General features: G+C 64.0%; 57 protein-coding genes (2 of these 57 cut by a window edge). 25 read left to right on the top strand and 32 right to left on the bottom strand.

Going from position 1 to position 57,533, the window contains the following annotated elements; translation table 11 throughout:
* Together AB0H22_RS22220 and gyrA are read right to left on the bottom strand one after the other, a co-directional pair.
* Positions 1–357: the beginning of a DUF3566 domain-containing protein gene (locus tag AB0H22_RS22220; RefSeq protein WP_180752295.1), read on the bottom strand. 573 nt of this gene lie to the left of the window's left edge; 357 of the gene's 930 nt are visible here — the first part of the coding sequence; its start codon is at positions 355–357; its stop codon lies off the left edge, out of view.
* A 10-nt stretch (positions 358–367) separates the two neighbouring features.
* On the bottom strand, positions 368–2,896 hold the full coding sequence (gyrA, locus tag AB0H22_RS22215) for a DNA gyrase subunit A (protein WP_180752294.1): 2,529 nt from the start codon (positions 2,894–2,896) through the stop codon (positions 368–370).
* A gap of 206 nt (positions 2,897–3,102) precedes the next feature.
* Here gyrA and AB0H22_RS22210 point away from each other — a divergent pair, with 206 nt between their 5' ends.
* Positions 3,103–4,023 carry a class I SAM-dependent methyltransferase gene (locus AB0H22_RS22210; protein WP_180752293.1) on the top strand — a complete coding sequence of 307 codons (921 nt, stop codon included), beginning with the start codon at positions 3,103–3,105 and terminating at the stop codon, positions 4,021–4,023.
* A gap of 7 nt (positions 4,024–4,030) precedes the next feature.
* Here AB0H22_RS22210 and AB0H22_RS22205 read toward each other — a convergent pair whose 3' ends face one another.
* Complete coding sequence (locus tag AB0H22_RS22205) at positions 4,031–4,603, bottom strand: YdeI/OmpD-associated family protein (RefSeq protein WP_180752292.1); 573 nt, start codon at positions 4,601–4,603, stop codon at positions 4,031–4,033.
* Between the two features lie 185 nt (positions 4,604–4,788).
* Between AB0H22_RS22205 and AB0H22_RS22200 the strand changes: the two genes are divergently transcribed.
* From AB0H22_RS22200 to AB0H22_RS22170, 7 genes are all read left to right on the top strand, one after another.
* Entirely contained in the window at positions 4,789–5,625 is an 837-nt protein-coding gene (locus AB0H22_RS22200) for an arylamine N-acetyltransferase (RefSeq protein WP_358148999.1), read from the top strand.
* Between the two features lie 9 nt (positions 5,626–5,634).
* The gene (locus AB0H22_RS22195) at positions 5,635–6,339 is read left to right on the top strand and encodes an isoprenylcysteine carboxylmethyltransferase family protein (protein ID WP_358148997.1); all 705 of its coding nucleotides are present in this window, start codon (positions 5,635–5,637) and stop codon (positions 6,337–6,339) included.
* Positions 6,340–6,596: 257 nt separating this feature from the next.
* On the top strand, positions 6,597–6,863 hold the full coding sequence (locus AB0H22_RS22190; protein WP_358148995.1) for a hypothetical protein: 267 nt from the start codon (positions 6,597–6,599) through the stop codon (positions 6,861–6,863).
* A 19-nt stretch (positions 6,864–6,882) separates the two neighbouring features.
* Complete coding sequence (locus tag AB0H22_RS22185) at positions 6,883–8,271, top strand: hypothetical protein (protein ID WP_358148991.1); 1,389 nt, start codon at positions 6,883–6,885, stop codon at positions 8,269–8,271.
* Between the two features lie 16 nt (positions 8,272–8,287).
* Complete coding sequence (locus AB0H22_RS22180) at positions 8,288–9,067, top strand: hypothetical protein (protein WP_358148989.1); 780 nt, start codon at positions 8,288–8,290, stop codon at positions 9,065–9,067.
* A gap of 124 nt (positions 9,068–9,191) precedes the next feature.
* The gene (locus AB0H22_RS22175; RefSeq protein WP_358148987.1) at positions 9,192–10,049 is read left to right on the top strand and encodes a lipoprotein LpqH; all 858 of its coding nucleotides are present in this window, start codon (positions 9,192–9,194) and stop codon (positions 10,047–10,049) included.
* Between the two features lie 111 nt (positions 10,050–10,160).
* The gene (locus tag AB0H22_RS22170; RefSeq protein WP_358148984.1) at positions 10,161–10,469 is read left to right on the top strand and encodes a type VII secretion target; all 309 of its coding nucleotides are present in this window, start codon (positions 10,161–10,163) and stop codon (positions 10,467–10,469) included.
* A 78-nt stretch (positions 10,470–10,547) separates the two neighbouring features.
* Here AB0H22_RS22170 and AB0H22_RS22165 read toward each other — a convergent pair whose 3' ends face one another.
* The 11 genes from AB0H22_RS22165 to AB0H22_RS22115 form a co-directional block, all read right to left on the bottom strand.
* Positions 10,548–10,679 (bottom strand): hypothetical protein, encoded by a 132-nt coding sequence (locus AB0H22_RS22165; RefSeq protein WP_358148982.1) that lies wholly within the window; start codon positions 10,677–10,679, stop codon positions 10,548–10,550.
* 124 nt (positions 10,680–10,803) lie between these two features.
* On the bottom strand, positions 10,804–11,382 hold the full coding sequence (locus tag AB0H22_RS22160; RefSeq protein ID WP_180749585.1) for a DUF3558 family protein: 579 nt from the start codon (positions 11,380–11,382) through the stop codon (positions 10,804–10,806).
* 2 nt (positions 11,383–11,384) lie between these two features.
* Positions 11,385–11,612, bottom strand: a complete 228-nt coding sequence (locus AB0H22_RS22155) for a hypothetical protein (RefSeq protein ID WP_180749584.1) — start codon at positions 11,610–11,612, stop codon at positions 11,385–11,387.
* Positions 11,609–12,709, bottom strand: a complete 1,101-nt coding sequence (locus AB0H22_RS22150; RefSeq protein WP_358148978.1) for a hypothetical protein — start codon at positions 12,707–12,709, stop codon at positions 11,609–11,611. Before AB0H22_RS22150 ends, AB0H22_RS22155 begins: the two co-directional genes overlap by 4 nt.
* 221 nt (positions 12,710–12,930) lie before the next feature.
* On the bottom strand, positions 12,931–14,958 hold the full coding sequence (gene gyrB / locus AB0H22_RS22145; protein WP_180749582.1) for a DNA topoisomerase (ATP-hydrolyzing) subunit B: 2,028 nt from the start codon (positions 14,956–14,958) through the stop codon (positions 12,931–12,933).
* Positions 14,959–15,171: 213 nt separating this feature from the next.
* A complete protein-coding gene (locus AB0H22_RS22140) occupies positions 15,172–15,723 on the bottom strand; it encodes a DUF721 family protein (RefSeq protein ID WP_180749581.1) in 552 nt (183 codons plus the stop codon).
* Positions 15,716–16,864, bottom strand: a complete 1,149-nt coding sequence (gene recF / locus AB0H22_RS22135) for a DNA replication/repair protein RecF (RefSeq protein WP_180749580.1) — start codon at positions 16,862–16,864, stop codon at positions 15,716–15,718. The genes AB0H22_RS22140 and recF overlap by 8 nt, the downstream gene beginning before the upstream one ends.
* 18 nt (positions 16,865–16,882) lie before the next feature.
* Positions 16,883–17,806 (bottom strand): phosphogluconate dehydrogenase (NAD(+)-dependent, decarboxylating), encoded by a 924-nt coding sequence (gene gnd / locus AB0H22_RS22130; protein WP_358149055.1) that lies wholly within the window; start codon positions 17,804–17,806, stop codon positions 16,883–16,885.
* Positions 17,807–17,825: 19 nt separating this feature from the next.
* A complete protein-coding gene (gene dnaN / locus AB0H22_RS22125; RefSeq protein WP_180749578.1) occupies positions 17,826–19,025 on the bottom strand; it encodes a DNA polymerase III subunit beta in 1,200 nt (399 codons plus the stop codon).
* A gap of 683 nt (positions 19,026–19,708) precedes the next feature.
* Positions 19,709–21,184 (bottom strand): chromosomal replication initiator protein DnaA, encoded by a 1,476-nt coding sequence (dnaA, locus tag AB0H22_RS22120; RefSeq protein ID WP_358148973.1) that lies wholly within the window; start codon positions 21,182–21,184, stop codon positions 19,709–19,711.
* Positions 21,185–21,314: 130 nt separating this feature from the next.
* Positions 21,315–21,710 carry a hypothetical protein gene (locus tag AB0H22_RS22115; protein ID WP_180749576.1) on the bottom strand — a complete coding sequence of 132 codons (396 nt, stop codon included), beginning with the start codon at positions 21,708–21,710 and terminating at the stop codon, positions 21,315–21,317.
* A gap of 73 nt (positions 21,711–21,783) precedes the next feature.
* Here AB0H22_RS22115 and rpmH point away from each other — a divergent pair, with 73 nt between their 5' ends.
* The 9 genes from rpmH to AB0H22_RS22070 all read left to right on the top strand — a co-directional run bounded on the left by rpmH (position 21,784) and on the right by AB0H22_RS22070 (position 28,128).
* On the top strand, positions 21,784–21,927 hold the full coding sequence (gene rpmH / locus AB0H22_RS22110; RefSeq protein WP_030097696.1) for a 50S ribosomal protein L34: 144 nt from the start codon (positions 21,784–21,786) through the stop codon (positions 21,925–21,927).
* Positions 21,928–21,951: 24 nt separating this feature from the next.
* Complete coding sequence (gene rnpA / locus AB0H22_RS22105) at positions 21,952–22,335, top strand: ribonuclease P protein component (protein ID WP_180749575.1); 384 nt, start codon at positions 21,952–21,954, stop codon at positions 22,333–22,335.
* Complete coding sequence (gene yidD / locus AB0H22_RS22100) at positions 22,332–22,601, top strand: membrane protein insertion efficiency factor YidD (RefSeq protein ID WP_358148969.1); 270 nt, start codon at positions 22,332–22,334, stop codon at positions 22,599–22,601. The genes rnpA and yidD overlap by 4 nt, the downstream gene beginning before the upstream one ends.
* Positions 22,602–22,622: 21 nt before the next feature.
* On the top strand, positions 22,623–23,723 hold the full coding sequence (gene yidC / locus AB0H22_RS22095) for a membrane protein insertase YidC (protein WP_358148967.1): 1,101 nt from the start codon (positions 22,623–22,625) through the stop codon (positions 23,721–23,723).
* 42 nt (positions 23,724–23,765) lie between these two features.
* Positions 23,766–24,335, top strand: a complete 570-nt coding sequence (locus AB0H22_RS22090) for a R3H domain-containing nucleic acid-binding protein (RefSeq protein WP_358148965.1) — start codon at positions 23,766–23,768, stop codon at positions 24,333–24,335.
* A 49-nt stretch (positions 24,336–24,384) separates the two neighbouring features.
* Positions 24,385–25,098 carry a 16S rRNA (guanine(527)-N(7))-methyltransferase RsmG gene (gene rsmG, locus AB0H22_RS22085; protein WP_180749571.1) on the top strand — a complete coding sequence of 238 codons (714 nt, stop codon included), beginning with the start codon at positions 24,385–24,387 and terminating at the stop codon, positions 25,096–25,098.
* Between the two features lie 124 nt (positions 25,099–25,222).
* A complete protein-coding gene (locus tag AB0H22_RS22080; RefSeq protein WP_180749830.1) occupies positions 25,223–26,080 on the top strand; it encodes a ParA family protein in 858 nt (285 codons plus the stop codon).
* A gap of 52 nt (positions 26,081–26,132) precedes the next feature.
* On the top strand, positions 26,133–27,113 hold the full coding sequence (locus AB0H22_RS22075) for a ParB/RepB/Spo0J family partition protein (protein ID WP_180749570.1): 981 nt from the start codon (positions 26,133–26,135) through the stop codon (positions 27,111–27,113).
* A gap of 265 nt (positions 27,114–27,378) precedes the next feature.
* Positions 27,379–28,128 (top strand): acetyltransferase, encoded by a 750-nt coding sequence (locus tag AB0H22_RS22070; RefSeq protein WP_358148962.1) that lies wholly within the window; start codon positions 27,379–27,381, stop codon positions 28,126–28,128.
* On the opposite strand, the gene AB0H22_RS22065 is transcribed toward AB0H22_RS22070, so the two are convergent.
* Positions 28,125–28,787, bottom strand: coding sequence for a TetR/AcrR family transcriptional regulator (locus AB0H22_RS22065; RefSeq protein WP_180749568.1), 663 nt, complete (start codon positions 28,785–28,787; stop codon positions 28,125–28,127). The genes AB0H22_RS22070 and AB0H22_RS22065 overlap by 4 nt on opposite strands.
* A 142-nt stretch (positions 28,788–28,929) precedes the next feature.
* Here AB0H22_RS22065 and AB0H22_RS22060 point away from each other — a divergent pair, with 142 nt between their 5' ends.
* The 3 genes from AB0H22_RS22060 (at position 28,930) to AB0H22_RS22050 (ending at position 31,641) form a co-directional block, all read left to right on the top strand.
* Positions 28,930–29,775 carry a hypothetical protein gene (locus AB0H22_RS22060; protein WP_358148960.1) on the top strand — a complete coding sequence of 282 codons (846 nt, stop codon included), beginning with the start codon at positions 28,930–28,932 and terminating at the stop codon, positions 29,773–29,775.
* A 163-nt stretch (positions 29,776–29,938) separates the two neighbouring features.
* Positions 29,939–31,414, top strand: coding sequence for a cytochrome P450 (locus tag AB0H22_RS22055; protein WP_358149052.1), 1,476 nt, complete (start codon positions 29,939–29,941; stop codon positions 31,412–31,414).
* Between the two features lie 2 nt (positions 31,415–31,416).
* A complete protein-coding gene (locus AB0H22_RS22050; RefSeq protein WP_358148958.1) occupies positions 31,417–31,641 on the top strand; it encodes a ferredoxin in 225 nt (74 codons plus the stop codon).
* On the opposite strand, the gene AB0H22_RS22045 is transcribed toward AB0H22_RS22050, so the two are convergent.
* From AB0H22_RS22045 to AB0H22_RS22010, 8 genes are all read right to left on the bottom strand, one after another.
* The gene (locus AB0H22_RS22045; protein ID WP_180749566.1) at positions 31,638–32,825 is read right to left on the bottom strand and encodes an N-acetylmuramoyl-L-alanine amidase; all 1,188 of its coding nucleotides are present in this window, start codon (positions 32,823–32,825) and stop codon (positions 31,638–31,640) included. The two genes, AB0H22_RS22050 and AB0H22_RS22045, sit on opposite strands and share 4 nt — an antisense overlap.
* Positions 32,826–32,972: 147 nt before the next feature.
* A complete protein-coding gene (gene trxA, locus AB0H22_RS22040) occupies positions 32,973–33,302 on the bottom strand; it encodes a thioredoxin (RefSeq protein WP_180749565.1) in 330 nt (109 codons plus the stop codon).
* A 28-nt stretch (positions 33,303–33,330) separates the two neighbouring features.
* Positions 33,331–34,320: a thioredoxin-disulfide reductase gene (gene trxB, locus AB0H22_RS22035; protein ID WP_180749564.1), complete on the bottom strand. Its 990-nt coding sequence runs from the start codon at positions 34,318–34,320 to the stop codon at positions 33,331–33,333.
* A 114-nt stretch (positions 34,321–34,434) separates the two neighbouring features.
* Entirely contained in the window at positions 34,435–35,334 is a 900-nt protein-coding gene (locus AB0H22_RS22030; protein WP_358148955.1) for a hypothetical protein, read from the bottom strand.
* Positions 35,335–35,419: 85 nt separating this feature from the next.
* The gene (gene sigM / locus AB0H22_RS22025; RefSeq protein WP_180749827.1) at positions 35,420–36,004 is read right to left on the bottom strand and encodes an RNA polymerase sigma factor SigM; all 585 of its coding nucleotides are present in this window, start codon (positions 36,002–36,004) and stop codon (positions 35,420–35,422) included.
* A gap of 250 nt (positions 36,005–36,254) precedes the next feature.
* Positions 36,255–39,653 carry a lipid II flippase MurJ gene (locus AB0H22_RS22020; protein ID WP_358148953.1) on the bottom strand — a complete coding sequence of 1,133 codons (3,399 nt, stop codon included), beginning with the start codon at positions 39,651–39,653 and terminating at the stop codon, positions 36,255–36,257.
* Complete coding sequence (locus AB0H22_RS22015; protein WP_358148951.1) at positions 39,641–41,989, bottom strand: DUF6049 family protein; 2,349 nt, start codon at positions 41,987–41,989, stop codon at positions 39,641–39,643. The genes AB0H22_RS22020 and AB0H22_RS22015 overlap by 13 nt, the downstream gene beginning before the upstream one ends.
* Positions 41,986–42,798: an NUDIX hydrolase gene (locus tag AB0H22_RS22010; protein ID WP_358148949.1), complete on the bottom strand. Its 813-nt coding sequence runs from the start codon at positions 42,796–42,798 to the stop codon at positions 41,986–41,988. Before AB0H22_RS22010 ends, AB0H22_RS22015 begins: the two co-directional genes overlap by 4 nt.
* A gap of 62 nt (positions 42,799–42,860) precedes the next feature.
* On the opposite strand from AB0H22_RS22010, the gene AB0H22_RS22005 reads away from it, so the two are divergent.
* Complete coding sequence (locus AB0H22_RS22005; RefSeq protein WP_358148947.1) at positions 42,861–44,300, top strand: CCA tRNA nucleotidyltransferase; 1,440 nt, start codon at positions 42,861–42,863, stop codon at positions 44,298–44,300.
* A gap of 22 nt (positions 44,301–44,322) precedes the next feature.
* On the opposite strand, the gene AB0H22_RS22000 is transcribed toward AB0H22_RS22005, so the two are convergent.
* On the bottom strand, positions 44,323–45,069 hold the full coding sequence (locus AB0H22_RS22000; protein ID WP_358149050.1) for a TSUP family transporter: 747 nt from the start codon (positions 45,067–45,069) through the stop codon (positions 44,323–44,325).
* A 167-nt stretch (positions 45,070–45,236) separates the two neighbouring features.
* On the opposite strand from AB0H22_RS22000, the gene AB0H22_RS21995 reads away from it, so the two are divergent.
* Entirely contained in the window at positions 45,237–45,785 is a 549-nt protein-coding gene (locus AB0H22_RS21995; RefSeq protein WP_358148945.1) for a pullulanase, read from the top strand.
* Here the strand turns inward: AB0H22_RS21995 and AB0H22_RS21990 are convergent.
* Genes AB0H22_RS21990 through AB0H22_RS21980 form a run of 3 tightly spaced genes read right to left on the bottom strand, consistent with a single transcriptional unit; the run spans position 45,753 to position 49,068 of the window.
* Positions 45,753–46,904 carry an acyltransferase gene (locus AB0H22_RS21990; protein ID WP_358149047.1) on the bottom strand — a complete coding sequence of 384 codons (1,152 nt, stop codon included), beginning with the start codon at positions 46,902–46,904 and terminating at the stop codon, positions 45,753–45,755. The two genes, AB0H22_RS21995 and AB0H22_RS21990, sit on opposite strands and share 33 nt — an antisense overlap.
* A gap of 39 nt (positions 46,905–46,943) precedes the next feature.
* Positions 46,944–47,723 carry a TIGR03084 family metal-binding protein gene (locus AB0H22_RS21985; protein ID WP_358148943.1) on the bottom strand — a complete coding sequence of 260 codons (780 nt, stop codon included), beginning with the start codon at positions 47,721–47,723 and terminating at the stop codon, positions 46,944–46,946.
* On the bottom strand, positions 47,707–49,068 hold the full coding sequence (locus AB0H22_RS21980; RefSeq protein WP_180749558.1) for an MFS transporter: 1,362 nt from the start codon (positions 49,066–49,068) through the stop codon (positions 47,707–47,709). Before AB0H22_RS21980 ends, AB0H22_RS21985 begins: the two co-directional genes overlap by 17 nt.
* Before the next feature lie 143 nt (positions 49,069–49,211).
* Here AB0H22_RS21980 and AB0H22_RS21975 point away from each other — a divergent pair, with 143 nt between their 5' ends.
* The gene (locus tag AB0H22_RS21975; protein ID WP_180749557.1) at positions 49,212–49,838 is read left to right on the top strand and encodes a YqgE/AlgH family protein; all 627 of its coding nucleotides are present in this window, start codon (positions 49,212–49,214) and stop codon (positions 49,836–49,838) included.
* A 19-nt stretch (positions 49,839–49,857) separates the two neighbouring features.
* On the opposite strand, the gene AB0H22_RS21970 is transcribed toward AB0H22_RS21975, so the two are convergent.
* From AB0H22_RS21970 to AB0H22_RS21955, 4 genes are all read right to left on the bottom strand, one after another.
* Positions 49,858–50,691: a DUF4393 domain-containing protein gene (locus tag AB0H22_RS21970; protein ID WP_180749556.1), complete on the bottom strand. Its 834-nt coding sequence runs from the start codon at positions 50,689–50,691 to the stop codon at positions 49,858–49,860.
* 35 nt (positions 50,692–50,726) lie between these two features.
* On the bottom strand, positions 50,727–52,103 hold the full coding sequence (locus AB0H22_RS21965) for a hypothetical protein (RefSeq protein ID WP_180749555.1): 1,377 nt from the start codon (positions 52,101–52,103) through the stop codon (positions 50,727–50,729).
* Positions 52,104–52,230: 127 nt separating this feature from the next.
* A complete protein-coding gene (locus tag AB0H22_RS21960) occupies positions 52,231–52,629 on the bottom strand; it encodes a hypothetical protein (protein WP_358148940.1) in 399 nt (132 codons plus the stop codon).
* 39 nt (positions 52,630–52,668) lie between these two features.
* Positions 52,669–53,652, bottom strand: coding sequence for an LpqN/LpqT family lipoprotein (locus AB0H22_RS21955; RefSeq protein ID WP_358148938.1), 984 nt, complete (start codon positions 53,650–53,652; stop codon positions 52,669–52,671).
* Positions 53,653–53,841: 189 nt separating this feature from the next.
* On the opposite strand from AB0H22_RS21955, the gene leuS reads away from it, so the two are divergent.
* Positions 53,842–56,721: a leucine--tRNA ligase gene (gene leuS, locus AB0H22_RS21950; protein WP_358148936.1), complete on the top strand. Its 2,880-nt coding sequence runs from the start codon at positions 53,842–53,844 to the stop codon at positions 56,719–56,721.
* On the opposite strand, the gene AB0H22_RS21945 is transcribed toward leuS, so the two are convergent.
* Positions 56,718–57,383, bottom strand: coding sequence for an SDR family oxidoreductase (locus AB0H22_RS21945; protein ID WP_180749551.1), 666 nt, complete (start codon positions 57,381–57,383; stop codon positions 56,718–56,720). The genes leuS and AB0H22_RS21945 overlap by 4 nt on opposite strands.
* A gap of 120 nt (positions 57,384–57,503) precedes the next feature.
* Here AB0H22_RS21945 and AB0H22_RS21940 point away from each other — a divergent pair, with 120 nt between their 5' ends.
* A protein-coding gene (locus AB0H22_RS21940) for a glycogen debranching protein (protein ID WP_180749550.1) crosses the window boundary here: on the top strand, positions 57,504–57,533 show its 5' portion. Its footprint extends 1,311 nt past the window's final position; 30 of the gene's 1,341 nt are visible here — the first part of the coding sequence; it begins with the start codon at positions 57,504–57,506; the stop codon falls past the right edge of the window.

Below are 57,533 nucleotides of genomic sequence, written 5' to 3'. Positions count from 1 at the left end.
CTCAAGCTCGGGTTCCAGATCAGGTTCTGGCCGAGTCAGCGGTGTGGTGAATCCGGCCGGGGCAGCGGTCCCGGAAATGAACCTGCTGAGCCGGGCATCCAATCCCGCCGACGGACGGTTTCCGGGGCGGGGCGCCGGGGTGGGTGCCGTGGGTGGAGCGGCGTCGGCGTCGATCACGGGGATGATCTCCGTCGGTACGCCGCCGGGGCGCGGCTCACGGCCGGGCACCCGCTGCGGACCGGTAGCAGCGGCGTGTGAGCCACGCCGCCGCTCCGCCCGCTGCCAGGGAGGCAAGTCCGTTTGGTCCACGGGGCGCTCGCTTCCGCCAGATTCCCCGGAATCGTTCGGTGAACTCACCTACGGCTCCTTACTCGCTTGCGGTGTCTGCTGCGCCGTCTTCAAGCTCAGCGTCCCCTTCATCGGCATTATGCGCGATGGCCAACAGGGTGTCGCCTGTCCCGAGGTTCATCAGGCGCACACCCTTGGTCTGGCGTCCGGCCTTACGCACCGACTTCGCCGTTGTACGGATGACACCGCCGCCGGAGGTGATGGCGTACAACTCGGCCTCCTCGTCCACGACGAGCGCACCCACCAGGGCTCCGCGGCGCGGGTCGTACTGAACTGTCAGCACGCCCTTGCCGCCACGTCCCTGCACCGGGTACTCCTCGATCGCGGTGCGCTTGGAGTAGCCGCCCGAGGTGGCCACCAGCAGGAACGTGCCCTCACTGATGACGTTGAGCGACAGCAGCTCGTCCTCACCGTTGAAGCGCATGCCCTGCACACCGGAGGTGGCGCGGCCCATCGGCCGCAGCGCCTCGTCGGTGGCACTGAACCGGATGGACTGGCCGTGTGCCGAAACGAGCAGCAGATCGTCCGCGGCGGCGCACAGCACCGCACCCACGAGTTCGTCACCGTCGCGCAGGTTGACGGCCACCAGGCCACCGCTGCGGTTGGAATCGAAGTCGGTGAGCTTGGACTTCTTGACCAGCCCATTCTTGGTGGCCAGCACCAGGTACGGCGCGTCCTCGTAGCTCTTGATCTGGATGACCTGTGCGATGCGCTCCTCCGGCTGGAAGGCCAGCAGGTTGGCGACGTGCTGGCCGCGCGCGGTGCGGGCGGCCTCGGGCAGGTCGTACGCCTTGGCGCGGTAGACGCGGCCCTTCGTGGTGAAGAACAGAATCCAGTCATGCGTCGAGCACACGAAGAAGTGCTTGACGATGTCGTCCTGCTTCAGGCCCGCACCCTGCACGCCCTTACCGCCGCGCTTCTGGCTGCGGTACAGGTCGGTCTTGGTGCGCTTGGCGTACCCAGTTTCGGTGATGGTGACGACGACGTCCTCGCGTGCGATGAGGTCCTCGTCGGCGACGTCCCCGTCCGCGGAGATGATGCGGGTGCGACGGTCGTCTCCGTAGCGTTCGACCAGCTCGCTGAGTTCGTCCCGGACGATGGCGCGCTGACGTTCCGGCTTGGCCAGGATGTCCTCGAGGTCGGCGATCTCCGCTTCGATCTTGGCGAGGTCCTCGACGATCTTCTGTCGCTCCAGGGCCGCCAGACGACGCAGCTGCATATCGAGGATGGCCTGGGACTGAATCTCGTCGACGTCCAGCAGCTCGATCAGACCCTGGCGGGCGATGTCGACAGTCTGCGAAGCACGGATCAATGCGATCACTTCGTCAAGCGCGTCAAGCGCTTTGACCAAACCGCGCAAGATGTGCGCACGCTCGTTGGCCTTACGCAGCCGGTAACGGGTACGCCGGATGATGACGTCCAACTGGTGGTTGACGTAGTGCCGGATCAGCTGGTCCAGGCGCAGTGTGCGCGGCACGCCGTCGACGATCGACAGCATGTTGGCGCCGAAGCTGGTCTGCAGCTGGGTGTGCTTGTAGAGGTTGTTCAGCACCACCTTGGCGACGGCATCGCGCTTGAGTATCACCACGATTCGCAGGCCGACGCGGTCGGAGCTCTGGTCCTCGATATTGGAGATGCCGGCGATCTTGCCGTCACGAACCTGGTCGGCGATCGAGGTGATGAAGTTGTCGTGGTTGACCTGGTACGGCAGCTCCGTGATCACCAAAGACGTTCTGCCCTTGGTGTCTTCCTCGATCTCGGCCACACCGCGCATGCGGATCGAGCCGCGGCCAGTGGTGTAGGCGTCGTGAATCCCTTGCGTCCCAACGATCAACCCGGATGTCGGGAAGTCGGGGCCGGTGATCTTCTCGCAGACCGCGTTGAGGGTGGTCTCCTCATCGGCCTCGTGGTTGTCCAGTGCCCAGTAGACCGCCTCGGCCAGCTCGCGCAGGTTGTGCGGCGGCATATTGGTGGCCATACCGACGGCGATACCGCCGCTGCCGTTGGCAAGCAGGTTCGGGAACCGGCTCGGCAGCACCGTCGGTTCCATGACGCGGCCGTCATAGTTGGGGATGAAATCGACTGTCTCCTCGTCGATTTCGCGCAGCATCTCCATGGCCAGCGGGGTGAGCCGGGCCTCGGTGTAACGCATGGCGGCGGCGGGGTCGTTACCCGGGGAACCGAAGTTTCCTTGGCCGTCCACCAGCGGGTAGCGCAATGACCAAGGCTGCGCCATGCGGACCAGGGTGTCGTAAATAGAGGAGTCGCCGTGCGGGTGGTAATTACCCATGGTCTCGGCCACCGAGCGCGCCGACTTCGCGTGGCTGCGGTCGGGCCGGAAGCCGGAGTCGTACATCGCGTAGAGAACGCGGCGGTGCACGGGCTTGAGGCCGTCACGCACCTCGGGAAGTGCGCGGCCCACGATGACGCTCATGGCGTAGTCGATGTAGCTGCGCTGCATCTCTTGCTGAATATCGACCGGTTCGATGCGGTCGACGATGTCATCGTCCCCCGGGGGGTTCCCCGGCGGCAGCGTGGTGTCGGTCATGTGCTCCTCATTCGTCTTCCGCCCGGCAGTACAGAAACCGGGCAACCTCCCCAGCCTAGTCATTCCCCCGACAGGTTTCCTGGATGCAGCGCCGTACGTCCCGCTGAGCGGCTTTAGATGCCGATATCTGAAGTATCCGGTACTGTTTGTTACGCAGGCTTGAGCCGCGACGAGGCGGCCAGAGCTAACTTAGGGAGCTGCCCACCATGACCACACTGACATCCCAGTTCACAGACGAATCCGCAGGTGAGCGCCTACGCCGCTGGGCCGATGAATGGCGGCGGATGGCGGCGGTCGCCGTGTCCTCGACAGGCGGCCTCAAGACCGGACAGATCTACGACATCGTCGGCACCCAGAACTTGTTCGGCGAGGAATCGCTCTTCATCAACTTCGGGTACTGGCGTAACCACCCCAGCACGCTCGATGAGGCCAGCCGCGACCTCGCACGGCTCGTCGCGTCCAGCGCCGGGTTCACGGCCTCCGATGTGGTGGTGGACTGCGGCTGCGGATATGGCGATCAGGACATCCTGTGGGCCAACGAGTTCAACGTGAAACACATCACCGGGGTAAATCTGGCCGAGGAGCAGATCGCCATCTCCACCCAACGCGTCGCCGAAGCGGGCCTCTCCGAGAAGATCGAGTACGTGAAGGCCTCGGCCACCGACATGCCGTTCGGCAACGAGTCGTGCACCAAAGTGGTCGCACTGGAGTCGGCATTCCACTTCCCGTCACGGATCGACTTCTTCCGCGAGGCGCTGCGGGTGCTCAAGCCGGGTGGGCGGCTGGTGACCGCCGATATCGTGCCGCGGCGCACCGGACTCACCGCGCTGGCACGTAATCAGGTGGCGCGCAAGGGCTGGCAGAATGCACCCGCCAATGCCGTGCAGTGGGCGGTGGACGTTCAGGGATATCGGGATCTGCTGCTGGACATGGGATTTGCGCGCGCCGAGACCTGGTCGATTGGCAAGGACGTATATCCGCCGTTGGGCAAGTTCCTCGGTAAGCGCCTGCGCCAGCCCGATATGAAGCACATCAATCCCGTGTGGCGCGGCGCGTTCAACTCGGTCACGATGCGGATGACGGGCTCGTATTCCGACTACATCGTGGCGGTGGCCCACAAGGCGTGAATGCGGCTTAAAGCAACGTCTTTCGTTCGGCGAGAAGGTCCACGTACTGGGCGATGCGCCTGGCGCGGGTCTCTGGCTTCTTGATCGTGGTGAGCCGGTACAGGAACGGCCAGCGCGCGGTTTTGGTGAGGGAATCGAAGAACGTCTCCGCGGTCGGGTTGGCTTGTAATGCCTTGGCGAAGTCGTCGGGAACTTCGATGGTGGCTTGCGAGCTGTAGGCGGCGTCCCAGCGGCCGTCGGCCTTGGCGGCGTCGACCTCACGTTGGCCGGCGGGCCTAACGCGGCCTTCTTTGGTGAGCCGTTCGATGTGGCCCACGTTGATCTGTGACCAAGTGCTGCGTGAGCGTCTGGGGGTGAACATGCGCAGGGAGTAGGTCTCGTCGAGCGATTTGGCCTGCCCGTCGATCCATCCGAAGCAGAGCGCTTCCTCCAGGGCTTCTTTGTGGTTCACGCTGGGTATGCCGCTGGCCTTCTTGGCCATCTTGATCCAGACGCCGGGGGAGTCGCCGTGGTTCTCTTCCAGCCAGGTCTCCCAGTCCTGTTGGGAGGCAAAGAAGATGGTGGGGCGATCGACGGCCATGCCGTCACTCTACGAGTGACCGGTGACAGGCATCAGAAGGTCCCGCTGCCTGACCGAAGGCGGCGGACACAATTGACCCCGCATTGTGCTCTGACGTGACGAACTCCCACTTACTTCCGGCCATCTGCCAAACATGATCTGCCGCGCTACTGGCATTCGCCGCTCAACAAGTAAGTTGTCCCACCATGTGGAACGGTGACGAACTCGAGCTCGACGAGTACCTGGCCTTCATCGGCTTCGACGGCGACCGCTCGCCAACGCTGGACACCTTGCGCCTCCTGCAGCGTGGGCACGTCCTGAACATCAAGTGGGAGAACCTCGACGCGGTGCTGCACAAGCGTGTCGCGTTGGACATCCCCACGGTCCAGGCCAAGCTGTTGCGCGGCCCCCGTGGGGGTTACTGCTACGAGCACGTCGCATTGTTCGCCGCCGCGCTACAAGGACTGGGGTTCGACTTCTTCGGTATCCAGGGCCGAGTTCAGATGGGCGCCACCACAGTGCGGCCGGCCACACACGGAATGCTTGTGGTTCGGCTTGGCGGAGAACGGTGGCTCTGCGATGTCGGATTCGGCGCAAGTCCACTGGCACCCATCCGCCTGGTCGACGAGGACGTGATCACCGACGGGTCGTGGACCTATCAACTGCTGCGTAGCGAGGTCACTCCGGGTGCCGACGGGTGGACACTATCGGAGGCTGCGGGGGACGGCACCCAGCCCGGATGGATGAGTCGGCACACCTTTGTGCTCGAACCGCAGTATCCGGTCGACTTCCGGATGGCCAGCTACTTTGTGGCCGCCAGCCCCAATTCACCTTTCAGCACAAGGATTTTCGTGCAGCGCTTCGAACCCGACCGCCTCCATGTTCTGGATCATCAGACGCTGCATGACATTCGGCCCGGAGTGGGGCGCGAGACCCGGGTGCTGACCGCCGACGAGGTACTCATCACGCTTCGGGAGATCTTCGGTATCGAACTTGGCATCGAGGATTCCGCGCTGCTGTTGCAGAGGCTGGCCACGCAGTAGCGTCGACACATGACTGAGTCCGTGCCCTCGAAATCGCGGCTACTGGTGAAGCTGCTCGTCACAAACATCGTGGCGACAATCGCGTTGGGTGGGTTGTTGATCCTGGCCGCCGGCACCTGGAACTGGCCGCAGCTGTGGGTTCTGGGCATCGAGGTCACCCTCCTCAACCTCGGCGTGCAGCTCTGGCTGCTGAACTACAACCCCGCCCTACTCGCCGAGCGACTCGGATCTCCAAGCCAACCGAACCAAACCGCGTGGGACAAAATCTTCGTGGTCATTGCGATGGTGGGCACGCTGGCATGGTTCGCAGTGCCGGGACTTGATCATCGGTGGCACTGGTCCGACGTCCCCGTCTGGCTTCAGATCGTCGGTGCCGTGCTCATTGTGGTTTCGTTGCTTTCGATGGTGCTTGTATTCCGCGCCAACAGCTTTGCCGCCCCCGTTGTGAAGATCCAGGCAGAGCGCGGGCATTCGATCGTCGACTCCGGACCGTACGCGTACGTACGGCATCCGATGTACACGGGCGCGATCCCGTTCATGATCGGTATGCCGCTGTTGCTCGGTTCTTGGTACGCACTCATCGGGTCGGCGGTAACCGTGGTGGCGCTGGGATTTCGAGCAGTGGGCGAGGAGCGGCTGCTTACCAAGGAGCTTGACGGCTACCCGGAGTACGCGGCGCGGGTCCGCTACCGACTTGTGCCCTACGTGTGGTGATCTCTCGGGCTGACTGCAGGGTTGCCCCCAACTAGAGCTATCCGGGGTCCCGCGCTCGGTTACCGAACGCCGTATTCAACGCCCCCCGAATCCGCCGGCCAGCCCCCCTCCTAGAACCCGGCCGGGCGACTCTTCTGGCAGTGGCCGTGGCGTTCCTCCACACCCGCAAATTCGATGGAACCGAATCAGGCATACCGGCGTCTCAACATGTAGATGGCGGAGATCTGTCACTTCCAGTCTGTGAAAGGACACGGGTTATGGGGTACGCGGACCGGCTGTACGCCTTGCAACTGGAGTTTGGGCGGGCCTCCGAGAGTCGGAAGCTAAAGACTGCGCAGCGCTTCCAAGAGATACACGCGGAACAGGCGCGGCAGGCGCGAGAACGGGCGGCCTGGCAGGCCGGGGAGGCGGCGAAGGCCGTGGAAGCGCCTCTTGCCAAGGATGCACCGGCGAATCGGCCGGCCATACCCGGCTGGGATGACGAGGACAGTTTCTGGGAATTTCGCAATCGGTTGAAGTACTAGGGCTGAGGGGTTTGTGGTGGTGGTTTATGACACGGGTCGGCAGGTGTTGGAGGACGGCGCCAAGATCCGGGATTTTTGTGGGTACTGGGAGATTTTGAAGAGGCATCAGGGTGAGTTGAGCGAGGCTGGGGTGAATTTCGCGGGTTTGCCCATCGACCAAAGCGGTGATGCGTTCGATAAGGCGTATTACAAAGAGGCCGATATCGATTTGAAGGTGATCCGCGAGTCCGGGGACCATCTGCAAGATGCGGTGGCCGGTGGCACCCAGCAGGTGGGGTTGATCGGCGAGACCGAGCGCCTCTCCCAGTATTTGAAGGGGCATGCCGCCGACGCGGCGTGGGACAAGTACAAGACCAACACCGAGCAGTTGCAGGCCAACATTCAGAAACTCAAGGACGCCCAGGAGGCCGTCGCGGGCGTCGATGACAACTTGTATTTCGGGCTCAACAAGAAACAAGACGAGTACACCGCGGCCATCACGTTGATGATCGAGGGGACGATTCAGAACAGCCCGGGAGATTTCGAGAATCGGTTGACCACCGGTGCCGCCGCGATCAAGGCCGATAACAAGGGCGGCGACGAAGACAAACATCTGTATGCCTGGCATGGCAGCCCGGGAGTGAATTGGCCTGCGCGGCAAGTCAAAGACGATCTGCAGACCAGTGTCATCGGCGCGTTCGCCACCGCGATCACCGCGTTCAACGACGCCAACGCCAGCATGGATCAATTCGTCACCGACAACTACACCATCCTGCGCCAAGCACTCAACACCAACGAAAACGGACCTGAGGACAGCTCTTTCAAGAAGGTGACACTGGAGCAGTTGAAGACCGTCTTCGATCAGGGGAACTTTGCGAGCCTGCCCCCAGAGCAGCAACAGCGAATCCTCGACCAGCTCAACGCGATGATGGAACACGCAGGCATAAACACCCCACAGCGGCAGGCCGCGTTCCTCGCCACGTGCGCAATCGAATCTGGGGAGCTGACCATGTGGTACGAGGGCGCGTACGCCGGCGGGCCCGACGCCGACTGGTTTAACGCGCATTACGGCCCACAAACCGCGAAAGGGCAAGAGCTCGGGAACACCGAATCGGGCGACGGCGCTCGGTTTATGGGGCGAGGCCCCATCCAGGTCACCGGCAGGAGCAACTACCAGCGTTTCACCGATTGGTACAACCAGAGCTACAGCCCGAACCCACCGATGGACTTCACACAAACACCAGAACTCCTTCAACAGCCCGAATACGGGTTCGCGGCAGCTGAATGGTACTGGACCGCACACGGGGTTAACACCGCTGCCGACAGCGGAGGGATCGACGCGGTGACCGATATCGTCAATTACTACGACGGCAACCGGGATAAGAAGCGCGACGTCTACCAGAGGGCGCTATCCGCGCTCGGCGGGTGACAGAGGGAGCAACGATATGTTGAAAATGAGCGCCCGGGGACTGCGTCCTCTCCTTGCACTTCTGCTCTCGCTGGCGGCCTGCTCCTCCGGCAGTCCAGTACAAAGTCCTGCGACCGCTGCGCCGCCGACGGACTTTTGCACCAATGTGGGTGGGACATGGGACGGCTCCAAAGAAAGCTGCTCTCTGACCGGCACGAACTCAAAGAACGTCACCGCAAAAGTTCAAGCCACCTATCCCGCCAACCTGCTGGACGACCCGGCGGCGGGACCAGCGCTCCAACAATTCCTGAGCGATTTCTTCAAGAAATTCGGCCACCCGAATGACAATCTCACGCAAAACAGCGAAGCGAGCCTGGGGTACAAGACGTACAAACACGCCCCAAACACGCTGTCCGTCGTCTTCTTCGAGGAATGGTTCGTTACCGGTACGCCTCACCCCAACGATGCGGTCATCACCTTCACCTTCGACCAGGCGAATAAGAAGCCGCTCACACTCGGGGACCTGTTCTGTCCCGGCGTCGACCCGTTGGTGGCACTTCCCCCGCTCGTCCGCCCATACGTGGAGCAGGCAACCGGGCTGGACAAGGACCCCCGACTCACCATCAGCCAGTTCGAACCCCAACCCGGCCATGGCGGCTACAGCGACGACTACAAAGCCTGGTACCTGGACGGCGAAGATCTCGTCCTCGTGATGCCCGCCGAGCGCTCAGGGCCGGTCCACGCCGGCGCATGGCAACCCCGTACTCCACTTTCCGCGCTCGTTTCCATCCAGCGTGGGGGTGCCTGCTCAGCGTGAACCAGGGCCAATCACAGCCGAATTGCCGACGTAGACAAATTAACTGAGGGGTTTATCGATGTTACGGATCGCGAGATTTGGCGCCGGCCCTGCCGTGCGAAGAGGGCTTCTTCTAGCGTTACTCGTGACGCTGCCCGTTGCCGGGTGCGGCCCGAAGCCTCCATCCGAGGCGCCTGCCCCGATATCGGCGGTGGCGACGACGTCAGCTATTCCGGCCCCGCTGCCGGCAAACTTTCCTCGCAGCCCGGCCACCATCGAAGCCACCTTCGACGGAAACCCGTTGACGTTCAATGACCCGGTCTGTCTTGGGTTCGGTCAGGAAACCACGATCGGCTTTAGTACTGCGCCACAAGGGAGTTCGTTGAGCCTACGGCTGGACACCGCGACCTCCACCGTGGACGAGATCCAGATCGGTGTACCGGGACGAGGCACGTACCTGTGGAAGACGTGGTCGCATCTGCCATCCCCACCCACCGTCGTGGTGCAAGGCCCGACGTACAGCGTTTCGGGCGTGGTGTTCTTGAATTTGGACCCCGGCGAGCCTAAACCGATTCCGTTCACCGTCACCGCAACATGCCCCGCCTATCCCAATCCGCGGCAGCCGTCGACTCCACCAGCCCCTCCCGCACCCGACCCGAAGGGGCCACACGTCGACGCGACGGTCGACGGCAGACTCCTGGTCGACGGCACCGATGCCGCTTACTGCAGCCGAGAACCGAACGGCTCCTTGAGGATCGGAGTTAAACCCGCCCTGGGTAAGCCAGGAAACAGCCTCACTTTCGATGTGAAGGATGATGCAGTACTTTCCGGAAATGTGGGCGGAGCACTGTTCAGCTACACGACCCGCGTTCCCGCCGATGCGTCGGTGACCAAAGACGGCAATACCTTTCACATCAAGGCCGATCTGTATCGGATCGATCAACAGAAGGCCTACGACGAGCCCCACCCCGTCGAACTCACCGCCACCTGCCCGGGGCTGTAACCCGCCCCAAATTTATGGAACCGATTCGCACGAGCGCGCGTCCAAGTACGTAGTTGAAGCTTCAGATAGAGGTTTCTACAGCGTGTGCCGTGTGCAAGGAGGGCCGCTCTGATGACGTACATCGACTCTGATGGTGTTGAAAAGTTGGCAGGTGTGTGGGGCCGGGCCGCCGAGGGCCTCCGCGCTCAGGGAGACAAGGTGCGGTCCTGCGAGATGCGAGCGGAGACCTTTGGTTCTCACTACTCCGAGCAGATGGCGGATGTCGGGCCGGCGATCGAGCGGCTGGCTGGGCTGATGACCCACGGCGGTGCGAGTTGTGATGACTATCGCGACAAGCTTCGAATGACTAGTAGCGCCTTCACGGGAACTGATGACCGGACCGCCTCGGGGCTTGGTGGCGACCCCTCGCGCCAGAGCTGAGGACCACTGCGCCGCTCAAGTCAGCCCGGCTACGACACCGCCGCTCACACGGACGGTTCCAAGGCCCTTGAAGACGGCCTACGCGACGGGGTGTTCACCAAGGTCAGTGCGTCCACCGATGATCTGGCCCGTCACCAGTTGTGGATCATCTTCGTCGACCTGGACGCCTACCCCGAGGCCGGCACCGGGAGCCACCTCAAGAACGTTCACGCCATCGACAACGCAGCTCGATATAGGGACTCGTCTTGTCGACGTGCTACTCGCCTATCTGAGTGAGACGGCCCGGACTCAGAATCCCTTGGGCGACTGACCCTCGACGCACTGTGGGGAACAGCTACTTCGGCTTTGCCCACCCCAAGCGCTTGCCAGCCTCAACGATTGTGGGGGCCGATAGGTCGCACCACGTCTGTGCAGTCGGCAATGCCGCGGCTGCCACTGCCTCAGGCGTCGGCTCGAAATCGAATTGCGCTACGTTCGCCGAATCCACCAGATCCGCACCACACTTGGCTGGTTCGTCGGTGAGGATGAGGACGGTAACGCCTTGCGAGTCGATCGTCCGTTGTTTGAGATCGCGGTAACTGTCAGCAAGTCCACGGTGATTGAACAGGGTCACGGTGGCCACGAAGCTATGCGCGGCATCCTGGTATCGGCATGTCTGCATGCCTGAATCATCTTGTTCTGCGGCACCCGTCAATGGCGCTAAGCCCTGGCGGACCAATTCCTCGGGCTGAATCAGGCTGCACGGATCTGTCTGCGGGGTGAACGGTTCGTATCCGGAGTTCTTGAGTGTTGTCGATGGGCTGGACGAAGTGCTTCCCGACGGAGCTCCTTCGGATTTCCCACTTCCACATGCCGTTCCAGCCAACCCGACTGCCAGTAGAGCTGCCACCATAACCATGCGCTGCAACGTCATATTCACCATTCACTCTTCCGGACAGATCCCCGGAACGTATAGAAGTCGTCTTCTTCCAGCTCTGACAAAGTTCTCGGACGTTCCACCGGCTCCAGCTCCGCGTCCGGTACACAAAGAGGGGTATTCATGAACTCTTCCGTGGCCAGCCGCACAGTCTCCATATCAGCGATGCCGGTGTAGACCGTCTCAAGAATCATTTCAATCGCCGTGGAAGTTTCGTCCTCGGTCATCTGCCATCACCCCAAGGTGTTCCGCTGTCGCCACCCCAGTATCCGTCTTTCGGTGCTTGTTGAATTCTCGGGGCCTGCTGAACGGCCGCCGTGACGTTCTTGATCAACTCCGGATTGACCTTCATACCCGCGGAACCCTCCGTGGCCTTCGCGAGGAACTCCTGTCCCTTCTTTTGCACGAACGCCGCGGGATCCTTCGCGAACTCGATCACATCCTTAACGAGCTCGACTCCCTTTTTGATTTGCTCCATGAGCTTGGTCGCCTCGTCATACACCTGCTTGAGTATCTGAACGAGCCGCGCAATCTGCGCCGCTGTTCCAGCTCCGGGAACCTTTTTCGCAAGAAACTTGAGCAGGTCGCTGAAGTTGTCTATCTGCACTTCTTCTGCCAATTTGGTGATCACCATATCGGTCAGGGTGCCGATCATCTTCTTGATTTGCTCCACAAGCTGACCCATGCAGAGCCTGAAGGTCCGCATGACGGGACCCTCGGCCTGCAACCCTTTTGAAAGCCGGTCCGCATAGGGCGCAAAGGCCTGGGCAGCCGCCCCGTCCCACGTTGGCTCGATCCGCTTTGTCATTCCGGCGAGTTCGCGCCCAACAGCCTCCGCGCCGTTGCCCGACTTCTCGTAGACCTGCCCCAGACGGTTGAGCTCCTCCCAGTTCCCGATCAACGGCAAGAAGGTGTCGTTGATCGGGCTCCACCCCACCAGCGCCTTAATGTACTCGTCGGCGTCCGCCAGCCAGTCGACTCGTTCACGCACGATTGGGACCAAATCTGCCTGAATCGTTTCGGGCGCAGTGAGATCGGGCAGCGCTCCGTATGTGAACGGCTTCCCAAACGGCACCGGGTCTTGCGAGTTCGGACTGTCGTGCTCAAACGGGTGCGATGTCTCTCGAATTCGAGCGCCATTGTGGTATTCGGTTCGTGCATACTCGCGGGACAGCGTCACCAGTTCGTCCCCGGTCATGTGAACAGCCTCTTGACGCTGGTCGTAACGATCTCGCGTCGAGACCATCATGCCGTCGGCCGTACCCTTCAGTTCCGACATCAAGCCGTCCCAGCCCGACTTCGGGACCCCCTCGGTGCCGATCAAAGTCGTGATCTTGTCGACGTACTGGCCCAGCTCACGCGTTGCACCACCAAAACCCGATAGCTGATCGGGTTCTACCTTGAACGTCTCGGCCACAGCCATTCTCCTCTGTCAGTCCTACTTGTAGGTAGGACGGCAGAATCCGGAGCCCGGTTCCATCACTGAGGAAGACATTTTCAAACTAGTTGAATCCGCAACTATCTCGCCGGGCGAGCAAGTAGTCCCTACACGTCGAGGAAGCGCACATCCCTCGCGTTACGGGTGATGAAGCTGCGGCGGGCCTCGACGTCCTCGCCCATCAGGATGGAGAACAGCTCGTCGGCGGCGGCGGCGTCATCCAGGGTGATCTGACGCAGCACGCGCACGGACGGATCCATGGTGGTTTCCCACAGTTCCTTAGCGTCCATCTCGCCCAGACCCTTGTAGCGCTGGATGCCATCGTCCTTGTTGATCTTCTTGCCGGCTTTGAGCCCGGCTTCCATCAACCCGTCGCGCTCACGATCTGAGTACGCGAACTCGGGCAGGACACGCTGCCACTTGAGCTTGTACAGCGGCGGCTGCGCCAAGAAGATGTGTCCGTGCTCCACAAGCGGACGCATGAAGCGGAACAACAACGTCAACAACAGCGTCGAGATGTGTTGTCCGTCAACGTCGGCGTCGGCCATCAGCACGATCTTGTGGTAGCGCAGCTTGGCCAGGTCGAACTCGTCGTGGATACCGGTGCCCAGCGCGGTGATGATCGCCTGGACTTCGGTGTTCTTCAAAACCCTATCGATGCGGGCCTTTTCGACGTTGATGATCTTTCCGCGCAACGGCAGAATCGCCTGGAACATCGAGTCGCGGCCGCTCTTGGCGGAGCCGCCGGCCGAGTCGCCCTCCACCACATACAGTTCGGACTTCGACGGATCGGTGGAGCGGCAGTCGGCCAGCTTGCCGGGCAGCCCACCGATATCGGTGGCACTCTTGCGGCGCACCAGCTCGCGCGCCTTGCGCGCCGCGATGCGGGCCTGCGATGACGAAACCGCCTTGTTTACAACAGTTTTCGCATCGGCCGGGTTGGAGTCAAACCAGTGCTGCAACTGCTCGTTACAAACCTTCTGAACAAACGACTTGACCTCGGTGTTGCCCAGCTTAGTCTTGGTCTGGCCTTCGAACTGCGGCTCACCGACCTTCACCGAGATGACCGCGGCCAGGCCCTCACGGATATCGTCGCCAGTGAGGTTGGTGTCCTTCTCCTTGAGAAGCTTCTTTTCCTTGGCGTACTTGTTCACCACAGTGGTCAGCGCCGCACGGAAGCCTTCTTCGTGGGTACCGCCCTCGTGCGTGTTGATAGTGTTCGCGAAGGTATGCACCGATTCGGAATAGCCTGCGTTCCACTGCATCGCGATTTCTACCTCGTGGCCTTCACCCTTACCGGAGAAGCCGACGATGGTGGTGTGGATGGCCGACTTGGTGCGGTTGATGTGCTTGACGAAGTCGACCAGACCGTCGGGATAGTGGAACTCTCGCCTCTTAACCTTGTGCGGTGCAGCCGATTGCGCTGCTTGCTCTTCCGCGGATTTCGGCGCCTCGGCGGTATCGCTGACCACCTCGTCAATCACATCGGAATCGCTGACGCGCTCGTCGGCGAGCTTGATCGTCAGGCCCTTGTTCAGGAAGGCCTGCTCCTGCAGACGCCGCGCGACGGTCTCGAAGTCGTAGGTGGTGGTCTCGAAAATAGTCGGGTCGGCCCAGTATCGAACCGTCGTTCCCGTCTTCTTGGTGGGCGCGCCCTTCTTCAAGGTGCCCGGGACAGCCCGGTCGTAGGACTGCTCCCACTCGAACCCGTCGTAAGAAATCTCCAACTCCACCCGCGTCGACAGCGCGTTCACCACCGACACACCCACACCGTGGAGGCCGCCGGACACCGCATAGGAATCCGAGTCGAACTTTCCGCCGGCATGTAGCTGGGTCATGACCACATCTACCGTCGGGATTCCCGTGGCATGCATTGTGGTCGGGATGCCACGACCATCGTCCGTCACCTGAATACTGCCGTCGGCCCGCAGCGCCACATCAATGGTGGTCGCATAGCCTGCCATTGCTTCGTCGACCGCGTTGTCCACCACTTCCCAGATCAGGTGGTGCAGGCCGCGCTCGCCGGTGGACCCGATGTACATGCCCGGACGCTTCCGGACCGCTTCGAGCCCTTCGAGGATAGTGATCGACTCGGCGCCGTATTCGCTCTTGGCACTCTTCTTCGGGGCAGCCACGATCGACTTTGTCTCCTGTCTGGAAGGGACGACTCTCGCGGGTCACGGACCCAGCGATCGGTGTTATGACCATCCTACTGGTCGGCACCGACGGCAACTGGTTTCAGGGCATGTTTCGTCCCCTCTATTTACGCCGTCCGTCGCATATCTCGAATCGGTCTGGGTCCTGACGGTCGGCAAGGCAGATCCGAGCCACGGCGTGGCGATGAGCCCTCAGCCGTAGGTGTCCCGCGGCCCGCGCCCGGCAATGTGTCGCGGCCCCTTGCGCCACGACGGCGCCGTCGGTCCGGAGATCTTCAGACTCGTCACCACACCGTCGCCCACCGCCGCCGCGATCTTCGCCAGCAGCTGTGCCTGCACCAACCGCAGCTGCGTCGCCCAGGCAGTGGACTCCGCCGCGACCGTCAACACACCCTCATTTAACGAGGTCGGCGCCGCATGCGCGGCGATCTGCTCGCCGACAACAGCGTCCCACCGCCCGAACACCGCACCCTCGGACACCCGGGAGCTCCAGCCCCGGCGGTTCGCCAAATCCCCTGCAGCCCTTCCCAACAGCTGTGGATCCCGTGCGTCCGGGCCCGGCCCCGACCAGCTTCTACGGCCTCCGGCGACTCGGCGCCGCTGCTGTGGTGACCTGCCTCCGCGACCGATGTCCTTGCCTTGCTCCTTGGCCGCGCCACGTGCCTCCTCCAGCACCCGGCGCACCAAGTCCATCCCCTTCACCCCGGCCAAGTGCTCCGGCGGCCAGGCCTCGTCCTCACTCATGCACCACCGACTTCCGTCCCTCGGGATCTTCCCGTATGTCGACGGTAACCGTGCGTGCCGACAATTCCTCGGGAACATCGTCCGGAACCGCGGCTGTCACCAGAACCTGCTCTGCATCCGCAGCGACCTCGGCCAAACACCGGCGCCGGGCGCCGTCCAGTTCGGCGAACACGTCGTCGAGCATTAATAGTGGGTCGGTGCCGTCGGCGCGCAGCAGATCGAATGCCGCCAACCGCAGCGCCAGCGCAAACGACCACGACTCCCCGTGACTGGCGAAGCCCTTGGCGGGTCCGTCACCGAGCCGCAGTTCCACATCATCTCTGTGCGGACCCACCAGGCAGACCCCGCGCTCGATCTCCGCAGACCGTTTTGTAACCAGTCCGGCATGCAGTGCGTCGGCGAGGTGTTCCACTGACGATTCTTCGCCGACACCCTCGACGCTGCTGCGGTACGCGATATCCGCCGCACGTGAGGCCGGCGCCAACAGCTGATAGGACTTCTCCACCAATGGTCGTAGCACAGCCACCAATTCGATTCGTGCAGAAAGCAATTCAGCACCATGAGCGACCAGGTGCCCGTCCCACACATCAAGGGTGTCCAGCACACTTTGGTCGTTACGTTGACGAAGTGCGGCCCCTGCGGTCTTGAGTAATGCGGTTCGCTGCCGCAGTACCTTGTCGTAGTCCGCACGCACACCCGCCATCCGGGGTCGACGTTGAATCAGCAGATCGTCGAGGAATCGGCGCCGGTCCGAGGGATCTCCGCGCACCAGTGACAGGTCTTCTGGCGCGAAGAGCACTGCGTGCAAAATCCCGACGATCTCGCGCGGACTGCGCACCGGCGACCGGTTTATCCGGGCCTTGTTGGCCCGGCCGGCCGCGATTTCCAGGTCGATCGCCAGCTCGCGACCTTCGTTCACCACGATGGTCGACACCACTGCCCGCTCGCCACCATTGCGAATCAGTGGTGCGTCGGTGGAAACCCGGTGCGACGACAATGTAGACGAATACCACAGTGCCTCAACAATATTCGTCTTGCCGTAGCCATTCGGTCCGACAAACACGGTGCGTCCGGGTTCCAGCTCCAGGTCGACGTGCTCCCATGACCGGAAGTCCCGCAATCCCAACTGTCGTACGTACACCGAGTCCGCGCGCTTGCCTTAGCCAGAGAGACCGACGCGTTTGACCGCGTGGCCACCGAACTGGTTACGCAGCGCTGAGACGGCCTTCATCGCGGGCGAATCCTCTTGCCGAGACGCAAACCGTGCGAACAACGAGGCCGCGATAACCGGCACCGGCACCCGGTGGTTGATGGCCTCTTCAACAGTCCAGCGGCCCTCACCGGAATCCTCGGTGTACCCGGAGATCGCATCCAATCCCGGATCTTCCTTCAATGCCTTGGCCAACAGGTCCAACAGCCATGAGCGCACCACTGTGCCCTTGGTCCAGGCCTGTAGCACTGCCTGCACATCGGTGATCAACGGTTCTGCCGCCAGCAGCTCGTAGCCCTCGGCGTAGGCATGCATGAGGCCGTACTCGATCCCGTTGTGGATCATTTTCGCGTAGTGACCGGCTCCCACCGGACCGGCGTGCACGAAGCCGTCAGCCTGGTCGCCCTCGGGACGCAGCGTGTCGAATATCGGCATCGCGCGCGCCACATCCGCGTCACTACCTCCGACCATCAGACCGTAGCCGTTGTCCTTGCCCCACACCCCTCCGGAGACGCCCGCGTCGATATAGCCGATTCCCTTGGCCGCCAACAGATCTGCGTTCGGCTGATCTTCGGTGAACCGCGAATTGCCGCCATCGATCACCAGGTCGCCTTCCGAAAGCTCCGCGGCGAGTTCTGCGATCGTCTGCTGGGTAACCGGTCCCGACGGCACCATTACCCACACCACTCGAGGCGCGTCCAACGCCTGTGCCAACGCGTTCAGCGACGCCACATCGGTGACCTCGGGACGCGGGTCGTATCCGATCACCTCATGCCCGCCGGCGCGTAGCCGGTCGCGCATATTGAAACCCATCTTGCCCAGCCCGATCAAACCCAGCTGCATGACCCATAACCTCCGATGACCAGTCCGTATGCCATTAGGGACGCCCGCCCTAGCCGGGCAGACGCACTGGCATCAATAGATAGACATACTCAGTTTGCGCCGCCGTGAACGGCCCGGGACCTTCTGGCGAGCTTTGATCGTCATCTGCCGGCCGCAGCACTGCGGGACGACTGGGCGTGGTGAATCCAAACGTCACTCGATTCGAGTGCAGCGATCCCAGCCCATCCGTCAGGTAGGTCGGGTTGAAGGCGATGGTCAGCGGTTCTCCGACGAACTCCACCTCCAGCTCTTCTTCCGCCCGACCCACATCGTCAGCACCGGCAGACAGCCGTAGCAGCCCGGGCTCGAACTCCAAACGGATCTGCGCGCCTCGATCGGCAACCAGCGCAACACGTTTGATGGCCTCTACCAGTTCCGCGATCGCGATCGTCGCCAACGCGGTGTGCTCGGTGGGCAACAGCTGGCGGAACTTGGGGAACTCCGCATCCAGCAGACGGGTGGTGCTGCGCTTACCGCCGCTAACAACCCCGAGCAGCCCCTCAGATCCGATGGACGAACCGGCTCCCAGCGCGAGCTGCACATCCGAACCACTGGACGCCGACTTCGCGGCCTCCGACAGGGTCTTGGCCGGCACCAACACGGCAGCGTTGGCCTCACTGGATCCCGACGTCCACTTCAGCTCGCGCACCGCCAGCCGGAACCGATCGGTTGCGGCCAAAACCACTGTGTCACCGCTAATTTCGACACGAATACCGGTCAGCATCGGCAGCGTGTCATCCTTGCCCGCTGCCACCGCGACCTGGCCGATTGCCTCCGCGAACACATCGGCGGGCAGAGCACCAGTCTCATCAGGTAGCGAGGGCAAGGCTGGGTAGTCCTCGACCGGCATACTCGGCAACGAGAACTTCGCGCTTCCACAGCTGATCAGCAGACGCGTGCCTTCCAGCGCCACGTCTACCGGCTTGTTGGGTAACGACCGGGTGATATCCGAAAGCAGTCGACCCGAGACCAGCGCACTACCGGCCGCGGCGACCTCGGCCGGCACCTGCACCTGTGCGGAAACCTCGTAATCGAAGCCGGACAGCCTCAAACCGGTTTCATGCGCAGTCAGCAGCACACCTGCCAGCACCGGAACCGTCGGCCTGGAGGGCAGGCTCCGAGCGACCCAAGCCACCGAATCGGCGAAGTCGTCGCGCGCAACCCTGAACTTCAGGCTGGTGTCTGTGGCAGTGGGGCTCGCAAGATCCATGGATACCCTTTGCTTCCTCGTTGTCCAGGTCGAACTGTCTCCACACGAAAAATCTGTGATAGCCATCGTGGCACGACCGGGTGACAGCTTTGACAGCGCATCCGGCTGCCATCCGGTACTGACCGGGGCGCCGTGTACAAGTCCTGTCACTCGGAGTGGGAAGTCGTCAGGCCATACGACTTCCGAAGCACAACCGTAGATGCTTTCGACGCATCGGGAAAGCCGTTCTGTTCCGTTTCGTCCATCGCCGGGTTACCGGCCAGATGGTCGGTGTTGAAGCGTCCATCCACACAGCTGCTTTTAAAGAGGAAGATTAGATAGAGATTTAAGCAGTAGTAGTAGGTCCTGTGGAATCTGTGGACAGACAAGTGTTGTCGCACGATAACGCGGCATCCGGGTTGTCAGCGGATTGTGGATTCAGAGGCAGTTGGCAGCGCGCGGATGTGGACGCCATGTCATTCGTTCAGCAACTCCCAGCCGATCGCAGGTTTACCCGATGGCAGTCCACAGTCCTGTGCACAGCCACCACTGTTGTGGATGTGACGTATGAGCTCCACGAGGTGACAGAAATTCGTTGAGAAAAATCTCGAAAAGTCTTGAAACACGAGTGCGTTGAGGGCCCGAAGCAGTGTTTCGAGACGAAAAAACCCGGCCACGGGGGCCGGGTTTGGTTCGGAATCAGGTCAGTGTCGGGAGCGCTGACGGATCCGCGCGGTGAGCTCTTTGACGTGATCGAAAACCTCACGCCTCTGTGCCATTTCGCCGCGCACCTTCTTGTCGGCGTACATGACGGTGGTGTGGTCGCGCCCGAAGGTCTGCCCGATCTTGGGTAGGGATAGATCGGTGAGCTCGCGACAGAGGTACATGGCAATCTGGCGGGCCTGTGCGAGAGCCCGCGTCTTGCCGGGGCCACGAAGCTCCTCGAGGCTGGTGTCGAAGTACTCGGCGGTTACCGCCATGATCGTGGCAGCGCTGATCTGGATGGAGTTGGAGTCGGGGATGAGGTCGCGCAACACGATCTCGGCCAAGGACAACTCGATGGGGGACTTGTTCAGCGATGCGAACGCGGTCACACGTATCAGAGCGCCCTCGAGCTCGCGAATATTGCGTTCGATCCGGCTCGCGATGAGCTCCAGCACGTCGTCGGGGACATCGAGGCGGTCCATCTGCGCCTTCTTGCGCAGGATGGCGATCCGGGTCTCCAGCTCAGGGGGCTGAACGTCGGTGATGAGGCCCCATTCGAAGCGGGTACGCAGCCGGTCTTCGAGGGTGGCCAGCCCCTTGGGCGGCCGGTCAGAAGAGATCACGATCTGTTTGTTGGCGTTGTGCAGGGTGTTGAAGGTATGGAAGAACTCTTCCTGGATACCTTCCTTACCCTCGATGAACTGGATGTCGTCTACCAGGAGTACATCGATGTCGCGGTAGCTGCGTTTGAACGCGACCCTGCGGTCATCGCGCAAAGAGTTGATGAAGTCGTTGGTGAATTCTTCGGTGGACACGTACTTGACGCGCATACCGGGGAACAGCCGCTGTGCGTAGTTTCCGGCGGCGTGCAGCAGATGCGTCTTGCCTAGCCCGGATTCACCCCAGATGAACAACGGGTTGTACGCCCGGGCGGGCGCTTCGGAGACTGCTACCGCCGCCGCGTGGGAGAACCGGTTGGATGCGCCGATGACGAACGACTCGAAGGTGTACCGCGAGTTGAGGCTCGTGTCAGGGGTCTCGGCCTTGTCGGCGCCACCGGGACGATTGATGAAGTACGAAGGCCACGATTCGTGTGCACTAGCAAGCGCCTCGGTGGTCTCGTCGACCTCGTCGACCTCGAGTTCGGGGGCCGGCCCGGCGACGTCTGAATCTTCGCCAGGAGGTGGCGCTGCGATCCGCACACCCAACTCGACATTTTCGCCCAGCCGCCTGGAAAGCGCCTCTACGATCGGCCCGCGCAGGTGCCGTTCGATCTCGTTTTGCACGAAACTGGACGGCACCGAAAGCAGTGCGAAGCCCTCAGCCATGGTGAGTGGTTTAACCAGAGTCAGCCAGGCGCGCTGTTGCGGCGTTAATGGCGGAAAACTCGACAGGTATTGGCTGTCGTCACCGTTGAGCTCGGCGACGACGGTATTCCATACCGCCGTGAACTGGGAATTCAGTTCGTCAGTCAACGGCGGGCATCTCTCTGGCTGGAAGGGACACGTCGACACTAGCCCCTTTTCAACGATGGATCGCGGGTTTCCACACGGTTATCCACACCTGTGGACAACAAAGCCGACCACCCTATGGTGGTCAGTGCGCTCATACCAGGAGATCGCTGCGGATCACCTGTTCCGGGGGACCGGCTAGTCGGTGTTCGACCGCGATCGGCATCGGCCACCGGGGGTGGTTCCGATGCATTCGCCCGGCAGAAATGGCATTCGCAGAAGCTAACAGTTTTTGTTCCGCCCCGCCAACCGATCGGGAGACATCGGTGACAACTCTCGTAAAGCTGACAGACTCGTGTGCCCAGGGGATACGGATGTGGCGTTTGTGATCAGTTTGACCGGCGTCGAGCAGGTCAGTACCCTCAAACAGTCGCCCGAACGTTGGCGGCACGGCCGCGACCCGCACGTCATCAGGGATGAAACCCAGGATTCCGTAGGTACCGCGCCGGTGGCGAGTGAGAAGTACCAACGGACTGATACGTCTCAGCACATCGCATGCGTCGTGAATGAACGGCGTGGGTGATCCCGGCTGAGAACGTGAAGGACATGAAGGAGTAGTTGCGGTGGCAAAGGGCAAGCGGACCTTCCAGCCAAACAATCGGCGTCGCGCGCGTACCCACGGTTTTCGGTTGCGCATGCGCACCCGCGCCGGGCGCGCGATCATTGCGGTCCGGCGTCGTAAGGGCCGCAAGGAACTGACCGCCTGAGTTTCGGGCGCAGGTAGGTAGTCGGTGTTACCGACTCGACACCGGATGACGAAATCATCCGAATTCCGGCAGACCGTCAAGCGTGGCGCTCGAAGTGCCCACGCGGACTTGGTGATTCACCTGCAGCGTGGTTGTGCGGGCTCCGAGTGTGGGCAGGTCGAAGGCCCTAAAGTCGGTCTGATCGTCGGGAAGTCGGTCGGTGGAGCGGTAGTGCGTCACCGGGTATCGCGCCGACTTCGGCATGTTGCCGCGGAAATACTTCCCAGGCTTGAGCCGGTGGATCGAATGGTGATCAGGGCGCTGCCCAGCAGTGGAACCGCACTATCGGCGAGCCTGCGTCAGCAATTGCGTGACGGGATCGATCGGTCTGCACGACCACAGGAACCCGTACAGAAGCGGCAACGATGAAAAGCCGCCCGGCCAGGGCTGTGATCTTTCTGATCCGTCTGTATCAGACCTGGATCTCCCCGACACGATTGCCGAGTTGCCGATTTATGCCGACCTGTAGCCAGTACGCGGTGGAGGCGCTGAGTGTGCACGGCCTGATTCGCGGCAGCTGGTTGGCGACGATCCGCCTACTGAAGTGTGGGCCGTGGCACCACGGTGGATGGGATCCGATTCCCGACCGTCATACGAAGCATGGGGCCCAGTTGTTCGGGGCCGAGAGCACGTGAGCGTGCAGAGGAGCACAGCGGATGTTTGATTGGTTCAGCCTCGGGTTCGTCTACTACCCGGTCTCGGCGATCATGTGGGTTTGGTACAAGCTGTTTGCGTACCTGCTGGGGCCCAAGAACTTCTTCGCGTGGGCGCTGTCGGTGATGTTCCTGGTATTCACCCTGCGCGCGATTCTGTACAAGCCGTTCGTGCGGCAGATCCGGACGACTCGGCAGATGCAGGAGCTGCAGCCACAAATCAAGGCCCTGCAGAAGAAGTACAAGAACGATCGCCAGCGCATGGCGTTGGAGATGCAGAAGCTGCAGCGTGAACACGGCTTCAACCCGATCTTGGGTTGCTTGCCGATGCTGGCGCAGATTCCGGTGTTCCTGGGGCTGTTCCATGTGCTGCGTTCGTTCAACCGAACTACCGGCGGCTTCGGACAAGTACATATGTCGGTGGAGGCGAACCGCGCCACCGGTAACTACATTTTCAGCGCGGGCGACGTCGCCAACTTCCTGGACGCCAATCTGTTCGGTGCGCCGCTGGGCGCGACCATGATTCAGACGACGGGTCTGGACGCGTTCACCGAATTCAATAGGTGGGCCGTGGCCGGTGTCGCGGTGCCGTTGATGGTCCTGGCCGGTGTCGCCACCTACTTCAACAGCCGGGCATCAATAGCGCGTCAGAGCCCGGAGGCACAGGCGAACCCGCAGACCCAAATCATGAACCGGTTGGCGTTGTACGTCTTTCCGCTGGGCGTGGTGGTCGGCGGACCGTTCCTGCCGCTCGCGATCATCCTGTACTGGGTGGCGAACAACATTTGGACGTTCGGGCAGCAGCACTACGTCTTCAACGCGATCGCCAAGGAAGAAGAAGAGAAGAAGCAGGCGGATCTGGAACGGCGAGCAGCCAACGCCCCGAAGCCGGGAGCCAAACCGGCGCGTGGTGGGAAGAACCAGCCGACCAAACAAACAGAAGAGTCCGAGAACGACACAGACGACCCTGTAAGTACCGCGGGGTCCGATGGAACGGACGAGGACACCAGGGGACAGGCTTCCCCGAATTCGACAAATGGATCAGGCGCGACCAGCCGCACCCCGAAGCCGGGTGCACGGCCGGACCGTCGCCGCAAGCGCTAACCGCCCGCGTTCCTGCACGGGCGTGACAGAGGGAGAAGAACGATGACCGATCTCGATACGCAGGCCGAAGAGACCACGGCCGAAGAGACCACGGTGGAGGCTGCCACCGAGCCGGATGCCGAGCTGGACACTGAGCCGCGCGGCAGTCTCGAAGAGCGTCTGGTTGCCGAGGGCGAGGTCGCCGGCGACTATCTGGAAGAGCTCCTGGATCTCCTCGACTTCGATGGCGACATCGATCTGGATGTCGAAGGGGACCGCGCGATCGTCAGCGTCGATGGCGGCAGTGATCTGACCAAGCTCGTTGGCCGCAAGGGCGAGGTGCTGGACGCGTTGCAGGAACTGACCCGGCTGGCTGTCCAGCAGAAGACCGGTGAGCGCAGCCGTCTGATGCTGGACGTCGCCAACTGGCGTGGCCGCCGCCGCGATGAGTTGGCGACGTTGGGCACGAAGATCGCCAAGCAGGTGCTGGAGTCGGGGGAGCGCGAGGAGCTCTCTCCGATGACTCCGTTCGAGCGCAAGATCGTGCACGACGCGGTCGCCGCGATCGATGGTGTGCACAGCGAGAGCGAGGGCGTGGAGCCGTCGCGTCGCGTCGTCATCCTGCACGACTGACCGCACTTAAATCTCACCCATGTAATTCAGCGGCCGCGCTCCGGGAGGAATGTTTCACGTGAAACACGGCGAGACTCTCCCGGTGCCGGAGGCCGCGGCAAAAGTATTCGGCGACCGCCTCCCTGTCGCGGTGGAGTACGTCGACGCGCTGGCCACTATCGGTGTGGAGCGGGGTCTGATCGGACCCCGTGAAGCCGACCGATTATGGGAGCGCCACATTCTCAATAGTGCCGTCTTGGGGGAGCTGCTCGAGCCCGCGGAGCGCGTGATCGATATCGGGAGCGGCGCGGGTCTTCCGGGCATCCCGTTGGGCATCGCGCGCCCCGACGTAGGTATAGCTCTCGTCGAGCCGATGCTGCGCCGGACCGACTTCCTCCGTGAAATGATTGAGCGGCTCGGGCTGACCAACGTATCGGTTGTACGCGGCCGGGCGGAGGAGCCGAGTGTTATCGCGGCGGTCGGTGAAGCGGACGCGGCGACGTCCCGGGCGGTCGCGGCATTGGACAAGATCGGCCGCTGGTCTCTTCCCTTGGTGCGGATCGGCGGACGCATGTTGGCGATCAAAGGCGATCGCGCCGATGAAGAAGTGCGGCAGTACGGAAGTGCGCTGAGCCTGCTCGGCGCTGACGATGTGAGGGTGGTGCAGTGTGGCACGCGGTACCTCGATCCGCCCACCACGGTGGTGGTCGCGCGGCGGAAAGAATGCGACGGAGACCGTCGGCGGGGAGACACCCGCGGCGGTCCGCGAAAGCGGAGCCGGTGAGCATCCGATCAAGGAGACGACTGTGAGTAGCGACAAGCACGGACCGCCAGATGTTTCACGTGAAACCGGCGCACCGGGAGACGGTCGCCGATCACCCGCGGAGTTCAAAGAGTCGGACACCCCGATCGGTGCCGCTGCTCAACGCGCCACCCAAATCAAGCAGGGATCGGTCCGACTCCCGAAGCCGGCGCAGCGCCGGATGCTGACGATCGCCAACCAGAAGGGTGGCGTCGGAAAGACCACCACCGCGGTGAACCTGGCCGCTGCGATGGCGCTGCAGGGGCTCAACGTTCTGGTGATCGACCTCGATCCACAGGGCAACGCGAGCACCGCATTGGGCGCCGACCACCGCGCGGGCACCCCGTCCTCGTACGAGGTGCTCCTTGGGGAGATCTCGATCCAAGAAGCAATCCAGACCAGCCCGCAGAGCGAGCACCTCTTCTGTGTCCCGGCGACGATCGACCTCGCCGGCGCCGAGATTGAGTTGGTATCGATGGTCGCCCGCGAAGGACGGTTGCGCACCGCAATCGCCGGCCTTCCCGCCGACACTTTCGACTTCGTCTTCATCGACTGCCCGCCGTCGTTGGGTCTGCTGACGGTTAATGCACTCGTCGCCACCAATGAGGTGCTGATCCCCATCCAGTGCGAGTACTACGCACTGGAGGGTGTGGGTCAGCTGCTGCGCAATATCGAACTCGTCCAAGCACACCTGAATCCGGCCCTGCATGTGTCGACGATTCTGCTCACCATGTACGACGCCAGGACCAAGCTCGCCGATCAGGTGGCAGACGAGGTGCGCAACCACTTCGGTCCGAAGGTGCTTGGCTCGGTCATCCCGCGCAGCGTCAAGGTGTCCGAGGCCCCCGGGTACGGGACCAGCGTCCTGGATTACGACCCGGGTTCGCGTGGTGCGCTGAGCTATCTGGATGCCGCACGTGAGCTCGCGCAGCGGCCAGGCCCGTCGGCGAGTGGTCCCCAATGAGCCGGTTGCGGTACGGGAAGATAGTCGCATGCGTGACGAGGAGAGGTAACCGATGAGCCAGTCGCCACCACGGCGTAAGGGCGGACTCGGCCGGGGTCTGGCATCGCTGATTCCCACGGCACCGACGGACGGCTCGCCCACACCTGCGGGTCCAGGGCTGGGTGCCGCGGCGGCCGATGTCGTCATCGGCGGTGGTTCGGCGGCCGCAGTTGCGCCGACGGTCGATATCGGCGCGGTGTACCGCGAGATCCCGGTGACTGCCATCAAGCCCAACCCCAAGCAGCCTCGCCAGGTGTTCGACGAGGAGGCCCTCGCCGAGCTGGTCCACTCCATCCGTGAGTTCGGCGTGATGCAGCCGATCGTGGTGCGCACGGCGGAGGGTGGTGACTACCAGCTCGTCATGGGGGAGCGGCGGTGGCGCGCCACCCAGGCAGCGGGTCTGGAGACCATCCCGGCGATCGTCCGGGAGACGGCAGACGACAACCTGCTTCGCGATGCGCTGCTGGAGAACATCCACCGGGCACAGCTGAACCCCTTGGAAGAGGCGGCAGCCTACCAACAGCTTCTCGAAGAGTTCGACGTGACGCATGAGGAGCTGGCCTCCCGGATCGGTCGTTCGCGACCGGTGATCTCGAACATGATCCGCCTGCTGCGTCTCCCCATCGCGGTGCAGCGTCGGGTCGCGGCAGGCGTGCTGTCGGCCGGACACGCGCGCGCGCTGCTCGCCCTGGATGGTGGGGCCGAGGCGCAGGAGGAGCTGGCGGCTCGGATCGTGGCCGAGGGGATGTCGGTGCGTGCCGCCGAGGAGGCGGTGACGCTGGCGAACCGCAGCGATGCTGTCAAACCGGCACCGCGGCGCAAGCCGATCCAGATGCCCGGCCTCCAGGATGTCGCCGAGCGGCTGTCGGGTACCTTCGACACCCGCGTGACGGTGAGCCTGGGCAAGCGCAAGGGCAAGATTGTCGTCGAGTTCGGCTCGGTCGAGGATTTGCAGCGAATTGTCGAGATGATGTCCGGCGAAGCAACGTCCTAGCCCACAGGGGAGAAACGTCACAGTGACGTGTAACCCGTTCCAATCTCGTTCGGAAGCATGCCAGTCACGAAAACGGTTGGTAGGTAAGAGCTTTCGGTTCCGCGAGGCAATGATGTGCTCGGCTGTCGTCGGCGCGGCGGACACGGGCCCTCGCGATGCGGCTGCCGGGTGCCAAACGAGAAATTTCGCTTATCCTTGAAGGGTTGCCGGACGCACGATGCGTACCGCGCACCATGGTGACCGGACGTGGAGGCGTGCAAGACCAGTGTCGGCTCGGATCGTTCCCTTGCGGCTCGATGGTTTCGAGCAGCTGCCCAAGCACGCCCGGCGGTGTGTCTTCTGGGAGGTGGACCCCGCTACCGTCGGGGATCGTCAGCACCTATCGGACCCCGAGTTCGAGAAGGAAGCGTGGCTGTCGATGGTCATGCTCGAGTGGGGGTCGTGCGGTCAGCTCGCGGTTACCGGTCCACAGACCCGACCCACCACCGCGGGGTACGCGTTCTACGCTCCACCCGGTGTGGTGCCGCGCGCTCGGTTGTTCCCGACGGCACCAGTCAGTGCGGACGCGATCCTGTTGACCTCCCTCGGGGTGGAGCCGGGGCACGAGTCAGACGGCTTGCCGCACAGCATTATCGCCAGCGTGGTGACCGAGTCGGTGCGCCGTGGTGTGCGCGCGTTGGAAGCGTTCGGTCGTACCAGCGAGGCGTTGGAATTATGCGGGGGATCGGTGCCGGATCCTCTTCGCCCGGGAGGTTTATCGACGGTCAGGCATTCGGAAGCAGCGGATGTATTGGGGGAGTGCACCATCGAGCAGTGCATGATCGATGTGAACTTCTTGAAAGACGTGGGTTTCACGGTCGTGGCACCGCATCAGCACTTCCCGAGGCTACGCATGGAGCTCGATAGCGGGATCGGCTGGAAGGCCGAGGTGGAGGCGGCGTTGGAGCGACTGCTGGAGTCCGTTCACGTGCCACAACCGGCCGGGGCAGGCCCCGTGGTGGGCGCCGGGCTCTAGCCGTCGAGTGGCTGTGCCGAGACGGCGATCCCCCGGCAGACGAGATCGGCGGTTGCACGCACTCTTGAGGCAAGGATCGCCTGATCAGGGTCGTGCCCGTAGCGGGCGAGCAGGCCCAGCGGAATACCCACCACCGAATCCGCAACAGCTTCGACGTCGATATCCTGCCTGACGTATCCGGAAGCGATCCCATCGCGTAGTAGAGCAGCGAGAACTGAAGCGCCGGTGTCAAATACGCGGCAGAACTGATCGGTCATCTCTTTGTCCACCGCGGCGCCCTGCTGCAGCAGCAAGCGCGATAGGCGGGGGTCCTCCACCACCAGATCGATGTACGCAAGCCCGAGATTCACTGCGAAATCATGGAATTCGTCTAACGACGTGATTTGACCGGGCACGGTCTGAGCGAGTGTTTCGATGGTGCGCTGTGTGGCGTGCTGGACCGCGTGTTCGAGGATATCTCGCTTGTTCGCGAAGTATCGATAGAACATCGAGTGACCGGTGCCGAGCCGTTCCGCGATGTGCGCAATCGAGGTCTGGTGGTAGCCGCGCTCGGAAAACTCGGCGAGGGCGGCATCGACAACCTCTTCTTTGACGAGTTCACTGCGCCGAGCGCGCTGCCGATCTGCCATCCGGATCGGCGGTCCCGATGGGTCCACCATGCGGCCGAGGATAGTCGATCGAAGCGCTCCCGTGCCACCCATGTCGTTGTACGGAATGGTTTGTCTTGAAATGATTGACATGTTCCCGAACAAGACACTAGTGTCCGGAGCAACTTCTTACGGCGGCGAAAGGACACTCGGGATGACACGGCTGAGCACAGGCACGGAATGGGGGCCGCCACCGGTCATTCATGGTGAGCCCTGGTGGGCCTGGACGGTGGTCGCCGTACTCGTTGTGTGCCTGGTGATTTCGCTTGTTTGGGTCGGGTGGATGACGCTGCGCAAGCACGAGGACGCGTTGATGTACTGGCTGGTCATGCTCAGCGGGGTGACGATTCTGCCGTACTTCGTTGAGCCGTGGCTCGACATCATCGGTGCCACGACATACATGACCAATGTTCTGCCCTACGTCACCATCGCGGACCGGCCGCTGCCGATCTTCGTCCCGCTGGTGTGGGTGGGCACGGCACCGACCGCACTGGTGGTGTACGAGATGATCAAAAGGGGATGGGCCGCCCGAACGCTCATCGTGTTCGCGTTGGTATTCGGGATCTTCGAGTGCATCGGTGAGATGGTCAACAGCCACTTCGGCGTGATGAAGTACTACAGCAATAACGCGTTGGTCCTCGGCGTGCCGCTGCCCAGCCTCGTGCAAAACGGCGGATTCCTGGTCATGATCGCCTGGGTGCTTGTCGTGATACGACCGCACATGCGGGGATACCGTTGGGCCGCTATCCCTTTTGTTGCGCCCGGTGCTTATCTCGCGTACACCATCATCTGTACGCTGCCCAACTACTTCGCGATCCATTTGGGGCTGGCACCGGTGCCGTCGTGGGGGCTGGCCCTTCTTTCCACGGCACTCAATCTGCTGGCCGTCGTCATCGTCGCGTACTCGCCCACGTGTCAACGCTTTCGGGACGAGGTCGGCGCCAAGGTGCTGGGACCGGCGCGTACCGCAGCCGCCAGACAGCCCGTACCTGCAGCGTAATCGGAACCTCCGGAAAGGAGACTGAATGAGTACCTCGCAGCCATCGCTTGCCGAGTCACGTGACGGAGCCTGTCCGATTGCGCCCGCGGTTTCGCAAAGCCACAGTTCGGCAGCAGATCTCAGCCTGCCTCGCGAGCTGGCGGGGCAGTGGGGGCCCCTGCCGATGAATCCAACAGTGCGCGAGGTCAACGAAACTGCCAGGGCACAGGGAAGATTCGCGTCCTTGCGGCACGATCCGTTGTGGATCACCCGCGGATCGATTCCACTGGCCTCCAGCGTGGTCCGCGGCGTGGGGAGTCCGACGCTCACCCCGCCCGGGCCCGTCGGTCTGCCCATCGTGGGCAGCGTCCTGGAGATGCGGCGCGAACCATTCGAATTCTTCCGGCGCTGCTCCCAAGAATTCGGTGATATCTATCGCGTGCCGTTCCCGGTGGGCGGCAGCATCATCGTGGTGAATCATCCGGACTACGCGAGCCAAGTGATGGACGATCCCGTTGGCCGGTACAGCATGATCGGTCCCGGCCAGGCGGCGATGGGATTGATCGGAGCGGCGATTCCGATGTTGGAGGGGGAGAAGTTCCGCCAGCGTCGCCGGATGCTTATGCCGATGTTCGGGCGGCGTCACTTGGCCCGGGTGGCCGAGGTTATCGCCGACGAGTTCGTCAGACGAATCGACGGGTGGTCGCAGTGGGCGAACACCGGTGGGGTGGTGGACCTGCAGCACGCCATCGCACAGGTCACCTTGCCGGCGTTCTTGCGGGCGATGTTCTCGTCGTCGATCACCGCGCAGGAAATCCACGAAACCGATGTTGATCTGCGGACGTTCATGTCCTTGATGGCGTCGGTGACGATGATGAGTCCGTTGCCCAGGCTGATTCCCATGCCCGGGCGGGACACCGCGCCCCGGTCGATGTGGAGACTGCGCCGACTGACTCGGAAGCTGATCAAAGAGCGCCGCAGGAATCCCGTCGACACGCCAGACCTGTTGAGTCTCTTGCTGGAGGCCACCTACGACGACGGAAGTCCTTTGTCGGAACGGGATCTCAGCATGGAGTTGATGATTCTGATGGCGGGCGGATACGAGACGGTGGTGGCGTCGTTGTCCTGGACGCTCGCACTGCTACTGTCGCACCCCGATCACCTCCAGCGTCTCTACACAGAGGTGGACTTGTTGGAAGGCGCCGTCCCGACACCGGAGGATCTGCCCAAATTGGCTTGGGCGAAGGCGTGTTTCGATGAGGGACAACGGTTGCAGGGCCACCCGCTCAATCCGCGGTTCGCGATGGAAGACGATGTTATTGGCGGGTACTTCATCCCGCAGTACACGATCGTCGGCCCATCGCTCTACTCGATACATCGCGATCCACGGTGGTGGGCGGACCCGGACGCCTACGATCCGAACCGATTTATGGATGAGGCCTTGGCCAAGAGCCGGCCAAGGTTGGCATTCATGCCCTTCGGATCGGGTAGGCACCACTGTCTCGGTACGGGCATGGCCTATATGAACGCGCAGTTCCTGTTGTCGATCATCTTTCAGCGGTACCGACTTACCTTGCCGGGGGGCTGGAAACCTAAGCATCACTTCAACTTCTCGGTGACTATCGACGGCGGTCTGCCTGTCACATTGACGAGGGTGTGACCGTGGGCAGCTCAGACGGCGAGCGGTTCACGATCACCGTCGATCAGGATCTGTGTATGGGTTCGGGGTATTGCATTGTGCAGCATCCGGGTCTGTTCGGTGCGGATGCCGACGGCATCGCGATGCCACTCATCACAGGGGCGCTACTGGAGGATCAAGTAGTGGAAGCCGCCGACGCGGCGCATATCTGCCCCGCGAGCGCCATCGAGGTGCTGCGCGGAGACTAGCTGCCTGCGGAAAGTTCGTGGGCCAGCAGCTCATCGAAAGTGAATGTGCCGGTGGGCCTGTCGTTCTTGCCGAGCAGGTATACGCGTTTCACCGCGGCCAGTATCGATTCGGCCACCATATCGCGATAGTGTGCGCCGCTGAGGATGGAGACGTCGTTCGGTGAGGTGATGTAGCCGATATCCACCTGCACGGTGGGCATCCGGGTAAGGCGCAGCAGGTCCCATGTGCGACCGTGTGTACGACAGTCGCGTAATCCGGTCCGCGCCACCACTTCTCGTTGAATGAAGTCGGCCAGCATGTGGCCGATGGTGGATACCGAACCGTGCAGGTTGCCAAAGTGATAGGAGGCCACGCCGCTGGCGACCACGGCAGGCTGCGAGTCGAAGCGCAGGCTGATCATCAGGTCTGCACCCACGTTGTTGGCGTAGGTGGCGCGCTCGATATCGGTGGGGTTGTTCTGGATGGCACGCGAGATGTAGGTCTCCATCCCGATCGCGGTCATCCGCCCTTCGAGGCGGCTCGCCAAGTCCCACAACATATCTGCTTCACTCGTGGGGCCCTCGCGGCCCGGCACGATGCGGCCGTGGTCGCCCCCGCCAAGGCCGGGATCGATCACGATGCGCTTACCCGACAGTTGCGGGCCGGCGTTGCGGACGTGCTCGGTCTCGCGGATCGCGTGCGCGGAACCACCGGTGACGTGGCGGCCCAACAGTTCAAAGGAGCGCAGCGTCTCGGGTCCGCAGATACCGTCGGCAGTCATCCCGTACTCCCGCTGGTACGACATGAGCGAGTTGTAGGTCTGCAGTCCGAAGTTCCCGTCCACCAGGCCGGTGTAGAACCCGAGATCCTGGAGGCGCTTTTGCAGGGTGGCGACGTCATCGCCGTACATGGGCGCCGAGAACTGGTGGAAGAGCGTGCGCGCCCCGAGTCGGTAGGAGGCTTCTTTGAGGGTGCGGTAGGTCGCGGGACCGACGACACCGTCGACGAGCAGGCCACGGCGCTGCTGGAACGCCCGAACGGCGTCGTGCAGCGTCGCGTCGAAATGGTCCACCACGACCAGTGGACCGGTCGCCAGGACTTCGTCGGGGTCCGCCAGGAATCCGAGCGCCAAAAGGACCTCGCGGACCTCAGTGACAGCCGGGCCTCGATCGCCGTGGCGAATGTTCGACGCGCCTGTCGTCATACTCAGCCTTTCGCAGCCGTTCGCAAGGAATCCGCACTGCCACCGACCCGGGCTACAGCTGTCCGTCATCGGGACCGCAATATTGTCTCAGATGCCTAGGCGATGGGCGAAACTCCTGTGCCCTTCAACCGGTGCGAGTCGAGCCGGTTAGACGACCCCGTCCAGTTCGCGCAGCAACGCGGACTTGCTCTTGGCGCCGACAATCCGCTTGGTTGCCTCACCATTTTGGAACAGGATCAGCGTGGGGATCGAGGTGACCTGGAACGCGCGGGCGGTATCCGGGTTGGCGTCCACGTCGAGCTTGGCGACAGTGAGTGCTTCGCCATGCTCCTTGGCAATCTCCTCTAGTACGGGGGCCACCATCTTGCAGGGCCCGCACCAGGTCGCCCAGAAATCCACAAGCACCGGCTTATTGCTGGAGACGACGTCCTCCTGGAACGAGTCGTCGGTGACCGTCACGGTCGCGTGGTCGCTCATGATTCTCCTTTGATCAGTGATTACGAGGCTAGGCTTCGACGAGGGTCTGGGAATGCGCCGTCTCGGCGAGCCACCGTTCGGCGTCAATGGCTGCAGCACAACCGCTTCCGGCAGCAGTAACCGCCTGCCGATAGGTCCGGTCTACGAGGTCTCCGGCGGCGAACACGCCCTCCAGCGAGGTGAATGTGCTGCGGTCTCGCACTAGCACGTACCCGTCGGGATCGACGTCGACGGCGTCGCGCACGAGTTCGCTGCGCGGGTCATGACCGACGGCGACGAACATCCCGGTGACGGGCAGTTGTGAAGACTCACCGGTGAGCGCGTTCTCCAGTTTGAGCCCGGTGACCGAGTCGGTGCCCTCGACCCCGGCGATCTTGGTGTTGGTGAGGACGGTGATCTTGGGGTCCGTGTAGGCGCGTTCCAGCATGATCTTGGAGGCGCGGAATTCCTCGCGGCGGTGGATAAGTGTCACGCTGCGGGCAAATCGGGTGAGGAAGGTGGCCTCTTCCATCGCGGAGTCGCCGCCGCCGATGACCGCGATGTCCTGATCCCTGAAGAAGAAGCCGTCACAGGTGGCGCAGGAGCTCACGCCACGGCCCAACAGGGTGTCCTCGCCGGGTACGCCGAGGTACCGCGGTGCGGCACCCATGGCCAGGATGACGGCCCGCGAACGGTAAACCTCGTCACCCACGGTGACGCTCTTGACGGGACCTCGCAGGGAGACCTCGTCGACGTCCTCGGTGCGCAGGTCGGCACCGAACCGGATGGCCTGTTCACGCATCTGGTCCATGAGGTCCGGGCCCATGATCCCCTCGCGGAACCCGGGGTAGTTCTCGACCTCGGTGGTGGTCATCAGTGCTCCGCCGAACTGGGTGCCCTCGAACACGATCGGTTTCAGCTGGGCGCGGGCCGCGTAGACGGCAGCGGTGTACCCAGCGGGTCCCGAGCCGATGATGATGAGCTCGTGGACGTCCGATTCGGTCTCGGTCGACGTAGCCGACGGTGCAACCCCTGCCATGCGGTTCCCTTCTGATTCCGATCTGATTCCCTCATCTGATGAGGTCATGCGAGTGCTGAAACAACAGCCTAGAGCGGGATGTTCCACGCGGGTGGGATGGGTGGTAGGCGCGGTCTAGCGGCCGGGCGTCGCGCCGAGGCGGGTCTGGGCCACCCGTTGAGGATCCGACTGGTTACATCCCGGCCGCACGGCTACCGCCAATAGTTCACCCGGCCGTTCGGCGGGAAGCACCATGAGCACCGCGGGGCCATCGATGTCGAGAGTCTGTGCGCCGAGGACCGGAGTCGATGCCTCGAAGCCGAGCCCGGCGAGGCAGGACGCACGTTTCGCGGCATCGGCAAGATCGCCGAACGCGGGGGTGCGGCCGACGAGTGCGGTGATCTCATTTCCTGAGATCGGGAAGGCTGTCACGCCCCGGGCACGCGTCGCGGGCAGGTTCGGCGCCACGGGGGCACCTGTCTGGGGGGCGGTCTGCTGAGACAGCGACGGACCCGCCACAGCGGCGGTGGTCTCGGAAACGCGTCGTTCGTTCTGTGCGATGAGGGTGACGGCGACGGCAGCGCAGGCTGCGGCCGCCAACCCTGCGGTGGAGTAGGCGATCCACCGACGCTTTGCCGCAGGGCGTCGGCGATGGTCCAGTGGGACCGAACCGGTGACGAGGTTGAGGCTGGGGTTGGCGGGGCGAACGGCGTTCGCAGCTACCGCGGGTAACGTGGACTTGGATGTCTCGGCGCGTAATGCGGCAACGATGTCGTCGACCACGGACCCGGGTACATCGGGTGCCGGGCTGTCCATCCACACCGCCAGATCGGCGCGCACTTGGTCGAGGGCGGCCAAGGTACTGCGCGCATCCCTATCTTGTTCTGCGCGTTGCCGAAGTATGTCGGTATCGCCGGCGTCGTAGACGCCGGCCTGTAGGTCGGCCAGGACCTCTAGTGACAGCGGCACCTCAGCGAGGTTCACCTTGTCGAGGTTACCTTCGCCATCGGGACCGTCCGGATTCTCGCTGACCATTTGAGTTCATTGTTCCCATATCCAGCTACCGTTCGCCACGCCCATGGCCCAATTCGTAGGCGGATCGTGACACGGTGGCACACGGCTAGTAGTCGATGGTTTCCGGTTCGACCGAGCCGGCCTTGTCGAGATAGTGCAGGGCGACCGCCAGGCGTGCGCGAGCACGCGCACAGCGGCTCTTCACCGTGCCCTCGGGGATGCCCAGCAGCTCAGCCGCGTCGGCAACGGAGTATCCCTGCATGTCGACCGCGATGACGGCGGCGCGCTGCTCGGGAGGCAGGCGCAGCAGGGCCTTCTGAATGACGATCGAGGTGTCGACGTGGGTCGAGGGGTCCTCGACGGCGTAGAGCTCATCTTCGAGTTCGATGGGGACGTGGGCCTTATTGCGACGCAGGCGATCCAGACAGGCGTTCACGACGATGCGGTACAACCAGCTGGTGACGGCGGCGTCATTGCGGAAGTTGGCGGCCCCGCGGTGTGCCGACAGCATCGCCTCCTGGAGCGCATCGGCGGCATCCTCGGGGGTGCGGCTGGTAGCCCGGGCGAGTCGGTAGAGGCGGCGGTGGTGACGGCGGAACAGCTGTTCGAAAGCTGACGGATCGCCGGCGACGTGGGCAGCCAACAACTCGGCGTCCGAGTGTTGAGGTGCGGTGAGAACCCCCTGATCCATGCCCACACGCGCACAGTAATCAAAAATGTGGTGTGTCGTCGACCACGGGACGCCCCTGCAGCAAACTGTTATACAAGTTTCAACAATCGGTAACAGTGATACGCGTAACTGAACAACATGAACCGCAGTTCAACGGACAATTTCGAGGTTGCCATCGGGTTTCAACTACCGCGAAAAATATAGGGCTGTAATTGCGGGATCGATACCGAAGGCCTTTCGGTAATTGCTCGACTGGCAGACGACCGCGCAGCTAGGACGCCGTTGAGACGGTGATTTCGCTGATCTCCGCATGGTGATCACCGTTGGTGGAGCCCAGCTTGTTGATCCACACCAGCACATGAGAGACCTTTGAGCTGCTGGTGATGGGAATCGTTGTTTTGCCGGGCTGCAGCGTGGTGGTGGCGGAAATCTCCTTGGTGTCGTTGACGGAGGCCGGTGTGGCCGAGTCGGCAGACCGTATCTGCACTTGCGTTCCGACACTGTGCGATTCGATGGTGACGCTGCTCAGAGCGCTGGCGGACTGCAGATCGAGCAGCAGGCCCACCCCGGGTTTGAAGAGCGTCGGAAAGGGATCGGCGTCGGTGTAGGTATCGGTCGTCCACGACGTGGAGGCGTTGCCGTCCACCGCCATGCCCACCTTGCCCGGCTGATCCGCGTCGGGCCCTGGGGGGAACACGGTTGCCTGGGTGATCTTGGCAGGGCTACCCGCCGCCGCTGTGTCGCCGTTCGAGGACTGGGTCGGCAATCCGATCCCGATGTTGATCTTGTCGAGAGGCCCGACGTCTCCGAAGATCCGCGTGACCCAGACACCCAGCGCGATGCACAGGGTGATGACGAGGACCCCGACCACGCCGAGACCGATCAGGAAGATCTTGCGGTGGCGGGCCGCATCCTCCGGATCGTCCTCGTCTTCGGAATCCTCGGGCTCCTCGTCGTCGTCAGCTGCGTCCGCCGGACCCTGGAACCCGCGGGGGCGGCCGATGTCCAGCGCCTGCGTGGATGCCGCGGCCGCAGGTTCGAGCATGGTGGTGTGGTCGACGCTCGCGACGGCCGATTCCAATTCGTCGAGGAGGCCGGCGGCGGAAGCGGGGTCATCGCTCAACGCGCGTGCGGCCACATCGGAAATCGCTGCGGGGACGGTGGGCACGACGACCCGCGCCTCGACCGGTCGACCGTCCGGAGCCCGGCTGGCGGTGGCCAGCCCGCTGGGTTGGCCGGTCTCGGCCAGCGGCCAGCGGCGGGTGGTCAGCGCATACAGGGCGGCGCCCAGGCCGCGCACGTCCTCGTCCGCGCTCGCCGAGGACAGGGTGGCGGGGAACGCCAGCACGGCGTCCCCATCGATGCTGATGCGCACGCGGTCGGGGTGGTCGATGCTCAGCGCCGACCCGGCCTCGAAGGCCGCGTCGGCAGCCTCTGCCAAGGACCGGACCGCCCGGCTGGCACCAACGGCGGACGGTTGGGTGTCGGCGACCTCGCGCAGCGAACCGCCGCGGACCCATTGCGCGACAACGATGCCACCGGTTCCCTCGCGTACGGCATCCAGCACGCGGGCGAGGCCCGAAGATTCGATCTTGCTGAGCCGCAAGGTATTCGACAGGACTTCCTGCACCTGATCGGGGCTGAACACGGTTCCGTCGATGATGGTGAGAGCCACCGGTCGATTCAGCTCGGTATCGGTAGCCTGCCAGAAGTGCAGCCCTTCCGGGCCACCGTGCGATGTCAGCAGGCGGTAGCGACCGTCCGCGATGCGAGCACCGGGCATCACGGGTGTGGAGAGAGCACCCCCGGAAGGAGACTGGGTAGGAACAGGCCGGGTAGATGATCCGGGAGTGTCGGTCACGGCCCTGCCCTTCCTCGCGTCGGCACCGTCCCCGCGCGGTGGTTTGTTTGCGGTATCAGGGTACGGCAGGGATGGCGCCGGGGAGTTGGGCATGACCGAAGCGTGATCATTGGCGCCCGATCCCTGGCGACGACCCAGGAGGCGCTGCAACACAGAAACCACGCTAAGCGCCTCTGGCAGCTTGACCGCCACCATGAGCGCAAAGGTGACGCCGAGCATGACGATGCCGAGGATGGCCAGCCGCAGAATCGAGCCCAGGCCGCCGCCTCGCAGGGTGAGTAGATCTAGGCCGAATCCGCGGTCGATGGCCAGGCCGATGGCCGCGGCTATCGCCGAGGCAGCCAGCGTGACCAGCACCGTACGGGCCACGTCCGGTGCGATGAGCGGCCCGGCGGTGCGTCCCATACTTCTGCGCAACAGCAGGTATCCGCAGATGGCCCCCGCGACGAAGCCGAGGCCATTGGCGGCACCGAGGTAACCCGCGACCAGGCTGGGGTCGTCGGTGAGGTGCGGGGCGATCACCGAGCCGACAATCTTCACCGCGGTGATCACAATGATCATCAGCGTGGGCGTCCACGCCTCGTGCCGCGCATAGAACACCCGAAGTTGCAGTAATACAAGCGCATACGCGATGAGGGTGAAGGACGAAAGCGAGATGGAGAGTCCGAGGTAGTGGGCGTCACCGAGGGTGAAGTGCCCGTACGCGGAGAGAGCCGGCCCCATCGCCGGACCGCCGACGGTCATCACCGCCACCACCGGGATCAGTACCACCATGGTGAGCCGGGTGGCCAGCGACACGTCCGCAACCACGGCGGGTGTGTCCTCGGCGGCTGCGTTGCGGCTGAGCCGCGGCATCACCGCGGTGAGAATGGTTACGCCGACCACGCCGTAGGGCAGCTGCAGGATCATCCAGGTCTGGGTGTAGATGATCGGGCCGGAATCGGCTGCGCCGGCGGCAATCCGGTTGGTAATGACGAACCCGAGCTGGCTGATGGCCACATACGCGAACATGGCGGTGGCCATGCCGGCGAACTGTTTGAGCCTGTCGTCAATCCCCCACAGCGGTCGCAGGGGAATCCGCTGGCGCCGGATCGCCGGGATGAGCACCAGAGCCTGAGTCACCACGCCGAGCGTGGTGCCGACGCCGAGCACCAGGAGCTTCGGATCGCTCATCCGTGTTGGGTCGAGGGTGAGTTCACCGGGCATCAGCCAAAACAGGATCAGTGCGGCGATGGCGACGAGGTTGTTCCACACCGGAGCCCAGGCGGGGGGCCCGAACACATTGCGGGTGTTGAGGATCGCCATGAATATCGAGGAAAGGCCGTAAAAGAAGATCTGTGGCAGAAGCAGATACGCCAGGGCGGTTGTCAGCGGCGTACTGACCTTTGGGTCACCGCCGAGCAGCAGTGCGGCGAGCAGTGGTGCGGCCAGGACCGACAGCGTCGTCGTGACCAACAGCAGCGTGGTGGCGATGGTCAGTAGCTTGCGGATGAATGTCAGACCGCCGTCGGTGTCCTCCCGCTCGGCGCGGGTGAGCACCGGAATGAAGATGGCGGTGAAGGTGGCCTCGAGCACCAGTGCGGCAATGATGTTCGGCAGCTGGTTGGCGGTCGAGAACGCGCTGGCGGATGCGGCGCCGAGGGCGGCCGTGATCAACAGCAGTTTGATAAATCCGGTGACGCGGCTGACCAGGGTCGCCACTGCCATGGAGCCGGAATGCGCGACGACCGCTGCGTCGGACAGCTCGTCGATCGTGTCGTCGGATTCGGGATCGGGCAACGGGTCGAGCGGCTCTCTCACGGGTGCCACGATTCATCAGAGCCCGTCGCTCTTCGCGCCAGCTGGGGGTCCCTCCCGCTTGCGGGGGCCTCATCACCCCGGTCGAGGTCTGCGCGGTCGGGCTGACCGCGGAACCGGTGCCACAGACGCCGGCCCGTCAACGCGAAGAGCACCGTGGCGGCACTGATGGTGATGAAGAACAGCAGCTTGCCGTACGCGTTGGAGTGCACCGAGAGACGCACGGGATCGCCCAAGGGCAGGCCGTCGGGCGTGTGCAGCGTCACGTCGACAGCCATGCGCTGTGACACGTTGACCTCCACGGGGACCTTCACCGGCAGGTACCCGGGCGGAATCTCTTGTACACCAACATCGGTCGCGCTCATGCCGGCCGGCGTTTCGGCGCGAAGGGTGACCCTGATCGGCACCGGAAGTTCGTTGCGCACCACCAACGGCAGCGGGCTGTGCTCGGTGGCCAGTGTGTAGGAACCACCCGGATTGACGACGGTGACGGCATTGAACAGATCGCTGACCGTGTGGCGGATGGCCGCGAGCCGTTCCCGGGCGGTGTCGTCACGCGCATCCGACGGCACGCTCTGGCTCACCGCCCGCAGGGCGTCCTGACGCAGCGGATCGGTGTACTGGGTGCCCGTGAGTCCGGTGCGGGCGTCCACGGTCAGCGCTGCGGTGAGTCCCCACAGTCGGCGGACCTCGTCACCCAGCTGCTGTGACACCCAATCATCCACGCTGCCGGACGAAGCCACCCCATACGCGGTGTCCACCGGATTGGCCTGGGCGCCCGCGCGGTCCTCGCCGATGACCGTTGGCAGCGGACGCGGTATTGCGAGTCCGGCGTGCAGGAGGGTGGATGCGGCAGACAGGATCGCGCGGGCCTCGCCATCGGACAGATCCCAGGTGGCCGCAGGCAGGAGGATCGTCTGGCGGGGGGTCTCCTGGGGGGTGAGCGCCTGCCAGGCCATCGCCCCGAGCGCATCCTGCATCCGCGCGACACGCGAATCGTGTTGCAGCGCAAACCGGAGCGACTGGGGCACGTATTCGGGGGTGGTCGGCGCGCGACCGGCCGCGCTGAGCGCGGCGCCCACCGACGGGTCGAAGGGTGCCGCCACGACGGTGTCGGATACCCGGCGAGGGGTGAAATCGGGCGGTGTCTCCTGGTCCGAGGGCAGGGCGGACACGGCGACGGTGGGCCCTTGTCCGGTGAGCAGGTCGATGCTTGCATTCGAAAGGTGGCCGTCCCCAAGGAGGGTGGCGCCGCGCAGGCTTCCGATTCCCAGGATCTGGTCGAGGACATCCGCTGCGGCGGTGGTGGCCTGATGGGACAGGCCCTCGTCGGCCATTTGTGCGACCGCATCGAGGCTGGCCTGGGCGTAGGGCAGCGGTGTGACACACGTGCGTTTTGCCAGTGCGCGCAGCCGGTCGAGCCACCCGGCGGCAAGCCCCTGTCCGGTACCGGGATGTACGGGACCGGTGGGATCGGCCGAATTGTCGAGAACCTGGTAGCCGAGCGTCATTTCGTTCACGGTCACCAGCAGATCGGGGTCGATCGCCATGCAGACCGTGCGGCCCAGATCTCCCTTGGGGTCGACGGCAGCGTCGGTGGCGAACTCCAGGGCGCCCAGCAGCGCGTCCAACCGGCCTCCGGGGGAAAGGGACCGCTCAAGCTGATCGTCCAGCAGCCGCACCGGTGTGGGGCCGCCGGGCTGACCGGGCGCGAGCCGGGGACGGTCGGCCAGGGGCCACAGCAGTGTGAGGCCTACCGGGCGAGAGGTATCGGGGGCGACCTCCGGTTCGGGGGACTCACCGGCCGGTGGCGAAACCCCGAGAATCGGTAGCAGGAAACGCGCGTCGTCGAGCCGCGCGGCGGCCCCGTAATCCGGGGTGCCGTTGACGTTCACGAGGGCGGGATATACCCCGGGTTTGTCGATGTTCCAGGTGGGTCCGGTACCCCCGCGCAGCGGGAAGGCGAGTGTGAAGGGACGCTGCTGCCCCTGTTCGAGAGTCCCTGCGACGGTGACGAATTCGCCGACGGGGCGGAACTGGTCGTGGCGGCCGTGCAGATTCGCGCGCAGCTCGGCACTGGTGGCGACGGCGTCGGCGCGTTCCAGCCGGACCACCACGTCGGTGACGGGGCGATCGCCGACATTGGCCACTGTGCCCCGCACCGTCACCGTCGGATCGGCGGTCGTGACGGTTTGTGGTGTCACTTCGTCGATGAGGACCTTGAGGAATTGCCCGTCGCGGTAGGCATGGGCGCGTGGCGTCGACCAGGGAGTGCCGAGCAGGACAAGCGCGAGGACGGCAAGCACCGCTGTCACGCGCGTGGCGCTGCGAGGGGTGAGTCGTCTCATTGTTGTGGTCCGCGGCCGGTACGCCGGCCGGGTGTCCTGTGCGTGCTGGAGTGCGTTTGAGGACGGCGCCTCGGCGAGGATTGGGGCAGGGGTGGCAGGGACGCGGGGCCCCCGGAGTGCAGTTTGTCGATGAGGTCTCCGGCCACCTCGGCCAGACGTCGTTCGTCGGCGTATGCCAGGCGGGTGGGCAGCTCGTCGAGAGGAACCCAGGCGACCTCGGTGACTTCGACATCGTCATCGGACAGCTCGCCGCCCAGGGAGCGCATTAAGTAGTGGTGCACGGTCTTGTGTACGCGGCGGCCCTCGGTGACGAACCAGTAGTCGATGCTGCCGAGTGCGGCCAGCACGCTGCCGCGGATTCCGGTCTCCTCGGCCACCTCGCGGATGGCAGTTTGCTCGGCTGTCTCGCCCTGTTCGATATGGCCCTTGGGCAGCGACCACAGCATCCGGCCGCGGCGGTCGGTCCGTCCGATCAGGGCGGCGACCTGGTCGTTCTTGGGGCCGTCGATCCCGGCGATCACCAGACCGCCCGCCGAGGTTTCGCGGACAGTACGCAGCGAGGTTCCCGCGGTGCCGCCCTTCGCGCGCCCGCGCCCACGACCTTTTCCGTCGGAGCCCTTGGCCCCGCTGGTTCCATGAGCCCCGCCAGCTGTAGGGGAGGGCGTCGGAGTGGGGGCGCCTTGCGCCCGGCCCTGTGCGCGACCCTGCGATCGGTTGCGCCGACCGCGGCGCGACCCCCTGCCGCGCGCTGAGCCGTTGGGCTCGTCCGACGACCCACCCGTGCGGGAACCGCCGGAGGAGTCAGACACCCATGTGATGGTAGTTCCCGCTACTGAGAGCCCTCGCGATACGCGCCGGTAGGCTGCCCGACGTGCCCGAATCGATACCGACCGCCGAGCTGTTGGCCACCGCCCTGGTGGCCCTGAACCGGCACAAGAAGATGCTGTCGGAGTTGGGGGCACTCTTCGATTCGGCGGGTTTCAGCCTGTACCTGGTGGGCGGGAGTGTTCGTGACGCCGTCCTGGGCAGGGCAGGCACCGATCTGGACTTCACCACGGATGCCCGCCCCGAGCAGGTGCAGGAACTGGTGACGGGTTGGGCCGAGGCCATCTGGGACACCGGCATCGCTTTCGGCACCATCGGGGTAGCGCGCAAGGGGCAGCGGGTGGAGATCACCACGTTCCGCAGCGACAGCTATGACCAGCAGACGCGGAACCCGGAGGTGGTGTTCGGCGACAGCCTCCGCGGCGATCTGGTGCGCCGGGACTTCACCGTGAACGCGATGGCGGTCAAGATCGGGCCGGACGGACCCGGGGAGTTCTGCGATCCGCTGGACGGTTTGGAGGCGCTGCGTACGGGGGTACTGGATACCCCGTCGGCTCCCGAGATCTCCTTCGGTGACGACCCGCTGCGGATGCTGCGGGCGGCCCGGTTCGTCTCTCAGCTTGGTTTCGCGGTGGCGCCGCGGGTGGGTAAGGCGCTGACCGAGATGGCCGATCAGTTGGGTCGGATCACCGCTGAACGGGTACAGGCCGAACTGGACAAGTTGATCCTGGGCGCGCATCCGGTCGCCGGAATCGATCTGCTGGTGGAGAGCGGGCTCGGTGCGGTGGTGCTGCCTGAGGTCGGTGAGATGCAGTTGACCATCGATGAGCATCACCAGCACAAGGACGTGTATCGACACTCGCTGACGGTGCTGGAACAGTCAGTGGATCTTGAGGACGATGGCCCCGATCTGGTGCTGCGGTGGGCGGCGCTCCTGCACGACATCGGTAAGCCGGCCACCCGCCGGCACGAGGACGGCGGTGGCGTGAGCTTTCACCATCACGAGGTCGTCGGCGCCAAGATGGTGCGGAAGCGGATGCGTGCGCTCAAGTACTCCAAGCAGATGGTCGAAGACGTCTCGCAGCTGGTGTATCTGCATCTGCGGTTCCACGGGTACGGGGACGGCAAGTGGACCGATTCGGCGGTGCGCCGGTACGTCACCGATGCCGGGCCGTTGTTGCCGCGATTGCACAAGCTGGTGCGCGCTGACTGCACCACGCGCAATAAGCGACGCGCGGCCCGGCTGCAGGCCAACTACGACGGGCTGGAGCAGCGCGTCGCCGAGCTGGCGGCCATGGAGGATCTGGCGCGGGTGCGGCCCGATCTCGACGGTAACGCGATCATGGAGCTGTTGGGTGTGCCGGCCGGGCCGATTGTCGGGGAGGCGTGGCGGTTCTTGAAGGAGCTCCGGCTGGAGCGGGGTCCGCTCGATCATGACGAGGCGGTCGAGGCTCTGCGCGAGTGGTGGGCGGGTCGCAGCGGCTAGCCCCGCTTGCTCGTGTGTCCGGTCAGCCGAGCATGTCGTAGCCCAGCTTGCCCACCATCACCACGACGACCACCAGCAGCACCACGCGGACAAATCCGGCTCCGCGCCCAAGTGCCATGTGTGCGCCAAGCTGGGCACCCGCGATGTTCGCGAGGCCGAGGGCCAGCCCGAGCAGCCACAGCACGTGCCCCTGGGACGCGAAGACGATGAGCGCCCCGACATTGGTTCCCGAGTTGAGCACCTTCGCGGTGGCCGAGCTCTCCAGGAACGTCATCCCCGCGACGGCGGTCAACACGAGGATCATGAATGTCCCGGTGCCCGGGCCCATGATGCCGTCGTAGAACGCAATGAGGACGGCGGCAGTGGTGAGTGCGGTCAGGGTGGCGGCCTTGGTACGGGGGGTGTCGGCCTCCGTGGTTCCGAATTGGGGACGCGTCGCGACGAACAGTCCCACGGCCACCAGCAGGACGAGCACCACGGGCTTGAAGACGGATGCCGGTAGCCGCGAGGCGGTGTAGGCGCCGGCACTGGCGAAGGCCGCCGCGAGGACGAAGGCGCCGAGCAGCGGACGCCAGTTCAGGGGCGTTCGTGGGAAGAGCCGAATAGCGGCCGATGCGGTACCCGCCAGCGCGGTGAGTTTGTTGGTTCCGAGTGCGGTGGCGGGAGCCATCCCGGGGAAGATGAGCATCAGTATCGGGATGAGGATGAGCCCGCCCCCACCCACCACTGCGTCGACCCAGCCGGCGGCGGACGCGGCGGTGAGAAGCAGCGCGAGGGTAGGGGCGTCCACGGGGTCAGAGATTACGGATGGAACCAAACAGCTGCAGTTCCCCTCCCACGTATGTGAACCGAAATCAGCGCACGTTCTGTCTCCGCGGTTATCCACATGCCCGAAGACGACGGAACCGCCGCGCAGGCGGGGCGCTCATATCAGGTATGGACTACTGCTTTGGTGCGGGCGACGGCATCGTCACCGCGTGGGATGCGCCACCCAACGCTGACCTGGACGGTGACGGGGTACTGGATGCGGTGCGGCTGGATTTCGACGGTGACGGGGTGTTCGACGACATGATGTGGGACGCCGACGGCGACGGATCGGCCGATCACAGCGTCCTCGATGTGGACAACGATGGCACGCCCGAGACCTACTTCACCGATGATGGTCTGGGCACCTGGGTGTTTCACGTGGAACGAAGCGGATCGATCAGTTGGTTCGGCCTTGACGGGATCGAACACCCCGGCGGCGCAGCCGATCTCGACGGAGACGGGACACCCGAGCGGTTGCTCGATATGGATGGCGACGGTGATGCCGAAAGAGCCTACCGTACAACGGATTCCGGTGTGGCTGTGTACGTCGACACGACTGGCGACGGCCGCTGGGATGTCGAGCTCACCGATACCAACGGGGACGGAGCCGCCGACGCGTCGCGACCCCTCGGACCACCGCGGCCGTCAGCCGAGAATCCGGTCGAAGGATCGCCCTAGCGCACCTGTCCATGCGAGCGTGGGGTCGGACTCGTCCGCCACCCATGTGGGATGGTCGAGACTGAGCCGTCCCTCGCAGGTGGTGATGAAGAAAGTCGGCGGAGCCACCGCGGCCCGACTGGTGCGTGAACCGCTTGCGGAGGCGCGAAAGTCGTGAATCTGCACGCCCTCCGGCAGACGCAGAGTGGGAATACGCCCCCAGTTGGTGACCATAAGAGGATTCGTGACGGGTTGCCGCCAGATGTCCCGTGGTCGCAGAAAGACCTGATGCACGGCGCGTTGGGAAAGGCCATCTGCGAGGGAGCCCAGGACCGCACGTCCGATGCGCACAGGGTCATCCTCCGGCAGTACCTCGATCGCTGCGGTGTCCGCGCCTTGGATGACGGTGCCGGCCTCGGCGGCGAGGGGCGGTCCGATTCGCGTGCGCAGGTCCACCGAGGACACCACGCTGAACGGCACGGGGCCGCCCGAGCATGAAAGATCGTGCGCGGCAAGCAGGATCGCGGCACAGACGATTCCATGCACGGTGAGGCCGGACGCGCGTGCCACCTCGAACAAATGGGCGGTGGCATCCCGTCCCAGCCGGGTGCGTCCGTGCCGCGTCAGGACGGCCGCGGTGGCCTCCGAAGCGGGCTCCGGTGGCGTCGTCTGGTCAGGCCGCGGAATGTCGACCCCGCGGGCGGCGAGGAACTGCTCCAGCGACATGGCCAGTGGATGCGAAGGGGTGGTCCCGGGTGAGCCCGTCTCGACCACGTGGGTGTAGAACGCGCACAACGCCTCCAGATACCGCAGCGAGGCGGCGGCGTCGGCGATGCTGTGGTGCGTCAGCAAGGTCAGCCGAAAGTCACTGCCGTGCTGGGCCACATCGACGGCGCATACCGCGTCGGGGTCGACGACGGCGAAGCCCTCCGGTGGTAGGGCGGTGGATGTTCCCACCCGCAGCGCGGGCGTGCGGGGAGCGTGCTGCAACGCGTATCCGTTTCCGGCGGGAATGATCTCGGCGGCCAGCACAGGATGGCTCGTCAACAGCGCGTGGAAGGCGGTTGCCAGGGCTGCGATATCGAGCGCACCGGTTCCGAATGCCGAATACGCGACAGTGCTGCGGTTATCCGCGAACATCGCCTCCGAGGGGTAGAGCCGGCGATGGAACACCGAAAACTATCCGCGACCAGAACCCGGAGGTCCGGCGAATGCCTGTCCAATGGACAGCCATTTCTCGGCGTCCTCGCCGATGGCCTGTAGATCCAGCTCGGCCCGCGGACGCCGTTGGGTCACCAGGTAGCAGAAGTCGAGGGCCGAACCGGTGACCCGCTGGGCCGCGTCCTCGGGGCCCCAGATCCACGCATCGCCCTCGGGGCCGATCAGCTCGACCCGGAACGGTTCGGCGGGAGCAGGCAGTCCATGCACCGAGAACGCATAGTTTTGGGTCCGAACACCAAGATGGGCAATGGATTTGAGGCGAGCGGTCGGTGCGGTTGTCACCCCGAGCGCATCCGCGACGTCAAGGCCGTGCGCCCATGTCTCCATCAAGCGTGCGGTACCCATGGAAGCCGAGCTCATCGGCGGCCCGTACCAGGGGATCTTCACACCGTCCGGCACCGCGCGCAGCGCCGCATGCAGTTGGTTTCGAGTATCGCGCCAGTGGATGAGTAGTTCGGCGGGCGGAGTCTGTGCGGTTTCCTCGGCGGCCTTGTCCACGAATCCAAGTGGGTCGGCCAGCGCCTTGGGCAGCTCGTTGGCGAAGCCATCCGGATCGGTGACGGCCAGCAGCGACTGGGCATCGGTCCAATGCAGATGGGCGATTTGGTGGGCGATGGTCCAGCCCGCCGCGGGAGTGTCCTGGGCCCAGCCTTGTTCGGACAGCGGTGCCACCAGGGCATCGAGCCCATCGCTCTCGTCGCGCAGGTCGTCGATGACTGCGTCAGCGGTCGAGGTCACGGGTTGGTCCTTCCGGGTCGGGCTGGGTGGGCAGAGACTCAGGGTCGGGCTGGGTGGGCAGAGCTTCTGTGTCGGGCTGGTCCGGAGTGGGCCAAAGAGTCCGGGTCATATGCACGAGCAGGCCGATCAAGTAGACCACTGCTCCGGAGAGGGCCAGCCAGTGCGCATGCGTGATGAAGGCGGCGCTCACGCTCATCGCGGCGGTGAACGTCACCCAGAACAGCGAATCCTGTACGGCGAAAACGTGTCCGCGGAGGGCGTCGTCGACGTTGGTCTGCATCCCGACATCGGCGGACAGCTTGATCACCTGCCCCGCCATTCCCAGGCCGAACGCGGCACCCAGCAGGATTGGCATGTACAAACCCGAGGCCAACAGCTGCAGGACGACCGCACCGCCGAGCGCCATCCCGAGGGTGCGCCCGCGGCCGTACCGCCGCAGCAGGGCGGGGGTAGAGATCGTCCCCAGGAACGAGCCGATACCGGTGCACGCCAGGAACAATGCCGCCGCGCCGATCCCGGCGAACACCGACTCGGTATTGCGTACCAGGACGAGCACCAGCAGGGTGTTGATCCCGAACACCCATCGGTGTGCGGCGAGGCCGATGAGTGCATCGAACACCGACGGTGTGTTGACGATGGTCCGCGCTCCATGGATCCATCCGGTGGCCACCGCATAGAAGGCCGAGCCGTGTACGGCGCGCGCGGTGTCATCGGGGCCCAACCGGTCGCCGGAAAATCCGGAGGCGACCCACGCCGCCGCCGTGGCAGGCACGATCACCAGGAAAATGACTGTGGCAGAGCCCAAGTCTCCGGCGCCGAAGGCAGCCCGCAGCATCAGCATGAAATTGGCGCCGACAAAGGTGGCGCTGGCGCCGACGGCGGTGGCCACCGAGTTCATGGTCGCGACCTGATCCCGCGGCACCACATGGGGGAGTGCCGCAGACAGACCCGATGTCACGAATCGGGTGACTCCGTTGACGATCAGCGCGCCCAGCAGCAGCACCACATCGTCGGCGCTGAAGGCCAGTTCGATGCCGACGAGCGCCACCAGCAGCACGCGAATCAGGTTGGCGACGATCAGGACGGTGCGCCGGTCCCAGCGGTCCAGTAGCGCACCTGCGAACGGACCGATCGCCGAGTACGGCAGGAACAGCACCGCGAACGCCCCGGCGATGGCCCAGGGCTCGGCCTCACGCTCCGGGTTGAACAACAGCGCACCGGCAAGCCCGGCCTGGAAAAGGCCGTCACTGAACTGGGTAAGCAGCCGCACCCACACGAGCCGCCCGAAGTCGGGGAGATCGTGGATCGCGCGCCACAGACTCAGCGGCGAGTGGCGCGGAGTCATGTGAGTCGCTTTCGTGGTGTCGGCTGGGGCATCTAGGGAATTGGCGATAGGAATTAGGCAGAGTACTTAACGCCCACACTACAAATGTGTAGCGGTTAGCCGAGCACAAGTCATGAAACGGCAAACGGTGTCATGATGTTGAGGTGGCGCATGGGGACGAGCCCGATGAGGGCGAGGCATACAGCGAGGGGTACATGGCGCCCCCCGCACATCGCCTGCGCGCGGGTACCTTGCTGATCGCCAATACCAATCTCTTCGAGCCGACCTTTCGGCGCAGCGTGATCTTCATCGTCGAGCACAATGACGGCGGCACGCTGGGCGTGGTGCTCAACCGGGCCAGCGAGACGGCGGTGTACAACGTACTGCCACAGTGGGCCAAGCTCGCCAGCAAGCCCAAGACGATGTTCATCGGCGGTCCGGTCAAGCGGGATGCGGCGCTCTGTCTGGCGACGCTCCGGGCCGGAGTCAGCATTGACGGCGTGAAGGGTCTGCGTCATGTGGCGGGCCGCATGGCCATGGTCGATCTTGATGCCGAGCCCGAGGATATCGCCCCGCTGGTCGAGGGCATCCGGGTCTTCGCCGGCTACTCGGGTTGGACGATCGGTCAGCTGGAGGGTGAGGTCGAGCGCGACGACTGGATCGTGTTGTCGGCGCTCCCGTCCGATGTGCTCACCGATGCGTGTGCCGACCTATGGGCCAAGGTGCTGCGGCGGCAGCCGCTGCCTTTGTCGTTGTTGGCGACGCACCCCATCGACGTCAGCCGCAACTAACCCTTACGCGCCGCGTGACCTAGAGATCGTCGCCCACCGATGGATCCGGTGGGATGACGGCCCGGCAGAAGTCCTCACCGAACGGCGTCAGGTGGACGCTGCGGCGGACGGTCTTGTGTGCGCGGCCCGCGCGTCGGCAGGCCGCGACGACATCCGGTTGCACCTCCAACACCTGATAGCGCTCGGCCGCAACCGCTTCCGTCGATGCGCGGACCAGGCCGAGCCGCACGAGATTATTGGTGTACGCGTTGTTGCGGTCGGTGTAGCGGCAGCCGGATCGTTCGGCCACCATCGATAGACCCTCGGCGATCATCTCCGAGCCGACGTCGAACGGACGGCTGGTGCGCACGTCCACCACCGGTTGCGCGCCGTGCGCGGCAAGGAACCGCAGAATGCGCGCTTCATCGGGTGCCAGCTGATTGAGAATCCGGGCATAGGCGGGGTGGGTGTCCTCGACGTCACTGACATCTGCTGAACGCCGCAGCAATTCGGCTCCGCGCCGCCGCAATTCATCACAGTCGGGGGAGCCCGATTCGGTGATGTCGATGGTGACCCGTGACGGGGTGGGTTGTTGCGGTTTGACGAACGAGAGCCCGCTCGAATCGGATGGCAGCTGCAGCGCATCGCGAACGGCTCCCAGGACGTGCTCGGTGGCCGACAGCGCGATATCGGAGGCCGACCGCCCGGCACGCACATCGTCGATGATCTTGGTGCCCGTGGTGGTGGCGATATCTGCCGACCACTTCACGCCGCGCCACCAGGTTTTCGCGGCCAGCATGGCGACGCCCTGGACTACGCGATCTGGCCGTACCTGGCGATTGTTGTGCGCGGGGACGGGCGTGTTATCGGTCATCGGGCATCATCTTGTCAGGTCGTTTCGGGCATGTGTCATCCCGCCGGTGGGAAGATCAGCAGGTGCGCCAGGCCGCCGGCGGCCCCGAGAACGGCCCCGTGCACGAACAGCAACCACTCGTCCTGTTTGACCGCCGAGCGCAGCAACTCGTTGAAATCGTCGAGTGAGAGCTTGTGCATCTGGGTTGAGACGAACGAGCCGATTTTGCCCTGGCGTTGTTTGTTGAATTCCGGATCGGAAAACGCAAGGGGTGCAAAACCGGTTGCCTCGAGGGTGACGGATTCGGTGATCTGGTCGTACTGGCGCCGGCCGACGGCCACCCGGATGGCGCGGCGGGCGGGCCCGAGGGCCTGCTCGAGTGCCGGCCGGATACCGTCGGCCAGCATCTGCCGAGTGCGATCCGAACGCGGCCCGTTGAGCATCTCGTTGCCGATGTTCTCCAGGGTGATGACGTTCTCGGAGATGGTGCGCGCGTATTCCTCCGAGATCTCCGCCTTGCGTTTGATGAACAGACCCTGACGCCACGGCACCCATTTACTGGGGTGAACCGGTTCGAAGATCATGGTGATGCCGAGGTAGTTGACGATGTACCCGATGACGATTCCACCCAGTGGCAGCACGATCCACGGTGTCCACCAGTGGTGGGGAACGGAATGCAGGATCCCGACGAGAACGAAGCCCATGGGGTAGCCGAAGTAGAAGCCGAAGTTCTGCATGAACTGCAGCTCTTTGGTGCCCATGGTCCGGAAGATGTCGTTGAGCAACTTGGGATGCGCGGTGAGGTACCGGATGATCATCAGCTTGGCGTCGACCAGCTGCCCGATGTTCTCGCCGATCTGGTCGGTCATATTCTTGACGATCTGCGGCAGCTGGTTCTCGATGCGCTTGAACATCATTTCCCGCAGCGCCGGGGGCAGGTTGTGCCACAGCTGCGGGTTCTCCCGCTCCATGATCTTGGTGATGACGCTACGAATCTCTGACTTGGCAATCAGCGCAAGGTGATTGGCTATGAGGTCCGGTTCGAGCTGCTCATAGAAATCCGAGATGCTGCCGAGCTTGGCCAGGCTCTTGTCGACGGCGATGCTGGCCATCTTCTCGGCGCGCGACGGCACGATGCCCTGCCATCCGAACCGTCCGTCGGAGGTGATGGCGGGGATCACCTGCACGCGCCGGGGCAGGAACGCGTACAGCGTGCGTAACCCCGGGATGCGCCAGCCGTAGAAACGCAAGGGTGCGAACAGCATCAGCACACCGGTCCAGTTGGTGATGTACCCGATGATGCCGGTGAACAGGGGGACGGTGAGCAGATCCACCATCAGCTGGTCATCGCGATAGATGTACGCAGCGATACCGGAAACGAGGGTGAGAACACCAACAAAGATGAACTTCACCATCTGTTTGGTGTCTTTCACGGCTCCCTTTCTGACCACACTCGTCTGCGAGTGTTCGGAGACATCACACCAAAAAAGGGGCGGACGTGGGCGAATACCGCTCAGATTCCGATGAGGTCGTGGCGGCGGTGTCTAAAGAGTGGACACGTTAGGGCCGCGCGCACACGGATGAGCCGCTTGCGCGAAGACCGTCAGATCCGGATGAGCCGCGTGCGGCGGTGCTCGGGCATCCTGCACAGGAACTACCGCAGCCGCCCGAGGATGACGACATTTGTTGTGCGGCGGTGGTGTACCGCGATACCTGCCACGCTGCCGCACTCACCGTCGCAACGGCAGCAATGCAGCACACCAACAGCCCCACCAAACCGATTGTGGTGGAGCCGAATAACGCGGCGACAGCGCCGGGCACAAGAATGACCGCGGCCGCGGCCTGAGCCGGTGCCATCATGCGCTGCGGGCTGCCGTGCGGTGCGCGCAGGAACGCCGCTGCCGCCAGCGCAGCCAGCAGCCCGGCGAGGGCAATGGTCACGATAGCGGCGGTCAGCACCCGCTCAGTTTAAGGGGTGTCAGATCGGCGTCGAAAAGGTTATGCCGCGGGCGGCGCCGGAGGCACAAGCGGAGGCAGGGTGGGCAGGGGCGGCAGACCGGGGATCCCCGGTGCCGGAGCAGGCGGTGCGTTGGGGTCCGCGGGTGCTCCCGGAGCGGGCGTCAGGGGTGCTGCCGGCAGGGCATCCGGATCGGCGAGGGCATTGGGATCGGCTACCGGCGCCGTGACCGGTGCGGCATCCCCGAAGCGCAGCCCGTTGACGATCAGGTCGGTGGCCGGGGCCTCGGCGATGGCGTTGCCGACGGTGGTGGTGACGGCCAGTTGAACCAGGTACCGGTCCTTGCCCTGCGTGATGATCACGGCACGGCGTGAGGTGTTGAGGGTTTCACCGTCCTGGCGGAAGGTGCCCTCCACAACCGAGGACGGAAAGCCCTGGTAGGTGACCAGCGAGGCGTCGGTCGGCTGCCAGCCCTGCAAGCCCCTGACCTCAACAGGGCCGTGCGAGACGGCCTCGTTGGTATCGAATTCGCCGACGAGCTTGCTCATCAGGACCTGCGCGTTGGACTGGTACAGCCCGGTGCCGTTGGCCTTGCTGACAATCACCTGGTAGGCGTTGGGGACGTTGGGGTCCGGCACGTCCGCCCAGTTGCTCGGGACGGGGATAGTGATACGCGGGCCGCCATGGCTGTTCTTGGTCAGCGGTTCCAGCTTGACGTTTTTGGATGTGAAGAACTCCGCCAGAGTGCCTTCGGCAGCGGGTGCGACCCCGTTGATCGGGGCCGCAGGCTGCAACGGATTCGTGGACGCGGCGGGCGCCGCCGCGGCATTCGGGGCAGCCGGGGCGTTGGGAGTCGCCGCCGGTGGGACGGGAGCCGAGGTGGCCGCGTTCGGAGTGGCCACCGGTGCGGGAGGCACGGGTACCGGCTGCGGGTCGGCCAGCGCCACGGCGGCAGTCCCGACGAGCAGCGCCGCGACGGAGATCGTGGCCGCCGCGAATCTGACTGAATACCGTATGGTCGTCACCTTTTGGTCCCTCCGGATCTGTCCAGTGCGTGGTGTGAGGTTGTCTTGTGGCGATCCCGAAGTTAGTGACCGCAGCTGAGAAACCACCCCGGACACCCCCGGAAGTGGCCGGATTGTGACCAGAGTGATGAACTCTCGTCGCCAAACCGGCGATTTCAGTCCCTGAGCTGCCGCCTTTACCCTTGACGGGTGAGTGAAGCCCAGCAGGATGCCACCGCCAGTACTTCTGGAGAAACCCCCGAGCATCGCTACACCGCGCAGCTCGCCGGGCAGATCGAGCGTCGCTGGCAACAGGACTGGGCCGACCGCGGCACCTTTCACGTACCGAACCCGGTGGGATCGCTCGCACCCACCGATGGCACACCGGTTCCCGCGGACAAGATGTTCGTCCAGGACATGTTCCCGTATCCGTCGGGTGATGGTCTGCATGTCGGACACCCGCTGGGCTATATCGCGACGGATGTCTACGCCCGGTTCCACCGGATGCGCGGCGCCAATGTGCTGCACGCGCTGGGGTTCGACGCATTCGGGCTGCCTGCCGAGCAGTACGCGGTGCAGACCGGCACCCATCCGCGGGTGCGAACCGAGGCGAACATCGTCAACTACAAACGCCAGCTGGGGCGGCTCGGCCTGGGCCACGATTCACGCCGCAGCTTCGCCACCACCGACGTCGGCTTCTACAAGTGGACGCAGTGGATCTTCCTGCAGATCTACAACGCCTGGTACGACACCGACGCTCAGCGGGCCCGTCCCATTCGTGAGCTGGTCGCCGAATTCGATTCAGGTGTACGTAAGCCCACCAGCGGTGGGGCGTGGGACGAGCTGAGTGCCGGTGAGCAGGCGGATCTCGTCGACTCGTATCGCCTGGTTTACCAATCGGATTCAGTGGTCAACTGGTGTCCGGGACTGGGCACCGTGCTGGCCAACGAAGAGGTCACCTCGGATGGTCGCAGCGAGCGCGGGAACTTCCCGGTATTCCGTAAGCGGTTGCGGCAGTGGATGATGCGGATCACCGCGTACTCCGACCGGCTGATCGATGACCTGGAGTTCCTGGACTGGCCCGACAAGGTCAAGGCCATGCAGCGCAATTGGATCGGCCGGTCCCAGGGTGCTTCGGTGCTGTTTGCCGTAGAAGGTCGGCCGGGTGCGGGCGATATCGAGGTGTTCACCACCCGACCCGACACGCTTTTCGGCGCCACCTACATGGTGCTGGCCCCCGAACACCCGCTGGTCGACGCGCTGGTCGGGGACACCTGGCCGGACGGGACCGATGCGCGGTGGACCGGCGGGCAGGAGTCACCGCGCGCGGCGATCGCGGAATACCGTCGCTCCATTGCCGCCAAGAGTGATCTGGAACGTCAAGAGAACAAAGAAAAGACGGGCGTCTTCACGGGCGCGTACGCCACCAATCCGGTGAGCGGGGATCCGGCGCCGATCTTCATCGCCGACTATGTGCTGGTTGGCTACGGTACCGGGGCCATCATGGCGGTGCCGGGCCATGACCAGCGTGACTGGGACTTCGCTAACGCCTTCGGTCTGCCTGTGCGAGAGGTGATCTCCGGCGGAGATATCACCCAGGCCGCATACACGGGCGATGGTGCATTGGTGAACTCCGACTACCTGAACGGGCTGGACGTCGATGTGGCCAAGGCCGAGGTGACGCGCAGACTGGTCATCGACCGGCGCGGCGAATCGCGCATCGAATACAAACTGCGCGACTGGCTCTTTGCACGCCAACGCTATTGGGGCGAGCCGTTCCCGATCGTCTACGACGAGGATGGGCGACCGCACGCGTTGGCCGATGGCACGTTGCCGGTCGAACTGCCCGAGGTCGAGGACTACGCACCGGTGTCCTTCGATCCGGATGACGCAGCGTCGGAGCCGTCGCCGCCGTTGTCCAAGGCCACTGACTGGGTGAATGTCGAGCTGGACCTGGGGGATGGGTTCAAGCACTACACCCGCGACACCAATGTGATGCCGCAGTGGGCGGGCAGCTCCTGGTACGAGCTGCGCTACGCCGATCCGGACAATGCGGAAGCGTTCTGCGACAAGGAGAACGAGGCATACTGGTTGGGTCCGCGCCCGGCCGAGCACGGCCCGGACGACCCGGGCGGGGTCGACTTGTACGTCGGCGGCATGGAGCATGCTGTGCTGCACTTGCTGTATTCGCGGTTCTGGCACAAGGTGCTGTACGACCTCGGGCATGTCAGCTCACGCGAGCCGTACCGGCGCCTGCTGAACCAGGGCTATATCCAGGCCCACGCCTACACCGACTCGCGGGGGATGTACGTGCCGGCCGCCGAGGTGGTCGAGGAGAACGGAAAGTTCTTCTACCAGGGGGCCGAGGTAAATCAAGAGTTCGGCAAGATCGGTAAGAGCCTGAAGAACTCGATCTCACCCGATGACATCTGCGAGAACTACGGCGCCGACACGCTGCGCGTGTACGAGATGTCGATGGGTCCACTGGAGCTGTCCCGCCCTTGGGCGACAAAGGATGTGGTGGGTGCGCACCGTTTCCTGCAGCGGGTGTGGCGCGCGGTCGTCGACGAGGAGACCGGCAAGATTCGCGTCTCTGAAGGCAACCTGGATGAGTCGAACAGCGAAGGCACCCTGCGGGTGTTGCACAAAACCATCGCGGGTGTCACGGAAGACTATGCGGCGCTGCGTAATAACACCGCGGCCGCCAAGTTGATCGAGTACACCAATCACCTGACCAAGGTGTACCCGCAGGGTGCCCCGCGGGCCGCGGTGGAACCGCTGGTGCTCATGCTGGCTCCGCTGGCGCCGCACCTGGCCGAGGAGCTGTGGAGCCAGCTGGGTCGCGACGAGTCGCTGGCCCACGGACCTTTCCCGGCATCCGATGTGCGATGGCTGGTGGCCGATACCGTCGAGTATCCGATTCAGGTGAACGGCAAGGTACGTGGCCGCATCACGGTGGCTGCCGACGCACCGGCCGCCGATATCGAGGCGGCGGCACTTGCGGAGGAGAAGGTGCTGGAGTTCCTGGCGGGCGTCACCCCGAAGAAGGTCATCGTGGTGCCGGGCCGCATGGTGAACCTGGTCGTCTAGTTCTGGCGCACCACGATCTGGTGAACACGGGCGTCACGTGGCAGGTTCACGGCATCGGCGACTAGTTGTGCGACGGACTCGGGGCGCATGTACTCGTCCGGGTTGTATGTGCGCCCTTCGTGTTCGGTGAGCTCCTGTTGCATGGGCGTGCTGATCCTGCCGGGATGTACCGAGGTCACCCGCAGCGCGGGCTCCTCGGCGCGCAAGACATCGGCGAAGCCGCGCAGCGCAAACTTGCTCGCCGAGTATGAACCTATTCCGGCGTGCGCGTTGATCCCCGCTCCGGAGTTGATGAACACGATGTCACCCTGCGCCGCGCGGAGGGCGGGAAGGAGCGCCTTGGTCAGTGCAACGGGTGCTAATACGTTGATATCGAACGTCTTTCGCCAGTCGCCCAGCGCCGAATCGGCAATCGTCGCCGGATAGGACACACCGGCGTTGTGCACCAGTACGTCAAGTGTGCCGATATCGGTGGCGGCGGCGAGTACCGCGTCCTCGTCCCCCAGGTCCACCGACCACGCGGTGGCATCCAGTTCGCCGGCCAGCTCATCGAGCCGCGCGGACGGGCGGCCTCCCAGGAGGAGCTCATGGGTGGGAGCGAGTGCACGCGCGATGGCGGTACCGAGGCCGCCGCTTGCACCGGTGATGAGAGCGAGAGGCATGCGCGTCACGTTAGCCCTCTTATGCCGGATGTCGACTTTTGGCGGGTTCTACTCGCACTTTCGCACCAAAAGTCGATATTCGACGAGAGGGAATGGTCGGGTACACCCCACAATGGACGGATGCCATCCCACCCGATGTTCACCCCCACG

It is taken from the genome of Mycobacterium sp. NPDC050853, from assembly GCF_040653875.1.
Lineage (GTDB): Bacteria > Actinomycetota > Actinomycetes > Mycobacteriales > Mycobacteriaceae > Mycobacterium.
The sequence above is the reverse complement of the archived record's forward strand: the minus strand, read 5'-3'. Positions and strand labels throughout refer to the sequence as shown.

Excerpts from the sequence above, each read along its gene's own strand:
- gyrA (WP_180752294.1), bottom strand. The coding sequence starts at position 2,896 with ATGACCGACACCACGCTGCCGCCGGGGAACCCCCCGGGGGACGATGAC.
- AB0H22_RS22210 (WP_180752293.1), top strand. The coding sequence starts at position 3,103 with ATGACCACACTGACATCCCAGTTCACAGACGAATCCGCAGGTGAGCGC.
- AB0H22_RS22205 (WP_180752292.1), bottom strand. The coding sequence starts at position 4,603 with ATGGCCGTCGATCGCCCCACCATCTTCTTTGCCTCCCAACAGGACTGG.
- AB0H22_RS22200 (WP_358148999.1), top strand. The coding sequence starts at position 4,789 with ATGTGGAACGGTGACGAACTCGAGCTCGACGAGTACCTGGCCTTCATC.
- AB0H22_RS22195 (WP_358148997.1), top strand. The coding sequence starts at position 5,635 with ATGACTGAGTCCGTGCCCTCGAAATCGCGGCTACTGGTGAAGCTGCTC.
- AB0H22_RS22190 (WP_358148995.1), top strand. The coding sequence starts at position 6,597 with ATGGGGTACGCGGACCGGCTGTACGCCTTGCAACTGGAGTTTGGGCGG.
- AB0H22_RS22180 (WP_358148989.1), top strand. The coding sequence starts at position 8,288 with ATGTTGAAAATGAGCGCCCGGGGACTGCGTCCTCTCCTTGCACTTCTG.
- AB0H22_RS22170 (WP_358148984.1), top strand. The coding sequence starts at position 10,161 with ATGACGTACATCGACTCTGATGGTGTTGAAAAGTTGGCAGGTGTGTGG.
- AB0H22_RS22160 (WP_180749585.1), bottom strand. The coding sequence starts at position 11,382 with ATGACGTTGCAGCGCATGGTTATGGTGGCAGCTCTACTGGCAGTCGGG.
- AB0H22_RS22155 (WP_180749584.1), bottom strand. The coding sequence starts at position 11,612 with ATGACCGAGGACGAAACTTCCACGGCGATTGAAATGATTCTTGAGACG.
- AB0H22_RS22140 (WP_180749581.1), bottom strand. The coding sequence starts at position 15,723 with ATGAGTGAGGACGAGGCCTGGCCGCCGGAGCACTTGGCCGGGGTGAAG.
- dnaN (WP_180749578.1), bottom strand. The coding sequence starts at position 19,025 with ATGGATCTTGCGAGCCCCACTGCCACAGACACCAGCCTGAAGTTCAGG.
- yidD (WP_358148969.1), top strand. The coding sequence starts at position 22,332 with ATGAAAAGCCGCCCGGCCAGGGCTGTGATCTTTCTGATCCGTCTGTAT.
- yidC (WP_358148967.1), top strand. The coding sequence starts at position 22,623 with ATGTTTGATTGGTTCAGCCTCGGGTTCGTCTACTACCCGGTCTCGGCG.
- AB0H22_RS22090 (WP_358148965.1), top strand. The coding sequence starts at position 23,766 with ATGACCGATCTCGATACGCAGGCCGAAGAGACCACGGCCGAAGAGACC.
- rsmG (WP_180749571.1), top strand. The coding sequence starts at position 24,385 with ATGTTTCACGTGAAACACGGCGAGACTCTCCCGGTGCCGGAGGCCGCG.
- AB0H22_RS22075 (WP_180749570.1), top strand. The coding sequence starts at position 26,133 with ATGAGCCAGTCGCCACCACGGCGTAAGGGCGGACTCGGCCGGGGTCTG.
- AB0H22_RS22065 (WP_180749568.1), bottom strand. The coding sequence starts at position 28,787 with ATGGTGGACCCATCGGGACCGCCGATCCGGATGGCAGATCGGCAGCGC.
- AB0H22_RS22060 (WP_358148960.1), top strand. The coding sequence starts at position 28,930 with ATGACACGGCTGAGCACAGGCACGGAATGGGGGCCGCCACCGGTCATT.
- AB0H22_RS22055 (WP_358149052.1), top strand. The coding sequence starts at position 29,939 with ATGAATCCAACAGTGCGCGAGGTCAACGAAACTGCCAGGGCACAGGGA.
- AB0H22_RS22045 (WP_180749566.1), bottom strand. The coding sequence starts at position 32,825 with ATGACGACAGGCGCGTCGAACATTCGCCACGGCGATCGAGGCCCGGCT.
- trxA (WP_180749565.1), bottom strand. The coding sequence starts at position 33,302 with ATGAGCGACCACGCGACCGTGACGGTCACCGACGACTCGTTCCAGGAG.
- trxB (WP_180749564.1), bottom strand. The coding sequence starts at position 34,320 with ATGGCAGGGGTTGCACCGTCGGCTACGTCGACCGAGACCGAATCGGAC.
- AB0H22_RS22030 (WP_358148955.1), bottom strand. The coding sequence starts at position 35,334 with ATGGTCAGCGAGAATCCGGACGGTCCCGATGGCGAAGGTAACCTCGAC.
- sigM (WP_180749827.1), bottom strand. The coding sequence starts at position 36,004 with ATGGATCAGGGGGTTCTCACCGCACCTCAACACTCGGACGCCGAGTTG.
- AB0H22_RS22015 (WP_358148951.1), bottom strand. The coding sequence starts at position 41,989 with ATGAGACGACTCACCCCTCGCAGCGCCACGCGCGTGACAGCGGTGCTT.
- AB0H22_RS21995 (WP_358148945.1), top strand. The coding sequence starts at position 45,237 with ATGGACTACTGCTTTGGTGCGGGCGACGGCATCGTCACCGCGTGGGAT.
- AB0H22_RS21990 (WP_358149047.1), bottom strand. The coding sequence starts at position 46,904 with ATGTTCGCGGATAACCGCAGCACTGTCGCGTATTCGGCATTCGGAACC.
- AB0H22_RS21980 (WP_180749558.1), bottom strand. The coding sequence starts at position 49,068 with ATGACTCCGCGCCACTCGCCGCTGAGTCTGTGGCGCGCGATCCACGAT.
- AB0H22_RS21970 (WP_180749556.1), bottom strand. The coding sequence starts at position 50,691 with ATGACCGATAACACGCCCGTCCCCGCGCACAACAATCGCCAGGTACGG.
- AB0H22_RS21945 (WP_180749551.1), bottom strand. The coding sequence starts at position 57,383 with ATGCCTCTCGCTCTCATCACCGGTGCAAGCGGCGGCCTCGGTACCGCC.